This is a genomic window from Xanthomonas sp. NCPPB 3200 (assembly GCF_056393585.1).
On sequence record NZ_CM150785.1, the window covers coordinates 3,325,864 to 3,383,534 of the forward strand.

The window sequence follows — 57,671 nt, forward strand, 5'->3', positions numbered from 1 at the left end:
GCGTGTATCAACACGACTGCTCTTCACGACCACTCTTCGAACCTTGCTCGCACGATGCGCAAGCAAGGCAGCGCATGCTCAATCGCGACGCGTCGCAGCTGCGCACCGCAGCCGGGCACGCTCAGCTTCACGGCACTTACATACACCCCACCCCATCCACTCAAACAGCGCGGCTGGCCTGCAGGGAGGCATGCACCAGCTGCTCGCCGGGCCACGGCGTCTGGTCGTCGAGGAAGTTGCCGACCAGGCGCATGCACGCCGGGCGTTCTTCCACATGTGGCATATGGCTGGAATTGGCGAACACATGCCACCGCGCGTCCGGAATCAGGCGTGCGTACGGCTCCACCGTTTCCGGTGTGGCCTCATCGTACTTGCCCGACAGCACCAGCGTGGGCGCGTTGATGCGATGCAGGCGCTCGATGATGCTCCAGTTGCGCAGGCTGCCGACCACGTGGAATTCGGTCGGGCCGTTCATGGCGTGATACACGGTCGGGTCGGCATCGATGGCGGCGAAGGTGCGCGCCACTTCGGCAGGCCACGGCAGCACGCGGCAGACGTGCTGGGCGTAGAACACCTGGCTTGCGGCGCGATAGGCCGGGTCGTCCAGGGTGCCGGCTGCCTCGTGCGCGTCCAGCGCCGCCTGGATGTCCTCGGGCAGGCGCGCACGCAGCCGCAGCGCCGCAGCGCGCCACAGGCCCATCGATGCCGGGGAGTTGGCGATCACCAGCGCACGCAGGCCGGCCGGCCGCCGCACCGCATGCTCGGCCGCCAGCATCCCGCCCCAGGACTGCCCGAGCAGCGCGTATTGCGACAGCCCCAACTGCGTGATCAGGGCCTGCAACTCGTCCAGAAACAGCCCCACCGTCCAGAAACCGGGGTCTGCATCGGGAAGATGGGTGGACTTGCCGTTGCCGAGCTGGTCGTAATGGATCACCGCGCGGCCATTGGCCGCCAGGTCCTTGAAGCTGTCCACATAGTCGTGGGTGCAGCCGGGGCCGCCGTGCAGCACGATCAGCGGGCAGGCGTCGCTGCGCAGGTCGCCGGTGATGCGGTACCAGGTCCGGTACCCACGAAATTCGACGTAACCCTCGGTGGACTGCATGACCTGCGCCTGCTAACGGCAAGAATGAGCGCCGAGCCTAGCGAGGCAACCGCCGCGCGTTAACTGGCAAAACTCCCAGGTTCGTGGCGCGTTCGAAGCTCGGAGCCGGCTGCTCGCGCGGCCGGGCGCATCATCGGTCGCCAGGACGGGCACCAACCCGTGCAGCGATTGCGCCTGCCGATCGCAAACTTTCGCTGCAGGGAAATCGCCTATCGCGGCGTGTCGCCGCAGCCGAGCACGCCGGGCTTACGGCTCCAGCAATCGATAGTGCATGCCGCGCACGACGGCCTCGACGCGATTGCGCGCACCCAGCTTGCGCGCTGCCGAGTTCAGATGCAGGTTCACCGTGGCGGTGGAACGGTTGAGCGCAGCGGCGATGCTCTTGGCTGTCAGCCCTTTTGCCGAATACTGCAGGCATTCGCGCTCGCGGCGGGTCAGCGCGATGTGGTGGCAGCGGCGTTCCTGCGGATCGAGCAGTTCCTGCGCGCGTGCCTGGAAGGTATGCGCCAGCAGCAGGAATGGCGACAGCTGCGCTTCGGCCAGCCGTGGCGCCTCGGCCGCGACCGCATCGACCGCAGCGCTGAATGTCGCGAACGCTCCACCCGGCAGGTGCAGGGGCACGGTGACACCGGTTCCCATACCGCTATCGCACAGATAACGCGTGACCTGCCGATGCTGGCTGCCGACGTATTCCACGCCCTCCATCTCGCCGTCGCTGCGGTAGGACCACACGAATGGCGTAGTGCGGCGCGTCGCACGCTGCTGCACCGGGTCGTGCTGGTAATAGCCGTGCTCGCACCAGATGTGCTGCATGTCGCCCGGCGCATTGCGCTGCATGAACACCGACGGGGTGATCAATGCCCCTTCCAGGCTCAGCGGGACTGGTGCGTAGTCGTAGACCAGGGACTGGAAGCCCAGCCCGCAGACGTCGGAAAACACCCGGTCCAGGCAGGCATTGAGCGTGTGCAGCGCCTGCAGGTCGCGGCCCAGGCTGGCCAGAATGTCGAACATGTGGGGTCCTTCGGTGTCGACGTACGCCGCTGGATGACATCCGGCATGGAAAACCTAGCATTTTTACCAATGGATGGGCTTGGCGGCCACATTATCGTCACAATGCCGGTCAGCTGGCTGCACTGCAGCATCGACGTGCAGACGCTCCCACGGCGCCTGCGTCGCGACTCGGCATCCCTTTCAGCGGACACCTGCATGACCGACACCCCCCGCCGCAACGATGCGACCGCGCTGGAACGCTTTGGCTACACCCAGGAGCTCAAGCGGCAGCTGACGCTCAAGGACCTGCTGATCTATGGGCTGGTATTCATGGTGCCGACGGCGCCGTTCTCCATTTTCGGCGGCGTGTTCGACATCAGCGCCGGGATGGTGCCGCTGACCTATCTGCTCGGCTTCGTGGCGATGCTGTTCACCGCGTTGAGCTACCAGCAGATGTCGCAGGCGTTTCCGGTCGCCGGCTCGGTGTATGCGTATGTGGGACGCGGTCTGAGCAGCGGCATGGGCTTTCTGGCCGGCTGGGCGATCCTGCTGGATTATCTGCTGGTGCCCACCCTGCTCTACGTGGTCGGCGCCAACGCCATGCACAACGTATTGCCGGCGCTGCCGCAGCCGGCGTGGATCGCCTTCTTCGTGGTGCTCAACACGCTGGTCAACCTGCGCGGCATTGAAACCACCGCGCGTGCCAATCGCTTCTTCCTCTACGCGCAGCTGGTGGTGCTGGCGGTGTTCGTGGTGCTGGCCAGCCTGGCGATCCAGCGTGGCGTCAATGGTGCGCACTGGAACCTGCGTCCGTTCTACAACCCGCAGGCCTTTTCGCCGCAGCTGATCTTCAGCGCCTTGTCGGTGGCGGTGGTGTCGTTCCTGGGCTTCGATGCGATCTCCACGCTGTCCGAAGAAGCCCGTGGCGGCAACCGCGTGGTCGGGCGCGCGACCCTGCTGGCGCTGTTGCTGGTGGCCGGCTTGTTCGTGCTGCAGACCTGGCTGGCCGCGCTGCTGCAGCCCACCCTGCAACGCTATCCCGACGCGCAGGCCTCCAACGATGCGTTCTTCGAGATCGGGCGCCTGATCGCCGGGCCGTGGTTGCAGATCGTCATTGCACTCACGGTCGCGATCAGTGCGGCGATCGCCAACGCGTTGGTGGCGCAGGCCGCCACCTCGCGCCTGTTGTTCGCCATGGCGCGCGACCGCCAGCTGCCGGCCTTTCTGCGCTACATCCATCCACGCACCGGCGTGCCGCAGCGCGCCATCCTGCTGGTGGCAGGCCTGAGCATGGTGCTGGGCGAAGTCTTCGTCGGACAGATCGCGCTGCTGTCCTCGTTGTGCAATGTCGGCGCACTGACCGCCTTCATCCTGTTGCACGTGGCGGTGCTGTGGCATTTCCGCGGGCAGGGCCGCCGCGTGCTGTTGCATGTCGCCACGCCGTTGATCGGCATCGTGATCCTGGCCTATGTGCTGATCAATGCCGACCAGCATGCGCAACTCGGCGGCACGGCCTGGATGGTGGTCGGGCTTGCAGTGTTGGCGTTTTTGAAAGCCAACGGTCGCTCGACCGACTTCCGCGCCAGCGACGCGTTGGAATAATTCGTCGCGAGCCAATGTGCAGACCTTGCTGCTGGCTGCCGGCGTGCGGCGACATGCCTGCTTGCAGGGACGTAGCGCGCGCTTGTCAAAGCCCGCCAAGGTTATGCGCGCTCGCCATCCCGCATGCAGCGTAGCTACCTGCATCGCCTGACAGCTTGATCAAGGCGGCGCTGCCGGTGCACTGCGCGATCGCAGTTGCCGCAGGCAAAGCAGCTTACGTGTTGCAGACGATTCCTGGATGCGGCGCTGCGGCGCCACGCATGTGCGTGTTCGTCTGCGCAAGACCACTGGCAAGTCGTGCATACGTCGACTGCTGCATGCAAAACACGATGATCTTTTTATCGACTGCCAATCTCTGAACGGGATTTTCAGCACATATTCAGCTTTAAACATTCGCTAGTCTCGTTCGGCGCCAACGATGGCGCCCGCAGGCTGTGGCCCCCGCCGCAGCCTGTCGTTCCCTGACGAGAAGGACTACCCATGAATCGCAAGAATGCCTTGTACCTGGCGCTGTTTTCCGCCGTTTCCGGCGCTGCACTGGCAACGCCGCCGACCGAAATGGATGCGGCGCCGGTAAGTACCGCACCGCAGGCGGCCAAGCTCGGCGCGGCGACGTTGCAGTCGGCAAGTCTGCGTGGCGGCATCCTGCCCACGCGTGTGGTGCAACTCACTGCGCCCACCAGCACCGAGATCGGTCGCGTGCGTGAGCGTCGCATCGCACAGGTCAAACATGGGCAGCCCTTGCAGATCGGGTTTTCGCGCACGGTGGCCAAGCCGCTGGTGAATCTGGCCACGCTCGATTGGCAGATGGCCAAAGACGGCTCACGTGTGGCGACCCTGAAGGTCGGCTCTGCGCAGGCGGCCTCGCTGCGTGCGTCGCTGATCCTGCGTGGGGCCGGTGCCACGCCGGGCGATCCGTCCAAGGTGACGCTGCGCTTTGCCGGCGACGATGGCCGGGTATTCGAGCAATCCGGTGCCAGCTTCGCCGCCAGCGGCGACGCCATCGGCTGGTCGCCGACGGTCAGCGGCGAGAATCTGTTGGTGGAACTGTCGCTGCCGGCCGGCCAGTATCCGGAGAACTTCAGCCTGAGCATCCCGCAGCTGTCGCACCTGGACATCAGCCCCACCGCCAGCGCGCGCGACATGATGACCATTGCCATCGGCGAGAGCGATTCCTGCCAGAACGATATCGTCTGCCGCGCCAATCCCACCGCTGGCTTCACCAATGCCGCAAAGGCGGTGGCGCGCATGGTGTTCACCACCAGCCAGGGCTCGTTCCTGTGCACCGGCACGCTGCTCAACAACACCAACTCGCCCAAGCGCAACCTGTTCTGGACTGCAGCGCATTGCATCAGTACGCAGACGGTCGCCAACACACTGCAGACCTACTGGTTCTACGACGCGGCCAGCTGCAACGGCAATACCGCCAGCTCGCAGGCCACCACCTTGACCGGCGGTGCATTCCTGCGCCACGCCAACACCACGCGCGATACCGCGTTGCTGGAGCTGAAGACCGCACCGCCAAGCGGCGCATTCTATGCGGCATGGAACAGCGCGGCGATCGGCGCGACCGGCACCTCGATCGTCGGCATCCACCACCCGTCCGGCGACGTCAAGAAGTATTCGCTGGGCACCGTCAACGGGCTGAGCACCAGCATCGACGGCAAGAGCCCGCTGTACCGTGTGGTCTGGAACGATGGCGTCACCGAGGGCGGCTCGTCCGGCTCGGGCCTGTTCACCGTCGCCAGCGGTGGCGCCTACCAGCTGCGCGGCGGCCTGTATGGCGGCTACTCGTTCTGCACCGCGCAGACCGATCCGGATTACTACTCGCGCTTCTCGGACGTGTATTCCAGCATTTCCACCTACTTCGGCCCGTAAGCGGGTGATGCGCGTGGCAGGCGGTTAGCGCCTGCCACGTGCGACTGCGCCTGGCCTGTGCAGAGTGTGGTCGATTGTTTGATGTGCTGTGTGGATCGATCTGTGCGGGTTGATGTTTTCTGCACTGACCCTTGGACCTTATCGGTCACGCGCGTCAGTCGTCATGCACTTCATCTGCAGTGCCCGGATGATGCAGACTTGGCAGCTCGTCCTTCACCTGGATCGGCATGCCCGTTCAACGCACTCCTTGTGTCATCGCCGTAGCTGCCCTCTTGGCCTTGTCGCTACAGGTCACCGCCCATGCAGCCGGCAAACCCGCCAATCGCGACGACGTCAAGGCCTACGCGCTGCAGCTGTGCCTGGACAACAACTATGAGCGTAGCGGCAAATACACCGCCGACCAGCTGCACGATCGCTCGTATCTGCTGACGACCTACGCGCTCGACAATGCCAAGACCGGTGCCACCGACCGCCTGCATCGCTTCGTGGCCGAGCAGACGGCGGACTTCCATCGCGCCGAAGTGCCGATGAAGGACGAAGCCCGCCGCGGTCCGTTCAACAGGATCTTCGCGCAATGCATGGCGTTTTATCGTTCGCCTGCGTTGAACGCGTTCATTGCACAGGAACTCTGAAGGCAATCGATGCAAACCCACCGTTGGAAGGCAACGGATGGATCGGCGTGGCCGATTCGGTGCGGGCCATCGGATCGAGCAGTACACGCACCGCGTGCGTCGCAGTTGCTGCTCTCCTGCATCGGGCGTGGGCATGCCAGTGCCGAGGTTTGCGTGAGCCATTCGCAAACCCGGCAGCCCCACGCTAGTCTGAGGCACTTCCACGCCCCGCCTGGCACATCCTCTTCCCCGCTTTGACAGGAGCCGTCATGTCCGCCGCTTCGCCACGCCCTTCCCGTCGCCAGGTGCTGCGCATCGCGCTGGCAGCGGCCACGCTGAGCGTGACGAGCCAGCTCGGTGCCGCACTGCGGCGCGCACCGAAGGAAGACCCTGCGCCGTCAGACCCGGCGTCACCGGCACCCTTCCCGGCCAAGGGCAGCGTGCTGGTGCTGCTCGGCACCAAGGGCGGCCCCACGCCATCACCGCTGCGCGCCGCGGCCGCCAATGCGCTGGTCATCGACGGGCAGCCCTACCTGATCGACTGCGGCAATGGCGTTGCACAGCAATTGGCCAAGGCCGGCGTCCGCCTGCCTGCGCTGCGCGACATCTTCCTGACCCATCACCACTCCGACCACAACGCCGACCTGCTCAACGTGGTCTGGCTGGCGTGGGCCAGCGGTCTGCAGACACCGGTGCATCTCTATGGCCCGCCCGGTATCGCCAGGATGGTGGATGCCTTTGTCGAGATGAATGCCATCGACATCGATGCGCGCATCCGCGAAGAAGGCCGCCCGCCGTTCAAGCAGCTGATCCATGTGCACGAGTTCGATCAGCCCGGCACGGTGCTGCAGAACGACCAGGTCACCGTCACCGCGACGCTGGTGGATCACTACACGCTCAAGCCGGCGTTCGCCTATCGTTTTGCCGCGCGCGACCGCACGGTGGTGTTCTCCGGCGACACGCGTTACCTGCCTGCACTGGCCGAATTCGCGAGGGACACCGACATCCTGGTGCACGAGGTGATGTATCTGCCCGCGCTGGAAAAGATGCTCAAGACCAACGACAACGCACCGACCTTGCTCGACCATCTGCTCAAGAGCCATTCCACCAGCGAGGAAGTCGGCAGGATCGCTTCAGCGGCCAACGCAAGGATGCTGGTGCTCAATCACTTTGTGCCTGGCGGCGACCCCACGATCACCGATGCGATGTGGAGCGAGGGCGCGCGCAAGCACTATGCCGGGCCGATTGTGGTCGGCACGGATCTGATGCGCTTGTAGCGAAGCAGTTGGGCACTGTAGCGATGGATCCGGCTGCGCACTGTCATCAGCGCATTCGACCCGTATCCGGCGGTGATATCGCCAATCGCTATCAAGCGGCACGCAATCACCAGACATCGTGCAGAGCGGGCACGACACAGCAGGCGACACTGGATCTGTGGTCTCGTGTGCCCAAGAGCGGCTAACACGTAGCAAGCAGTCGCCAGGTGGACGTGGACGGCGCGCTCGGAACCGGGGTGGAAGGGCGCGACGAGCGTTTCCGGTGACGCTCAATCGAATCGCGCGCAAGCGCGCTCCTACATTGGTCTGGCACGCGCCGACGGCCCGTACCGCCCTGCCTTGCCGACTGTGCGGAGCATGCCGCCCGTGCCGTGACGCGTTGCCGAGCCGGGCCAGGACCTGCTGGCGCCGTGCCGGTTGTGGGCAGCGGCTGCGCCTGCCTGCCGGCGGCGCCCCAGCGTTGCCAGCCGCTCTACGTCAGCACCGGACTGCGCAGGCCCCACACGCCCGCACCTGCCTTGCAATACGCGTCGATAAACGCCTGCTGCGACGGCATCTGCTCCACCGCGTGCCGGATCGGCTGGGCGATGCCGTCCAGCAGGCGACGCAGGTCGCGATCGGACAGTGCGCGCGCCAGCGGATGATGCTGCTCGGGCGCGATGCCCTGCCCCATCAGCACATGGGTCCAGGAGTCGACGCGGAACAGTTCATCGGCCGCTTGCCAGGCATGTGCGCGTTCGCGCCAGGCGCGCAGGCGTAGCGCCAGCGATTCGGGCAACTCCATCGCGCGGCATTGCCGCCATAGCGGTTCCTCGCGCTGGGTGGCGTGGTAATGCAGGATGATGAAGTCGCGCACATGTTCCATTTCGGCGCGGCTGATGTCGTTGAACAGCTCCACCTGCGAGGGCGCAATGCCATCGGCCGGGAACAAGCTGATCAGGCGCACCACGGCGGCGATGGTGAGATGGATGCTGGTGGATTCCAGCGGCTCGATAAACCCGCTGGCCAGGCCCAGCGACACCACGTTCTTGTTCCAGGCCTTGAGGCGGCGGCCGGTGCGGAACGGCACCAGCCAGGGGTCTTTCAGCGCAGGCGCGGCCACATCGCGCAGCAACTTGGCATGCGCCTCGTCGTCGGACAGGTGCTTGCTGGAAAAGACCAGACCATTTCCGACCCGGTGCTGCAGCGGGATATGCCAGCGCCATCCGGCTTCGTGCGCGATGGCGCGGGTATACGGCACCGGCGGGCCAAGCGCTTCGGTCTGCACCGCAACGGCGCGATCGCACGGCAACCAATGGCTCCAGTCTTCGTAACCGGTGTGCAACGCCTGCTCGATCAGCAGGCCGCGAAAACCGCTGCAATCGATGAACAGGTCGCCCTCGAGCACCTGCCCGTCTTCCAGCAGCAGGCTGGCGACATCGCCACTCTCTGGCTGCAAGGTCACCTGCTGGATCCTGCCCTCGATACGCCTGACGCCACAGGCTTCGCTGCGCGTGCGCAGGAACCTGGCATACAGTGCGGCATCCAGGTGATAGGCATAGTTGACCGCAGGCTCGCGCAGCAAGGCGAAACGATCGACGCGCGAAGCCACGGTTTCCAGGCAGTAATCGCCAAAGCTGCCTGGCATGCCGCGGCGCTGGCTCTCCAGCCACAGATGGTGGAAGGCGCACACCAGCGTGCTTTGCCCGGTGATGCCGAACGGATGAATATAGCGCTCGCCCTGGTGGCGCCAATGCTCGAAGGAGATCGACAACTTGAAGGTGCCGGCTACCGCGCGCAGGAACTCCTGCTCGTCGATCTGCAGGAAGCGATGGAAGCTGCGGATCGGCGGCACCGTGGATTCGCCCACACCCACGGTACCGATCTGCTCGGACTCGACCAGCGTGATCTCCAGCAGCTCGCGGAATTGATGCGACAGTGCGCAGGCGGCGATCCAGCCGGCGGTGCCGCCGCCGGCGATGACGACCTTGCGAATCGGGGCCTGGCTCACTGCGCGCTCCTGGGTGATGGATCCGGGGTGAGGTCTTGATTGATCGTCTGGACAACGCAGGTGGACCACAGGGAGCGGAACGCGTGAGTGGCACCTGCCAATGCCGCACATCGGCCCTGCCCGCCCGGCAGCTGCGCAGTTGTCCGGCCAGTGGCCTTGGAGCCGATCGCGCGCATCAGCGGTTGAGCCTGCCGAGCAATAGCGCGCGCAGCTGTCGCGCCAGCGTGGGGTCGATCGGGCCCAGCGCATGCCGTGCCTGCTCGGGCAGGTGCTCGCCCGCGCGCTCGGCAGGGCCGAACACGTAGTAGTCGAACAGGGCGCGCCAGGCCTCCTTCTCCGCTGCCGGGCGGTCGCGGATGGCCCACAGCGCGTGATACAGCGCGGGCATGGGCGACGGCAGATGCGCGGGCACACTGCTCCACCAGTAGTTGACCAGCACGTTGAAGGGCTGCAGCGATTGCACGTGATGCCACCACATGCCGGGAATGAACACCGCATCGCCCGGCTCCAGCACGGCGGTGCGTGCCTGCGCCAACGCTTCAGCGAAGCGTGGATACCGCAGCAGATCCGGATTGGCGATATCCACCATGCTCACGACCTGCCCACCCGGTGTGGGATCCAGCGGGCCGGGATACAGGTTGGCCACCTGCTCGGGCGGAAACAGCGTGAAGCGACGTTGCCCCACCGCGCAGCAGGCCAGGTTGTTGGGCGCATCGTAATGGCAGGAAGCAGTGACGCGATTGCCGATCCAGATACTCGGCTGCACCGCGATGCCGCTGGCGGCGAAATCCAGATCATTGCCTGCGCGCAAGCCCGGGAGATTGTCGTCAATAGGCAACGACGCCAGGTAATAGGTAGGCGGCTGCGGATCGTCGCGATGCGTCACGATGGCTTCCAGCAAGCTGCTCAAGCTACCGCGCTGCACCTCGAAATTCAGCGCACTGCAATCGTCGGTATAGAACGGCCGGCCGGCGATCTCCGGGCCGCCGCGGGAATACTGCAGGGGGCGTCCACTATCGTGCGCGCGCAGCAGCGCCATCGCCTCCTCGGGGCTGCGCAGCCCGGCCTGCAGCAGCGACCAGTCGCGTGCGACGCCACGCAGCACCATCGGCTCGGCGGCATCGCACAGCGCGGCAAGCGGCAGCGCGTCGGGGTGGCAATCGCTGCGCTCGGCGACGGCCGCGAGGGAGGAGAAGGCTGCGCCGGTCGTCATGCGCTCAGGCGAACGCAGCAGTAGCAGACGCACTGTGCGCCTGCTGCAGGCGGCGCTGCTTCTCGGCCATCAGCCGACGCACGTTGTGCAGCGAGGCCAGCATCAGGAACGCAGCCTCCAGATAGCCGGCCCGATGCAGTTGCTGCAACGAGGACGCATCGAGTGCGGCAAGCCGCTCGCGGTCGATGGCGAACAGGCCTTCCAGCTTGGTTGCGTGCGTGGCATCCAGCGTGACATCCAGCTGCACCGGCTGGATCAGCCCCAACGCATCCAGCGCGGCCGCCATCGCCTGGCCGGCATCCACACCGTCGCGGATGCCGCGCAATACACCGATGATGTGCTCCAGGTACGGGCTATGGCCGCCCTGCGGAAGAAATACCGCCTCGCCTTCGTGACGGCTGATGCGCGGGTGCTCGAGATCGACGTGGATCACCGGCTCCTGCACCAAGGCGCCCTCGATGCGCTGCTCCTGGAAGCCGATCAGAAACGGGCCCTTGGCGACGATGCCGGGCAGATAGCTGGCAGTCCAACGGCCGTCCTGCAGGAACAGATTCTCGTCCTGTGCAAAGCCCAGCAGCGCCACCGACTGGTAGCCGCCGGTGGCCGGATCCTTGCGAAAGAACAGCGGGTACTCGCGCTGCAGCTCGGCGTATTCGGTGACAAACGCCGGCACCAGGCCCAGCGCATCGCCGAACTCGGCACCGAAGCGCAGCACGACGCGCAGATCGTGATGCGCCACATTATTGAGCACTGCGTATCGCGTCATCTGAAACTCCAACGGTGCTCCGCCACGGAGTACCGCATTGCGTGGAATGCGTCGATCGCGCGGCCAGGTACCGCACTTGCTGGTGGCGAGCATTGCCAAAAAGCGGCAGACCGGCAAGCGGCACAGCAGCATCGGGACCAGGCCTGCAGCAACCTATATCGCCGGTGTGACCCGGCGGCGGCCGTGTGTGGGTGCAAGCAAGCGCCGCGTGTGCCGGCGACACCAAGGGATGCGCGGCGGCATCCAGCTCGCGCCTGCGGTTGCGGCCGCCGGACCGGTGCCACGCAGGCTGACGACTCGATGCGGCCACGTGGCGCAGCCAGCGAACGCTCGCCGGCCGCCTTCGAAAAAGCGCGCGACTGGCCCGCACCAGCCCGCACGTCGGCATCGGCCACACCAGGCACCGGCTGCGCTCACCGGGAGGGAAGTGAGCGCAGCCGGTGGGTCAGAACGCGTAACGCACACCCAGCGTGTAGCGCGGCTGCTGGTCGATCAGGCGGATGATCTGCTTGTCCGAGCGCCCATGCCAACGTACGTCTTCGCCGGTGAGGTTGATCGCCTCAAAGCCCACGGAAAGTTGCTTGCTGAAGCTGTAGCTGACGCTGAGGTCCCACTGCTGATACGCCTCGACGTAGTACGGATTGCGGTTGGCATTGTCCTGGTTGGCGGCGATCAGATACTCGTCACGCCAGTTCCAGGCCAGGCGCGCGCTCCAGCCGTATTTTTCGTACATCAGCATCACGTTGGCAGTGTCGCTGAGGCCAAGCAGCGCGAACTGGTCGCGATCGATCACCGTGTTGTCGAAGCCCACATCGCCTTCGACGATGGTGTAGTTGGCGTAGATGCCGAAGCCGGTGCTGTCGAAGAAGTACTGCCCGCCCAATTCCCAGCCGTGGATGTTGGCCTTGTTCTGGTTGACCGGGCGCGACACGTCGAACTGATACAGCGGATCGGAGGCATTGCCGACGATATCGTAGGCATTCTCCAGTGCCAGACTCTGCGCGGAGCTGCCGTTGTAGGCGGCCAGCCCGCCGGTGGCCGCGGCATTGCGCAGCAGCGCCATCGCCGCAAACAGCGAGGTGTCGTTGGCCGAGCACGCCGCCGCGACGTCGTTGCCGGAGGCGCCCACCTGCGCGGCACAGGCGCCGCTCTGCAGGAACGCCAGCGCGGCCTGCGCGTCAGGACCGGAGGTGGGATCGCTCAGCCCGTAAAGGGATTCGCGCGAGACCGTGTTGCCGATGAAGTTGCTGACGCGCTTGTTCCAGAACGTGGCCGACACGTAGCTGGCATCGGCGAAGTACCACTCCAGCGCCAGATCGAGGTTGTCCGATTCCAGCGGGTCCAGTTGCGGGTTCTGCGAGCTGCCGCCGGCACGGTTGGACGGATTGATCAGAATCGAGCCATTGGGCGTATTCGGCGTCGGGCCGGCAATCAGGTTGTTGTAGGGCGCGCGTGCGATGGTCTGGCCGAACGAGGCGCGCCCCTTCAGCTGATCGGAGATGTCGATGCTGAAGTCCAGATTGGGCAGGATGTAGTTGTAGCTGGTCTTCTCGCTGAAGGGCTGCTGCTCGGTGGAGCGCAATAGCTGGAAGTCGTTGTTGGCCTGCCACAACAACGCTGTGGGCGTGGCCACCTGCGAGGTGGATTCCACATCGGTGCGCTCGTAGCGCAAGCCCAGCCGCGTATTGGTGGTCATGCCGGAGATGTCGCCCTTCAGTTCCAGCTGCACGTAGGCAGCGCGGGTCTTCTCTTCGACCTGGTTGTCGGCGCTGTATTGCGGGTTGTAGCGGGTGGTGGCGCCGTACTGGCTGCCACCCCACAGCGCCAGCTGATCGGCATCGCCGCGCCATGCATTGGGCGCGGCGCCATTGGCGTTGAAGTCCTTGAACATGCCGGTGATGCTCACCGGCCGCAGCAGCGCCTGCATGCCGGGCTCGTTGCCGGCGTTGGCCACGCCCCAGTCACCCAGCGTGGAATTGGTGTCGCTGGTGAGCCGGTTCATGGTGGTATTGGCGGTACTCACGCCGAACTGGAAGCGCCCGTCCTCGAAATCGAAGGTGCCGTCCATGCGGCCTTCCTTGATCTCGGTGACCTGCGATTGATAGAAGATGCGCAGGACCTGCGAGCCAAGCTCGGCGGGGGTGAAGTCCGGGTTGAGCACGCCGTTGGTGCCGGCCAGGGAATCGGCCGCGGTGGGATACCAGGTGCGTGCGCCAATCGGCAGGCCATTGTTGAAGCGCAGCTCCTGCCCCCATTGACCGCCGCAGGACGGGCCGTTGCTGCAGTTGTTGGTGCCGGCGAAGCTGAAGTACGTGGCGCTGCCGCCGGTGACCGGGTCGTTGGGCAGGCTCTTGGTCTTGGAGTTGTGCGCATCGAAGGACAACTGGAAGCGGTCGCTCACCTGCCAGTCGGCATTGAAGCCGAGCGAGCCGAGCGTGTACTTCTGCTCGTTGCGCTGCTGCTCCATGCCGAAGTCCTTGGCGCCGTTGGGCACGTCGCGCAGATACACCGGGGTGGCCACCGCCTGGCCGGTGTCGAAGGTCAGATCGGTGAAGCTGTTGGCGCGCTGCAGCCAGATGCCCTGCTCGCCGCGCTCTTCGCGGATTTCGTTGGACGAATAGGTGTAGTCCAGGGTCAGGGTCAGGCTGTCGCTGGGCGCGAACTGCATCACCGCCTGGCCATTGGTGCGCTCGCGCTGGAAGTCGGCAAAGGCATAGCGCAGATCGTTGGGCATGCCGTAGAGCTGACCGATCGCCGGTGCATTGGTCACCACCGCATCCGGGCGCAGGGCCGGGTCGGTACCGGTCCAGCGCTGGATGTTCCAGGTGTTTTCGGTGGCCTGCACCGAGCCGCCATGGCGCTTCTGGTAACTGCCGCTCAGGCCGATGCCGAAGGTCTTGTCGGGATTGGTATAGCTGAAGATGCCGGAGACTTCAGGAGTGAGCGAATCGCCGAACGGCTGCGAACGATCCGACACCATCTTGGCGCCGGCATTGGCCACCACGCCTTCGTGATTGAACGGCTTGTCGGTCTGGATGTTGATGGTGGCGCCGATGCCGCCGCTGGGCGCGGTGGCACGGCTGGTCTTGAACACCTCGATGCCGGTGATGGCTTCGGAGGCGAGCTGGGCGAAGTTGAACGCGCGCGTGCCCACATCCACACCACCGATCGGGGTCTGGCCCGGCGCGCCGAACGCATCGGCACCGGGAATCAGGCGGCCGTTGAGGGTGACGGTATTGAACTGCGGGCCGAAGCCGCGCGCGGTGACCTGCGCGCCTTCGCCATCGCGGCGCTCGATCGAGATACCGGTGATGCGTTGCAGCGACTCGGCCAGATTGGTATCGGGAAATTTGCCGATGTCTTCGGCGCTGATCGCATCCACCACGCCGGCAGCATCGCGCTTGATGCCCATCGACTGATCCAGGCTGCTGCGGATGCCGGTGACATTGACCGCATCCAGGGTGGTGGCGGTTTGGGCGCCGGACTGCGGTGGCGGCACCTGCTGCGCGGCAACGTCCTGCGCAAAGGCGGGGTTGATCACCAGGATGCCACCGACGAAGGTAAACATGGCCTTCGACTTGAACTTGCTCAACGTACGACGCATCGATCTATCCTCGGGTCTGGAGTCCAACACCCACGGCCGTGGTCGCGGAATGCGACGCGGCGCTTGCCTGGCCACGCGCCTGGACGGCACGTGACATACATCCCTGCACAGCACTTGCTCTGATCCGCCGCCTCGACTGCCGGCGCATCCCCCCTGATGCAAGCCATGTGCGTGCCACGTCCTCACGGACGCGCCGTGCACCTGGCGCTGTACCGCACCTGCGACTGCCTTCCCAACCAGTACGCCCTGCACCACGTGTCTCGCCCTGCGCCTCTGCATGCAACCGCGTACCAGCGGGCAATGCAGGACTGATAGCGCTAACACGGGGCGCAGCCTAGTCACGCGTGGCGGGGCTTGTCACCGTGCGTTGCAGCAAACACACCAAGCCACATGCAGGCACAAAACACCGCGTGCGCTTGAGTCCGCAGTGCGAGAGCAGGCGCAGCGTGGCTGTAAGCGTTACCAGCCAGTGGTGGCGATAACTACGCCGCAACGGCGCAGTTGCATGTCGTCGCCTGGCCGCAGCAACACCATACGAAGCAGTTGCGCAAAGCAGCGCGAGAATCGCAGCGCGGCCGCCTTCAACGGCGATGTGCTGAGGCGCACACGCGTGGCAGTGGACGCCGATGCGAGCACGTCATTGCGCGCTTGCGCGCGACATCGGACTGCAGGGCGCAACGAAAAAACGGCGCAATCGCTGCAATCGATTGCGCCGCTGGTGACGGTGAACCGCGTGGGCGGAACGCCCGCAGCATCTGCGCCATTGCAGCGCAGATGCCAGCGATCGGCAGCCGCTAGCCGATCGTATTGACCTGGTTGTCGCCACGCTGGGCATCGGGCAACACATGGTCCGGATCCAGCGTTACGTGCAGCACTTTCTGCGTGGTCGGCAGCGTCAGCTTGGGCGCGGTGTTCTGCAGCCAGGTTTCTACCGGCACGCGGCGGTCCAGATGGCTGCCGTCGGCCAGGTCCACCCGCACGGTGACCGGCATCACCAGTTTCTGGCGGCTGCGCAGCGTGAGTTGCAGGCCCTTGGCGGGATCGTGATCGACGTAATGGGCCTCGCTGATGCCCATATCCAGCTGCCAGTTGTTGAGATACCAGCCGCGCCACCACCAGGCCAGATTCTCGCCGCTCTCGCTTTCCATCAGCCGGAAGAAATCCGACGGCGTCGGGTGCTTGTAGGCCCAGGTCGCGATGTACTTGCGGAAGGCCGGATCGAAGCGTTCCGGCCCCAGGATCTGCTCGCGCAACAACACCAGCCCCAACGCGCCCTTGAAATAGGTCAGCGAATGCCGGTAGGTCTCGCTGGTGGAATCGGCGTTGTCCATCAATGTCGGCGCACCGGCATCGGCCAGCAGCGGCAGGATTTCGTCGACCGGGTTGCCGCCCTTGGGCGCATATTCCGAATCGCGCTTGGGCGCGTACTCGCCCTTGTTGAAGGCATCGGATGCATAGACGTCGATGAAGGTGTTGAAACCTTCGTCCATGAACGCGTGGCGGCGCTCGTTGGAGCCGACGATCATCGGGAACCAGGTGTGTCCGATCTCGTGCGCGGTGATCCAGAACAACTCCTTGCCGCTGTCTTCGAAACCGTCGAAGACGATGCCCGGATACTCCATGCCCGCACCGTACCCGCCCAGGTTGATCGCAGCCGGCCACGGATACGGGTACCACTGCGAGAAATGTTCGATCGCGCCCTTGACGTATTCGGTGGAGCGGTTCCACTTGTCCGCGCCCACGCCCTCCAGCGGATACACCGACATCGCCAGCGACTGCTTGCCGCCCGGCAGCTTGATGCGCGCGGCATCCCACACGAACGCAGGCGAGGCGGCAAACGCAACATCGCGGGTGTTGTCCATATGGAAGCGCCAGGTGCGCGTGGTGTTTCCCGCAGGTTTGGCAGCGCGCGCGCTCACTTCCTCGGGCGTGCGGATCAGCACCGTGCGATCGCTGCTACGTGCCTGTTGCAGGCGTTGCTGCTCGCTGCGGCTGAGCACCTCGGCCGGATTGGTCAGCGCGCCGGAACCGGCAACCAGGAAGCCCTCCGGCACAGTCACCGCATAGTCGAAGTCACCGTACTCCAGATAGAACTCCGAGCCCAGATACGGCTGCGTGTCCCAGCCGCGCAGATCGTCGTAGACGGCCATGCGCGGATACCACTGTGCAATCTCGTAGATCTCGCCCTGCTTGCTGGCACTGACCGCAGTGCGCCCGCCCCAGGTGCCCGGAATCGTGTAGCGGTAGCGGACATGCACGGTCAGCGCCTTGCCCTGCCCGGCCAACGGCTGCGGCAGGTCCACCCGCATGCGGGTGTCGTCGACGACGAAGTGCGCAGGCTGGCGACGCGCGCCATCGTCGATCTCGACACTGGCGATCTGCATGCCGTCGGTGAACTGGGTGCGGCGCGACGGCCGGCTGGAGGCAGCGCGCGCATCGGCGCGGTAGATGTTCTGGTCCAGCTGCAGCCACAGCACGTCCAGCGTGTCCGGGCTGCGGTTGGTGTAGTGGATCGCCGCCTCGCCGGTGAGCGTGTGGGTCGCCGGGTCGATGCTGGCGTTGAGGGTGTAATCAGCACGGTTCTGCCAGAACATCGGGCCGGGGACGCCGCTGCCGCTGCGGTAGGCATTGGGTGCATCGGGCAGTTGCAGCGGTGCGAACAAGGCCAGCGGATCGAAGACGCTTGCCGGCGCGGCGGCGCTGGTGGCGGGCGCGGCGTGCGCGGACGAGGTGATGCATGCCAGCGACAGCGCAACGGCGAGCGAACGGCGCAAGGTGGGGAACATGCGTGAAGTCCTGCGGCGGAGGGGATCCCCATCCTACGGTCGCCTTCGCCAGGCACGGCACTGCCATTGGTCCCGGTTGCGGCATCGAACTTCTCTCGGCGGTGACAGGCTGCCCGGGGCGCAGCAGCCGCGGCCCGCGCGCGATCTGCAGATGCCGATCGCACCAGCCCTGCCCTGGCGGCGGCTAGCCCGCGCTTGCCACCTCAATCGGCAGCAAGCCGCGACAAGCGCAACGCGCCATCCCCACCCTCGGCCAGCGCATCGCCCGGGTTGCTCAACCGGCAGCGGCGCAGCGACAGACAGCCGCAACCGATGCAGTCGGTGAGCTGGTCGCGCAGGGCCTGCAGCTCGGCGATGCGCGCATCCAGTTGCCCGCGCCAACGTGCCGACATGCGTGCCCATTCCGCACGCGTGGGCGTGCGCTGGTCCGGCAGCACCGAGAACGCATCCAGCACCTGCTGCAACGGCACGCCGAGCCGTTGCGCCACGCGAATCACGGCGATGCGCCTCAGCACGTCGCGCGCATAGCGGCGTTGATTTCCGGCAGTGCGCAGGCTGCGGATCAGGCCCTTGCGCTCGTAGAAATGCAAAGCCGACACCGCCACGCCACTGCGCTTGGCCACCTCGCCCACGGACAACTCACGCTGCATTGCCTTGACCTCAACCTTGGTTGAGGCAGGATGCTGCGCGGCCATGACCGGTGCAAGCCCCGTGGTCATGGCTCTACACACTTCAGTTTCTGGATGCTCGATGCCCGCCGATACCGCCCTGCCCGGCACGCCACTCAATGCGGCCCAACCCACTTCCATCCTGGCCGCGCCGTATCGCGCCGCAACGCTGGGCATGGTGGCACTGGTATCGCTCAATGCCTTCGAATCGCTGGCGGTGGCCGCCGCCATGCCGACCGTCGCGCGCGAATTGAATGGCTTGCCGCTGTATGCGCTGGCGTTCGGCGGCACCCTGGCGACCAGCGTGGTCGGCATGACCGCCGCCGGGCGCTGGAGCGACCGGCGTGGCCCCGGCGGCGCGCTGGCCTACGGCCTGCTGTGCTTCGTGATCGGCCTGCTGGTGGCAGGGCTGGCGCCGAGCATGCCGGTGCTGATTGCCGGCCGCCTGCTGCAAGGCCTGGGGGCCGGCGCGTATTCGGTGGCGCTGTATGTGATCGTCGGCCGCCTGTATCCGGAAGCCTTGCGGCCCCGCGTGTTTGCTGCGTTTTCGGCCGGCTGGGTGGTGCCGTCGTTGGTCGGGCCGGGCATCAGCGGATTGATCGTGCAGCACGTGGGCTGGCGCTGGGTGTTCCTGTCGGTGCCGCTGCTGGCGATACCGGCCGGGCTGATGCTGTGGCCGGCGATCCGCGGGCGCACCTGGTCCAGCGACGCAGCCGGCGCATCGGATTCCGCGTTGCGCTGGGCGGTGGGTGCGGCCTTGGGCGTATTGGGCGTGTATCTGGGCGGGCAGCTGCACGGCACGAGCGCGTTGCTGGCGATGCTGCCGGCACTGGCGCTCACCGTGTGCTGCGCCTGGCAGCTGTTGCCGGCCGGCACGCTGCGGCTTGCGCGCGGGCTGCCCAGCGTGATCGCGCTGCGCGGGATCGCGGCGGCGGCCTTCTTCGGCTTCGAGGCGTTCCTGCCGTTGCTGCTGTCGCGCGAACGCGGCCTGTCGCCGCTGCTGGCCGGCGTGGCGCTGAGCGTCGGCGCGCTGGGCTGGTTCAGTGGCTCCTGGTACCAGGGCCATAGCCGCGCCGGCTGGTCGCGCCCACGCCTGCTCAAGACCGGTGCGTGCTTCATGTCGCTGGGCATCGTGATCAGCGCGGGGGCGGTGTGGCCGGTCATCCCGGTGCCGGTGGCGATTGCCGGCTGGGCGCTGACCGGCCTGGGCATGGGCCTGCTGTATCCGAGCCTGTCGGTGTTGACGTTGTCGCTGTCGCCGCCGGCGCAGCAAGGCGCCAACAGTTCGGCGCTGCAGTTGAGCGAGGCGATTGCGGTGGCCGGCATGCTGGCGCTGGCCGGCGCCTTGTTCGCCGCGCTGCTGGCCTCGGCGACTGCGGCCGCCTACCTGAGCGTGTTCGCCCTGGCATGGCTGCTGGCGGTGGCGGGCCTGTTGGTGGCGCGGCGGGTGTAATGGGTGTGCGGTGTGCGCGGTGTATCGAAGCAAGAGAACACTGATCGCGAGGCTGACGTGTCGCGCTCAGTCGATGTGTATCGCCCGCATCGCATGCAGCGCGCGTACGGTCTGCACGACTTGCTGGATCCGCCTGCTCGGCACGTCGCGTTGGCATGACGCAAACCCGGCACATCTCATCGCCCACAGCGCAACCGACTTTGCCGATCCTGTCGAGATCGCTGCGATCGGGACCGGAAAAACGTATCCGCGAGCGGCTGGTCATTTTTTCGCCACCCATCTTGACAGCGTTGCAGGCCGGGGCCTGCACCCACTTGTCCACAGCCTTGTGCAAGTTCCATCCACAGGGGGTGTGGAAAACCTGCGCTGCGCGGCAGGCAGCGCAGGGCTTGCGCGTCACTGCAGCATGTGTCACGCGATACGGGGCAACAGCTGCCTCATACAGCGCGAGCCGTTACGTACAACCCGGCCATGCGGAAGCAGCGCTTTACTCAAGACCACATGCAAGGGCGATCTCGCCACACGGCAGCGCCGCGTCGCAGCGGCGCTGCCTCACCCACTGCTGCATCAGTTCACGATCACGTGCGGCACGAAGCGCGAGGTGTCGCGGGTGATCGGACCATCGTCGTCGCGCATGCCCAGCCCGGCCGGACGATCGGCCACCACCCAGCTGCCGACCAGCGCATGCCGGCCATCGAACACCGGTAATGGATGATGCGCCTGCAGGATCGCCGGCCCGTCCACATACGGGCCATCGGTCTGCGCAGCATCGCCCTGTGCGCTGACCAGGGAAATATTGGCGCCCTCGCGCGACAGCAGCGGCTTGCGTACCCAGCCTGCCGTGGGCGCTTCGCCGGTTTGCGCAAAGCGAGCCGGCAGCAGGTTGGGATGGCCCTGATGCCGCTCCCACAACAGCGGCAGGATGCCTTTGTTGCTCAGCACCGATTTCCACGCCGGCTCGATCAGGCGCACGCGGTTGGCGCACAACGCCGGGCCGAAGCGTTCTTCCATCATGAATTCCAGCGGATACAGCTTGAACAGCGTGTGGATCACCCGGTCCTGCTCATCGGTGAACCAGCCGTCGGCACTGAGGCCGATGTCTTCGATGGCCACTTCCTCGGTGCTGATGCCCACCTGATGCGCGCAGTCGCGCAGGTAGCGCACCGTGGCGCGGTCTTCCAGCGAATCGCGCACCGCGGAGAAATGCATCTGCGCACCGATCGCGCCATCCACCGCCAGCGCGCCCAGGGTTTCGCACAGCAGGTCCTGGATCAGGTTGTACTGATCGGTGCCCTTGGGCAGCGCACCGGCGGCGATCTGCTGTTCCAGCCACAGCCACTGGAAATACGCCGATTCGTACAGCGAGGTCGGCGTGTCGTAGTTGAGCTCATACAGCTTGGCCGGGCCGTTGCCGGCATAGGCCAGGTCCATGCGGCCGTACAGATGCGGGTCGCGGTTCTTCCACGAGGTGGCGATCCAGTCCCAGTAGAACGGCGGGATCGCCAGCTGCGTCATCAGCTGCTCCGAGCCCACCACCTCGTCCACCAACTGCATCGCCATGTCGTGCAGTTCCTGCGTGGGCGCCTCGATGTCGTCTTCGATCTGCTGCAGCGTAAACGCGTAATACGCGCTTTCGTCCCAGTACCGCTCGCCGTCGATGGTGTGGAAATGGAAGCCGAGCGACTCGGCCTGCTCGCGCCAGTCCGGGCGCTCGGCAATTGCGATCCGTTGCATGTCAGCCGCCGTATCCGGAGCTGCGCCCGCCGCTACCGAACGAACTGCGCGCCGCCGCACTGGAGCCGAAACCCGAGCGCGACACGGTGATCGCCCGCGACGGCATGTCGATGGCGCCGCTGCGCCCGCGGACGGTGCCGACGCGGTTGCTGGCCAGATCGCCGTTGGGCTTGTAGTACCCGCCGCTGCGGTAATCGCGGTACAGCGGAATCGAGCCGCCATAGCGGTAGCCGCCGCCACCGGTCATGTTGCCCAACGCGTAGCCCAGCAGGAACCCGCCCATCGGCGGGATCCAGCTCTGCTGGCCCTGCGCCGTCTGCACTGCCGTGCAACTGCCGAACTGCTCGTCGCACTCGTAGCGCGTACTGAAGCGCGGCGCGGCCTGTTGGTGCTTGGTCACCGCCTCGTCGTAGGCCTTGAGGCATTGCTGGATGTCGGTCTGTTCCTGCTTGATCTGGTAGCAGTCGGAGGCCGACTGCAGTACCACGCCGGTTTCCGGTTCGGAGCCGCAGCCGGTGACGAGGGCGGCCGGCAATGCGGCCATCAGGGTGAGCTTGAGATTGCGTGATCGCTTCATGCCTGCGCTCCGTTACGGCGTGATCGCCGCGGCATTGATCAGCCCGACCGCGATCGACACGCCGGCCGAAAAGATGCCGGCGGCGGTGACGTTATCGGTGATCTGCCGCGAGATGCGCCCGGCCACCAGGTTGGCCAGCAGATACGCCACGACCTGGATGCCGCAGGCGACCGCGCCCCAGATCAGCGCATCGACCAGGCTCACCGAATGGGTGATGGCCGAATGCAGCGGCAATGCCACACCGATCAGGTTGCCGGCCAAGGCGGTGGCCGCAGCCACGTTGCCCTGCCGCAGCAGGGTGAAATCCTTGTGCGGGGTGACCAGGGTCACCAGCACCACCGCCACGATCAACACGCCCAGGCCGGTGCCGAAGTAGGAAAGAAACGCGAGAAAACTCTGTAGGTTGATCGGGTTCATGACAGGACCAGGGTAAGTGGAAGACGAGCGCGCACGCTCAGGTGATATCCAGATCGGCGACGGTGACATCGATGCCGACCGCATAGGTGACGCAGAACTCGTTGGGGCCGGAATCCTCGCCGGTGACCAGCAGGAATTCCTCGCGCTGCAGCTCCGGCACATCGCGGCTGTAGAGCATGGCGTAGTGGGTCAGATCGCCATCGCGGCGCGGCGGCTGATAGCGGTACAGCACCTCGTCGTAGGCGATCGGCGGGATGCGCGCGGCATCGTCGGTGGACTGCGTGGCGCGTTGCCAGCGCTTGCCGGCGTACTCGATCTGCGCCGCACCCAGATGCGGATGCTGCATCACAAACTCCTGAAACGCCTGCTTGCTTGGCGGATTGACCGTCTCGCAATACACGAAGGCCTTCATCGCCTCCAGATCGCCGCCAACCGTGGTGACCTGCAGGAACGCGTCGTCGTCCAGATAGAAACGATGCAGGGCATAGCCATCGCCCAGATTGACGTGGCCGTAGCACGGAATGCCTTGATGCCCGCCCGGCAACTCGGCGGTCATGGCCTCCGGTGCCATGCGGTACAACGTGGTATCGATCTCCAGCTGCCCACCCACGCGCAAGCCCAGCGGCAGCGCGTGACCGATGGCGCCAGTGCCGGAGCCGGGCAACGGCGGCGGCTGTGGTTGACCGAACAACTTGCTGAAAAAACTCATCGTCATGCACCTTGTGGCGATGGGGAACGGGACACCGGCTCGGCGCGCAGGGCCTGCCAGGCGATGGCAGGCACGGGAACGCGCTGTTGGGCCAGGTAATACAGCATGGCACCGGCCGGCACCGCGGTGTGTGCGGGCGGGTTCAAGCGCAGCGCGCCATCGGGCGCGCGCAGGCCCAGCAACAGGGCGCCGCGCTGGCCGAAATCGGCGGCCAGCAGGCGGTAATCCAGCGGGTCGACATCGGCAGGAACCGCCAGGCTGAACTGGGTCGGGCCATCGTCCACCGACAGCAGTTCGGCCGTGATCGCCGCGCTGCCCGGATCCTGCGCCGCGCGGGCCAGGATCTCGGCGGTCATCGGCCGCGTGCATTCGATCGCCGGATAGTGGCAATTGACCAGCCGCGCGGCGCTGCCCGAATCGAAGTGCGCCACGACGTGCGCACGCGGCGCATGCGCCATCAGCGCGAACACCGCCGCCAGGGTCTGGTCGTCCGAGGGCGGGTTGACGATCACCCGCGCCGCACCGGCGATGCCGGCACGCAGGTAGACCTCGGTATGCGTGTAGGACTCGGCGGCGATGAAGCGCATATGGTCGGGCATCGGGTTCTCGGCCACGCCCTCGGCGATCAGCACCACGCCTTCGTCGTCGGTAGCGGTATCGGACAGCAGCAGTTCCAGCAAGCGTGTGGACGCGGCGCCCTGCCAGCCGATCAGGATGGTGTGCCCGCGCAGATCGGCGTAAGCCATCTTGCCCATGTGGTGGCGCCTCCAGAAGGTGATGAGCACGCCGCTGGTCTTGGCCAGCACCGTGGCGAACAGCGCCACCGCGCCCGGCATCAGCACGAACGCGGCGATGTAGCGCCCGGCCACCGAACCCGGCGACAGGTCGCCGTAGCCGATGGTGGTGGCGGTGGTCATGTAGTAGTACGGAAACGCGTCCAGGCCAACGAGCTTTTGCTCACCGGCCAGCAGCAGCAACACCCAGCTCAGCCCCATGTGCGCCAGCAACGCCAGCGCCACCATGCCCCAGCTGACGCGGCGCACGTGGCGCCGCACTATCCGCAACAGCTTTCCGACGATGATCATGGCGCGTCCTGTGCCGTGCGGCGGATCAGCTGTCGCTGCGCGGAACCTGCTGCACGTCGCGCACCTGGCCGATCAGCGGCGCGCTGCCGCCGGCGGTGTCGTGGCCGAGCTGGGCCGGCTTCTTGAAGCGTGCCAGCACTGCGGCGGCGTTGGACTCGCCTTCCATCAAGCCGGCCGCAGCCAGACGCCGATTCAGATCGCCGTCGCCACTGGCTGCCTCCAGCTCTTCGGCCGATTCGATGCGTGCGGAGGTCTCGGCCTGACGCGCCTTGATCCGCTCCAGCGATTCCAGTGCCGAGCCCATCTTGCTGCTGGCACCGGAATGGCGCGCGGCAATCGCCGCCTGCGCCTTCTGCACCGCGTCGGTGGCCTTGACGGTGTCGATCTGCTGGCGCATGCCGCGCAGCTGGTTCTCGGTCTTCTGGATGGTGGCCTTGAGCGTCACCACCGACTGGTCCAGCGAGCTCTTGGAGGCCTTGTCGCCGGCGTCCTCGCTTTCCAGCGCCGCCAGCTTGACCGCCACGTCGTGCGCCAGTGCCTCGTCGTTCTTGGCCAGCGCACCTTCGATATAACGCGTGTATTCGGCCATCTTGCCGGCGCGCGCGTCGATCTTCTGCTGGGCGAGCTTGCTCTGCGCCATCAGCTTGGTCAGCTCCTCGCGCGAGCGCGTGAGCTGGGCGCCGGCATCGCGCATTTCCTGGTCCAGGATGCGCAGCGCGTTGGCGTCGACCGCCTTTTGGCCGGTTTCGTGTGCAGTGCCACGCAGCAGCGTGATCAGCTTTGAAAAGATACTCATGACAACACGCCTTTAGGAAAAGAACGGCTTGAGAGATTCGGCGGCATCCAGCGTATTGGCCGCCAGGGTCTGGATTTCCTCGTCGATCTGGTCGAGCGTGGACGACGCCGACAGTTCGCCGAAGACCACATAGCTATCCTTGCCGTCGACCTGCACCAGGCCCAGGTTGGACAAGGGATTGAGCGGATTGAGCCGCAGGCAGGCGTCGTTGAACGCCGCGCGGTCGCTGACCTGGTCGGCATTGGCCAGCAGGGTGGAAACGAACACCTGCGAGCCGGAGGCGGCGACCTGGATCTGCATGTCGCCGTGGTCGGCCAGGGTGAGGTTGATGGCCGGCTCCAGCCCGTCGATCAGCTCGACCTCGATCGGCTGGTCGCGGTAGCGCTCGGCCAGCAGGCCGTGCAATTCGACAGTGGTGTACTGCGTCATACGATGTCCTGTCCTTTGGTCATGCAGCGGTGGTGATGCAGTTGCCGCTGCGGTGATGCAGCAGCGGCCGTGCAATAGGCGGACATACTACAGACTGTCCGCGACCGGCAGAAAGGGCCAGAAGTCAGCCGGTCAGGCCAGCTGCAGGCGGTAGTAGACCACCCGTTCAGTTGGTTCGAAGCCGCATGCCGCATGCGCCGCCTGGGCGCCGCTGTCGTCCAGCCGCGCATCGGAGGCCAGCTCCGCGCAGCCCTGCTCCCGCGTCCACTCCACTGCCGCGGCCACCAGCGCGCGACCGAGCCCGCGGCCGCGCCAGGCCGGACTCACATACCAGCCTTCCAGAAAGCCCACCGGCGTGCTCTCGGTGCCATTGACGTAGTCGTGGCGCACCGACACCTCGGCAAACCCCAGCGCCGCATCCGCGTCGTCCACCGCCAGCAGGTGGCTGGCGTCTGCCTGCGCCAGCGCGGCCTGCAGCTCGGCGAGGCCATCGTCGGCATCGGGCCACAAGGCCAGGCGCAGGGCCAGCAAGGCCTGCGCATCGGCGCCCACCGCCGCGCGCACCCGCCAGCCGGCCTGTGTGCTCACGGATACAGCATCCGCTTGCTCCAGTGGCTGGCCGCATCGGCCTCGTAACGCCAGCGCTCGTGCAGGCGGAACTTGGCGCCGTACCAGAACTCGAATGCCTGCGGCACCACCCGGAACCCGCCCCAGCCCTCCGGGCGCGGCACCGCGCGGCCTTCGAAGGTGGCTTCGACCTTGGCGATGGCCGCGTCGAACTCCTCACGCGAGCCCAGCGTCTGCGACTGCAGCGAGGCCCAGGCACCGATCTGGCTCATGCGCGGGCGCGAGGCGAAGTAGGCATCCGATTCCTCCGCGCCGACCAGTTGCACGCCGCCCTCGATGCGCACCTGGATGCCGGCCTCGCGCAGGCTGCGCCACAGAAACAGCAGGGCGGCCTGCGGATGGGTCTGCAGGTCGCGGCCCTTCGCGCTGTCCAGATGGGTGTAGAACACGAACCCGCGCGCATCGAAGGCCTTGAGCAGCACGGTGCGCGCGCTCGGCCGGCCGTCCACGTTGGCGGTGGCCACGGTCATTGCGCTGGCTTCGAGTTCGGCGCCGGCCTGCGCCTCGGCGTACAGCGCGGTAAAGGTGGCAAGGGCTTCTGCGTACAGATCGGTCATGACGGTGCGAGGGCAGCAAGATTGACGCCTATTGTGGGCGCATCGGGCCTGCTTCGCCTATGCGCGGCGGTCGACAGGCCTGCGCCGCTGCCAGGACCTGCGGCTGATGCCTGAAAAGCAGGTCGCGCGCATGCTCTTCGGCGTCTTCGCGCCACTGACGCTGGCTGCCAAGCACTCGCCACGGGTTGCGTGCAGCCACTCCATCTTCAGCGGTCGTCCCAGCCGTTGTCCGCGCAGCGTGGGTGTCGATGCTGCTGCGCGCAGCCGGCGGTCGCCGCGCCGGAATGGTTTCAGTCCATGCCGATCGGCCCGATGCGCGGGCCCGAATGCTACGATCCCTGCGCATGAACCCCGCTTCCAATCTCGTGATGGTCGGCCCGATGGGCGCCGGAAAAAGCTGCATCGGCCGCCGTCTGGCCGAGCGCTTCGGGCTGGAGTTCGTCGACGTGGACCAGGCCATCGTCGAGCAGGTCGGCAGCAGCATCCCGGCCATTTTCGAACAGCACGGCGAAGCGCGGTTCCGGCAGCACGAGGTCCAGACCCTGCAGACGCTGCTGGAGCAGGACAACAAGCTGATTTCCACCGGCGGTGGCGCGGTGCTGGATCCGCTCAACCGCCAGCGCATCCGCGCGCGCGGCTTTGTGGTGTACCTGCACGTCAGCGTGCCGGCCCAGCTCACCCGGCTGGCGCGCGACCGCAACCGGCCGCTGTTGCAACGCGCCGACCGCGAGCAGGTGCTGCATGCGATGGCCGCGCAGCGCACCCCGTTGTACCAGGAGGTCGCCGACCTCAGTCTGGAAACCGATCATTTCTCCCCCGCCGAGGCCACCGCGCAGCTAGTGCTGCGCCTGGCCGCGCAATGGCGCATGTCGAGTCCCCCCGCATGACACTTCCCCGTTCCTCGCGCAGCGTCGATGTCGACGGTGCGCAGCCGTACACCATCACCATTGCGCCCGGCCTGCTGGCCGATGGCGCGCGCCTGGCCAGCCATGTGCGCGGCCGCCACGTATTGCTGCTCAGCGACTCGCAGGTGGCCCCGCAGTACGCTGCCGGCGTGCGCAAGGCGCTGCTGCAGGCGCGCCCGGACCTGCAACTGGGCGAGCTGGTGATCGCCGCCGGCGAAGCCTCCAAGACGCTGGACAATTTCGGCGCCGCGATCACGGCATTGGCCGAGCTGGGCGCCACCCGCGACGCCTGCGTGTTCGCACTCGGCGGCGGCGTGGTCGGCGACCTGGCCGGGTTCGCGGCGGCCTGCTGGATGCGCGGGGTGGACTGCGTGCAACTGCCCACCAGCCTGCTGGCGATGGTGGACTCCTCGGTCGGCGGCAAGACCGCGGTGGACATCCCGCAGGGCAAGAACCTGGTCGGCGCGTTCCATCCGCCACGCGCAGTGATCGCCGATACCGACACCTTGCACACCCTGCCCGCGCGCGAGCTGCGCGCCGGGCTGGCCGAGGTGATCAAGTACGGCGCCATCCGCGACCCGCTGTTCTTCCAGTGGCTGCATGCCGAACGCCGCGCGCTGCTGGAGGGCGATGCCGACGCGCTGGCGCAGGCGATCGCGCGCAGCTGCGAGCACAAGGCCGACATCGTGGCGCGCGACCCACTGGAAAAGGGCGAGCGTGCCCTGCTCAACCTGGGCCACACCTTCGGCCATGCGATCGAGACCGAACAGGGCTACGGCGCGCCCGGCAACGACAACCTCAACCACGGCGAAGCGGTCGCGGTGGGCATGGTGCTGGCCGCGCGGCTGTCGGCCGCGCTGGGCATGAGCGATGCGCAGGACACCGACGCGCTGCGCGCCCTGTTGCATGACTTCGACCTGCCCACCGACATTCCGCCCGGCCTGTCCCCGCAGGCCCTGCTGGGGCGCATGCGGCTGGACAAGAAGAACATCGCCGGCCGCCTGCGGCTGGTGTTGTGGCGCGGCATCGGCAAGGCCGAGGTGGTACCCGATGTCGACGAGGCGGCAGTGCTGGAGATCCTGGCGGGCTGAGCAACGCCACTTATCTCCGGCACATTCGTAGAAGCGCCCCCGGGCGCGACAGGGCCTGCCGGTAAATCCCGTCGCGCCCAGGTGCGCTCCTACGTCATCCCTGCTTGCCGACGCTCCCTTCGCAAGCGGAGCAACCCGGCGCGCCCACTGCTCCCAGCCTTCAGCACCGCCCGGCTACAATCGGCGTCATGCGCATCCACTTGCAACACGATCCTGGCGGCAACGCGCCGCTCCGCTACGTCCAGCTGACCCTGCAACCGGACTTGTTCGGCGGCTGGGAGCTGCTGCGCGAAAGCGGCGAGATCGGTGGACGCTCGCAGTTGCGACGCGACCAATACCTGCTGCAGGACGAAGCGGACCGGGCCTTCGACAAGGCGCGCGACACCCACCTCAAACGCGGCTTCCAACTCATCACCGGCGGCGCCGACGCGCCGCGCTGAGGACACACCTCCCATGCTCAAGAACGATCGCCTGCTGCGCGCCCTGAACCGTCAGCCCGTGGACCGCACCCCCGTGTGGCTGATGCGCCAGGCCGGCCGCTACCTGCCGGAATACCGCGCCACCCGCGCGCGCGCCGGCAGCTTCCTCGGCATGGCCAAGAATCCCGAAATCGCCTGCGAAGTGACGCTGCAGCCGCTGCAACGCTTTCCGCTGGACGCGGCGATCCTGTTCTCCGACATCCTGACCATTCCCGATGCGATGGGCCTGGAGCTGTATTTCGTCGAAGGCGAAGGCCCCAAGTTCCGCCACCCGGTGCGCGATGCCGCCGCGATCCATCGGCTGGGCGTGCCGGACATGGAAACCGAGCTGCGTTACGTGATGGATGCGGTGCGCCTGATCCGCCGTGAGCTGGATGGCGCGGTGCCGCTGATCGGCTTCTCCGGCAGCCCGTGGACGCTGGCCTGCTACATGATCGAAGGCGGCGGCAGCAAGGAATACGCGCGCATCAAGGCCATGGCCTTCAACGCGCCGGAGGTGCTGCATCACCTGCTCGGCACCGTCACCGATGCGGTGATCGCCTACCTGTCCGCGCAGCGCGCGGCCGGTGCGCAGGCGTTGCAGGTGTTCGACACCTGGGGTGGCGTGTTGTCGCCGGCGATGTACCGCGAGTTTTCGTTGCCCTACCTCACCCGCATCGCGCGCGAGCTGGAACGCGGCGACGGTGCCGAGCGCACCCCGCTGGTGTTGTTCGGCAAGGGCAACGGTGCCTACGTCAGCGAGCTGGCGGCCAGCGGCGCCGAAGCGGTAGGCGTGGACTGGACCATCGCGCTGGCCGACGCCGCCCAGCGCGCCGGCGGCCGCGTCGCGCTGCAAGGCAACCTGGACCCGGCCACCCTGTACGGCTCGCCCGACGCGATCCGCGCCGAAGTCGGCAAGACCCTGGACAGCTACGCCCAGGGCAATGGCGGCTCGCGCGAAGGCCATGTCTTCAATCTCGGCCACGGCATGTCGCCCGACATGAATCCCGACCATGTGGGCGTGCTGGTGGAAGCGGTGCAGACGCTGAGCAAGCGCTAAGGCGCCACGCGACCAGCCGCGCGTGATGCGCGGTTGGTCGCCGCTAGATCCGGCATGACGCGCGGTGCGAGGCGATGGTCCATCCCGCATGATGTGATGGACTGATCGCAGGACACGCCTTGAAGCCTGGGCCGCGAATGCGCACGTTTTTCTGAGTTCCTGCACATCGGCGTGGGGATAATGCCCTGTCTCCTCGACAGTGGTCGCCATGTCTCAGCCCGTCCCCACCTTGCGCGCCTACGACACCATCAAGCCGCTGCTGTGGCTGGTGTCGCTGGCGATCTTCATGCAGATGCTGGATGCGACCATCGTCAATACGGCGTTGCCGTCGATGGCGCGCAGCCTGCATGAAAGCCCGCTGCAGATGCAGTCGGTGGTCTTCAGTTACGCGTTGGCGGTAGCGATGTTCATCCCTGCATCGGGCTGGATTGCGGACCGCTTCGGCACCCGGCGTACCTTCCTGGCGGCGATCATCGTGTTTACGTTGGGCTCGCTGCTGTGCGCCGCCGCGCAGCAGCTGCCGCAGCTGGTGGCGGCGCGCGTGGTGCAAGGCATTGGCGGGGCGATGCTGCTGCCGGTGGGCCGGCTGGCAGTGCTCAAGACCGTGGCGCGCGCCGACTTCCTGCGCGCGATGAGCTTCATCGCGATTCCCGCATTGATCGGCCCACTCATCGGCCCCACGCTGGGTGGCTGGCTGGTGGAAGTCGCCTCGTGGCACTGGGTGTTCCTGATCAACCTGCCGATCGGCGTGATCGGTTTCATCGCCGCACTGAAGATCATGCCCGACCACTACGGCGATGCACGCCAGCGCTTCGATCTGATCGGCTATCTGATGCTGGCGTTCGGCATGGTGGCACTGTCGCTGGCGCTGGACGGCATCTCCGAGCTCGGCCTGCGCCATGCCTTCGTCATGCTGCTGGCCATCGGTGGGCTCGCCGCGTTGGCCGGTTATTGGTTGCATGCGGCCAGCACGCCGGCGGCGTTGTTTCCGCTGGCCTTGTTCAAGGTGGCCAGTTATCGCATCGGCATCCTGGGCAACCTGTTCGCGCGGGTGGGTAGCGGCTCGATGCCGTTCCTGATTCCGCTGTTGTTGCAGGTCGGCCTGGGCATGAGCCCAATGAACGCCGGGCTGATGATGGTGCCGGTGGCCTTGGCCGGCATGGCGGCCAAACGTGCCGCGGTGAAGCTGGTCGGTCGCTTCGGCTATCGCCGCGTGCTGATGCTCAATACCGTACTGGTGGGCCTGGCGATGGCCAGCTTCGCCTTGATCGATGTGGGCCAGCCGCTATGGCTGCGGCTGGTGCAGCTGGCCTGCTTTGGCGCGGTGAACTCGCTGCAGTTCACCGTCATGAACACCGTGACCCTGCGCGACCTCGATCGCGAGCAGGCCAGCCCCGGTAACAGCCTGCTATCGATGGTGATGATGCTGGCGACCGGTTTCGGCGCGGCGGCGGCGGGCAGCTTGTTGGCCGCCTTCAACACGCATCTGGGCGACAGCCACGGCGCTACGGCAGCGCTCCATGCAACCTTTTTGTGCGTCGGTGGCATCACCTTGTCGTCGACGCTGATCTTCTGGCAGCTGGCCGAAACGCGGCCGCATCCTAAGCAGGTGGAAGAAGTCGCCGAATGACACGGCCGCTGCGCCATCGACCAGCGCCGTGCGCCAGCGCAGGGCCGTGCGCGATTTCAACCGCGGCACACGGCTCTAGATCTCATCGCGCGGGCGTTCGCGCCGCAATGCCTCGGCGATGGTGTCGGCCAGCATGTCGCCGGTGAGCGGCTTGCGCAGGAAGCTGTCGAATCCGGCTTCCTGCGCGGTGGGTTCGGCCTCTTCGTCCGAACGTGCGGTCACTGCGACCAGCGGCATGTCGTAACCGAACACGCGCAGCTGCCGCGCCAGGGCGAAGCCGTCCAGCCCGGGAAGATCCAGATCGAGCAAGGCCAGATCGAAGGGGTTGTCGGCCGCTTCGGTCAGCGCGGCCAGCCCGTGTGGCGCATGCACCACCGAGTGACCTTGCGAACGCAGCAGGCCAACGATGACCTCGGCGATGGTGGGATCGTCTTCCACCAGCAGAATGCGCTGCGGGGCGACCGCGCCGCCGGTGCGCGCCACCTCGCCACCGAGCGTGGCGTTGGAAGCGACCCAGCGCAGCGGCAGATCGACCACGAAGCGCGTGCCCGCGCCCAAGCGGCTGATCACTTCGATATGCCCGCCCATCGCCATCGCCAGTTCCTGGCAGATGGCCAGGCCCAGGCCGCTGCCGCCGTAGCGCGAGGTGGTCTTGGCGCCGTCGCCCTGTTCGAAGCGTTGGAACAGGCGCGCTTTCTGGTCGGCGTTGATGCCCGGGCCGGTATCGGCCACTTCGAAACGCAGCCCCTGATACGACCCGAGCGTGGTCAGCTTGAGCCCGACCACGCCGCGCTCGGTGAACTTGATCGCATTGCTGAGCAGGTTGAGCAGAATCTGGCGAATGCGGGTGACATCGCCACTGGCGGTGATGTCGCCAAGCAGCCCTACTTCCAGGCTGAAACGCAGGCCGCGCTCCTGCGCCAGGGGCGCCATCAGGCCTTCCACCTCGGCCACCAGCTGGCGTACCGAGAACGGCTCCAGATCCAGTTCCAGACGGCCGGATTCGATCCGCGCCAGGTCCAGCGCATCGTTGACCAGGCGCAGCAGATGCGCGCCGGCACGACGGATCGATTCGGTATAGCTGCGCTGCTTGTTGTCCAGCGAGGTCTTGAGCAACAGCTCGCTCATGCCCAGCACGCCGGTCATCGGGGTACGTACCTCGTGGCCGAGCGTGGCCAGAAAGCGCGTCTTGGCCAGCGACGCCTGCTCGGCCAGCTCCTGCTTGTGCACGGCCAGCTGCCAGGCGTTCAAGCGCCGCAGGCGGCGGCGGTACAACAACACCGCCGCGGCGATGGTGCAGAGCGCGAGCACGCCCAGAAACACCAATCCCCATGGCGACAACCACCAGGGCGGCAGCACCTGAAAACGTAGCGTCTGGCTGGCCGACCAGATGCCGTCGGCGGTGCGCCCCTGCACTTCCAGCGTGTAATGCCCCGCGGGCAGCCGCGAGAACTGCCGCTCGCCGCTGGGACCGACATCGATCCAGTCCGGATCGTAGCCACTCAACCGAAATCGGTAGCTGTTGGATTCGGAATCGGCCAGGCTGAGCAGGCGCGCGACGATATGCAGATCACGGTCGCCATCCTGCATCGTCAGCGGCTCTTGCCCGGTGATATCCAGACCACGCTCCCCGCGCCGCAGGCCCACGCGTTCGATGATCAACGGCGGCCTGCGGGTGCTGGGGCGCATCGTGGCCGGGTCGAACACCACCACGCCGTCGGGCGATGCGGCGACGATGCGCCCGCTGCCGGCCTGCACCAGCGTGTTGATCTGCAACTGCTGATTGGGCAGCCCATCGTGCACGCCGTACACCCGCACCAACCTGCTGCCGGGATCGATCCGGATCAGCCCGCGTTGACTGGACACCCACGCCACGCCCCTGGCGTCGACCACCAGGCCGTTGGGTGCCACCAACGGAAACTCCTGCTCCTTTCCGACCGTGTCCAGGTGCTTGAGCCGCTTTCCGTCCCACAGATACCGCCGGATCTCGCCGGCCAACCCGGTCCAGACCACGCCCCCCTCTCCCAGCCGGAACAGATAGGTCGGCAGGGACGGTGTACCGTCGACGGGGACAAATCGGTCGGCGGCGGGGTCCCAGCGCCGCAGGCCGGCGTTATTGCTCAGCCATATCTGACCATCCGGGCCGAGGCGTAGGTCCAGGATGGTCAACACCTCCAGTCCATGACTGCCATTGACGATGGTCCGCAGCAGTTGCCCGTCCTGGTTGCGGATTTGCAGGCCATATTCCAGCACTGTCACCCACAGGCGGCCCTGCGCGTCCTCAGCCATCCAGCCCGGACGGTCCGCCGCACCGTCCGGATCAGGCTCGACGTCCTCACGTAGCTGCAAGCGTTTGACCTGCCCGCTCTGCGGGTCATACCGGACCAGTTTTCCTTCGACGCCGATCCAGACCAACCCGCGCCGGCTTTCGAGCATGGAGTCGGGCGGACGGGCATCGATTTGCGTCAGATGCGTCTGCAATTGGCCGGTCGCCGCATCGAGATACTCCAGCGCATGCCGCGAGCCAGCCAGCCAGACACCGCCCGCAGCCGAAGACGCCGTCGCCAGCACCGACGGATTGGTCAGCGACTGTGGATCAGCACCGTGGTGGGCCAGTACCGCAAAGGTGTCCCAATGCGGAGGCAGGTGCCACAGGCCACCTTCAAGTGCCGCAAACCACAGCCCGCCCTCCCGATCCTCGTAAGCGGCAATCCAGTTGCGCCTGACCAGGCCGTGCGCCGACAGGCTGTAGACCGGCACGCTGCTGATGTCGGTTCCTGCGGTGGACAGGCCCAGGCCGCTGTCGGTGTCCAGCCAATAGCGCCCGCTGCGGTCGTGCAGCAACACTCCCATCACCCGCCGCTTGCTCACGGCCTTCTGCCACGGCTGGGGCCGCGCCTGGCCGTCGGCGTCCACGCGAAACGCGTCGCCGACCACATCCGAGACCCATAAGGTGTTGCCGCTGCGCTCCATGTGCAGCCGGTTGACCGCCTGCGTGGTTCCGGGCAACGACACCCGCTGAAAATGCGCGCCGTCCCAGCGTGCGAGCCCGCCATGGGTCCCGATCCACAATGTTCCGTCGGGCGCGACCTCGAACCCGATCACGCTGTCGGACGGCAGGCTGGTCGGGTCGCTAGGCACGTTGGAAAAGCGCTGCATGCTGCCGTCGGGACGTCGCCGATACAGCCCGTGGGCCGCAGTACCAAGCCAGATATCGCCGTTCGGGGTGTAGGCCAGCGCCCACACCGTGATTTCGCGCAGCTCCGGAAACTGCGGGTTCTCCAGCCGCCTGAACGCGCGCGTCTTGGACTCCAGAAAACCGGCTCCGCCGTTCTCGAATCCCATCCACACCCGATTGTCACGATCGACGCAGATGGTCCAGATCGCGTTGCTGGTCAGCCCTTCTTCCATCCGCCAGATGCGGTAATTGCGGCCATCGAATCTGGCCAGGCCGTCATCGCTGGCGATCCACAGATAGCCCTGCTGGTCTTCGGCAAGCTCACTGACGGTGTCCGAGGGCAGCCCGTCGGCGACCGTGACCTGGCTGGGCACCGGCGTGAGCAGCGCGTGCGTGGCCGCCCGTGCAGGTGGCACCGAGGCGCACAGCCCCAGCGACACTGCCGCGATCAACCAATAGGAAAAACACAAAAAAAGGCGCACTGGACAGGTTTCACGACAAGTCGCCGCATAGTGCGGGCCGCACGCGGTGCGAGCAAGCCCGAGCGAGCCTGCCGCGTGGCTCATCCGTTTCCACTCCTCGGACCGAACAGGCGCATGTACGGGGTCTCGATCTGGTTCACCGATGTTGCATCCGCGCCAGGCGGCAACCGTACGACGGGGCACGCGACGACAGCTTAGTCGACGGCCGGCGCGTCATCCGCATCGGCGGCGTCGGCCAGCACACCTGCCAGTGCCTGTGCCAGCAACTCGCCGGTGACCGGCTTGCGCAGGAAGCCATTGCAACCGGCGGCCATCGCCTGCGGTTCTGCGTCGGCATCGGCACGTGCGGTGACCGCAACGATCGGAAAGCGCACGCCGCGCGCACGCAACTGCGCGACCAGCGCCGCACCGTCGATGCCCGGCAGGTCCAGATCGCACAGCCCCGCGTCGAAGCTGCGCGTACTCACCTCGGCCAACGCCGCCAGACCGTGCAGGACATGGGTGACCCGATGACCACGCGTCTGCAACAAGCCAATGATCACCTGCGCCACGGTCGGGTCGTCCTCGACCAGCAGCAACTGCAATGGCGCCTGTGCCTGGGACGAGCTTGCCCGTGCAGGCGCGGGCACCGCGGGGAGCGCACTCACCCAGCGCAGCGGCAGCTCGACGACAAAACACGCTCCCTGCCCCAGTTCGCTGCTGACCGTCACCGCACCGCCCATCGCCGCTGCCAGCTCGCGGCAGATCGCCAGGCCCAGGCCGCTGCCGCCATGCCGGGCCAGCGTCACGGCGCCTTCGGCCTGCTCGAAGCGCTGGAACAGGCGCCCGCGCTGTTCTGCACTCATGCCCGGGCCGGTATCGCACACTTCGATCCGGATGCCTTGCTTGTGGCTTTGCGGCACCACCGCCACACGCAGACTGACGCTGCCACGCTCGGTGAACTTGACCGCATTGAACAACAGGTTGAGCAGGATCTGCTGCACCCGACTGGCATCGCCATGCAATGCAGGCGGCAGCGCGTCATCCAACTCGCAGGCGAAGACCAGTTGCTTCTGCTCGGCGCTCGGGCGCACCAGCTCGGCCACTTGGCTGATCAATTGACGCAGATCGAAGTCGCGGTAATCCAGCGGCAGCTTGCCGGCCTCGATCCGCGCCAGATCCAACGCATCGTTGACCAGCCGCAGCAGATGCTTGCCGGCCAGCTGGATCGCGCTGGCATAGCCCTGCTGACGGCCATCCAGCGGCGTCTGCAGCAGCAACTCGCTCATGCCCAGCACACCGGTCATCGGCGTCCGCACTTCGTGCCCCAGGGTCGCAAGAAAGCGCGTCTTGGCCAACGATGCCTGCTCGGCCAGCTCGCGTTTGTGCTGGGCCAGCTGCCATTGCGCGCGCATGCGCACACGGCGGCGGTAAGCGGCGGCGAGCAGGCCAGCGAGCAGCACGGCGAGCATGCAGATCAGCGCAATACCGGCATCGCTGCGCCACCACGGCGGAGTGACCGAAAAGCGCAGCGACTGCACCTGCGATGCATTGCCCAAGGGGTCGATCCCCTGCATCTGCAAGACATAGTTGCCCGGCGGCAGCGAGGAGAATTCGCGCATTCCTGCCGCACCGTGCTCCATCCATTCGGTATCGAACCCCGACAGCCGGGTACGGTAACGGTTGGCCATCGGATCGACGAACGAGAGCAGCCGCATGTTGATGCGCAACTGGCGGTCATTCGGCGCGAGCGAAAAGCCACCGAGGATCGGCAACGCCTGACGGCGGTCGGCACGCTGGACGCTTACCGCCTCCAGGCGCATCTGCGGTGTGAATGACGGCACATCCGGCGCCTTGGTATCGATCAGCAGCGTGTAGCCATCTGCAGTCCCGCCGACCAGCACCCCATCGCGCGCCATCAGCAGACAGCGGCGGCTGAACTCCTGGCTGGTCAATCCGTCGCGCGCACTGAAACTGCGGATCTTGGCCCGCGGCATACGTGCATCGATGCGCCACAGGCCACGCGGGCCTGACATCCATACGCGTCCAAGCTCATCGCGTTCGAGACCGTAGGCATCCATTGCCGGAAACCCTTCGGCGGCAACAATCCGGCGCACCCGCTTCCATGCGGCGCCGTCTTTCTGCCAACGCTCCATGCTGCCGGCGCGGTAAAGCCACAGGTGGCTTTGATCCTCGAAGACGAAGCGCTGGATCGGATCGATCTGCAGGCCGGGCACTGCGACGAACCGATGTGACTCGGACTGCCAGACATACATGCCGCCGACGGCGCTCAGCCACAGGTTGCCATCCGGTGCCACGCTCAGCTGACTGGGAATCACCTCTTTCAAGCCATGTGGGTCGGCCTGGGAAATCGTCTCCAGCACGCGTCCGGTCACCGGATTTCGCCGCTGGATCACCTGCTCGTAGGCGCTCCACAGTGTGCCGTCGCCAGACTCGCCCAACCAGATGACCGCCTCGGCAGGCCCGTCGCCGCTGAAATGCTCGAGAGCGCCCGTGCCCAGATCCAGCCGCGACAACTGGTGCTCCCCATTGCCGAGCCAGAGCTGCCCCCGACTGTCCTCCAGGGTCGTCGCAATCTGCAGATCGCGCAGGTCGGGATGCTGGATGCCGGTCTGCACGAGTGCCCCGGTGGACGTGTCGTAACGCAGCAACCGCCCACTGCTGTCGAACTGCCAAAGCCCACCCGATCGGTTGGCTGGCGCAAGACTGCATGCGATGCCCTTGCCCTGGTCGTTGATCTGTCTGAAGGCGGCGGTGCGGCGCCAGTCTTCGCGCAGGTAGGCCAGCCCGCGCCCATGCAGGGGCACCCAGATCCCACCGTGCGGACTGCGCCAGATGGTCGTCACGTGGCGGTTGGAGACCAGCGGCGCATCGCCGTTGTTGACCGGTGTCGGCGGATGATCCGGACGGGTATGCCACAGCCCCTGTTCGGTGCCCAGCCAGAACTCGCCATCGCCAGCGTCGGCCACGGTCCAGGCGCGGTTGCCGGCGGCGAACATCGGTGCCCAGGAGGGCGTATGCCAGGCACCGGACGCGTCCATGTAACGCAGCCCGGTGTCCATCGAAGCCCACAGCCGCTGGCCCACCCACTGCAAGGCGGTGATGCCGCTGCCGTCGCCATCCGGCCGCACCCGGTGCAATGCCAGGCCGTCGTAATACGCCAGCCCGCCCAGCGTGCCGATCCACATCCGATCGCGATCGTCCAGCGCAAGCGCATACACCGGACTTGCCGGCAGCGGCTCCTCCATCTTCGCCAGGTCGAAGGAGGTGAATTTCCCCGCGGCATCCAGACGCAAGACATTGCCGTTGGACAATCCAAACCAGACCTCGTCGCCGCGCCCGGCGATGGCATAGACATCCCCCAGCGCCAGCTCGGGCACGTCGTCGGGAAGATACGCGGTCAGCTTGCGCCGGTCGGCACTGAGCATCGCCACGCCTGCGCCGCCCAAGGCCAGCCAGATCCGATCCTGACGGTCGATATACAGCGCCTGCAAGATATTGCTGCGCAGCGAGTAGCGATCGGTCGGGTCGTTCTGCCAGACCTTGAACTCTGCGCCGTCGTACCTGACCAACCCGTCGGTGGTGGTCATCCACAGATAGCCGGCGCGGTCCTGCGCGATGGCGGTGATCATGGTCGAGGGCAGCCCCTCGGCAGCGCCGACAATGCGGAAGCGCGGAATCGCCGGCACGCCTGCCAACGCCGGAAACGCAGTCAGGGCGGCAAGCAGCACGAACAACAGGTAACGCATGTGGGCATCCTTTCCACGTCCAGCCCGCATGCTCGCAACGGATCGTTGCGAGCGCAAGCCAAGCGCGGTGCAGCGGGATATGTCTAGAATCCGCCCATGACAACCCTCGCCCGCCTGTTGCTGCTTCCCGCCCTGGTCGTGACCAGCCTTGCCGCGACCGCCGCGCCGGTGCGTTACGCGCTGGATCCGGTGCACACGCGGGTGCTGTTCGCGGTCGAACATGCCGGCTTTTCCAAGGCGTTGGGCACCGTTTCCGGAACCAGCGGCACGCTGGTGTTCGATCCGGACGACTGGGCCTCGGCACGGCTGGACGTGACCGTGCCGCTGCACCGCACCGACCTGGGCGATGCCAAGTGGAACGAGGCCACCCTGGCACGCAACCTACTCGACGCCGAGCGCTTTCCCGACGCGCATTTCGTCTCCACGCAGGTGGAAGCCAGCGGCGAGAACCACGCCAAGGTCACCGGCAACCTGACCCTGCACGGGGTCACCCGCCCGGTCACCCTGGACGTCACCCTCAATGCGCTCAAACGCCATCCATTGCCGCCGTTCCGCCGCACCGCCGGGTTTTCCGCCACTGCCACGCTGAGCCGTGCGGAGTTCGGCATCGACGCGTGGAAATCGATGATCGGCGATACGGTGGAACTGCGCATCGAAGCCGAAGCCGTGCGCGAAGGCCGCGCCGACGACGACACGCCGCAACCCCAAAACGCACCCACCGCCCCTGACGCTGCGCCCAGCCCGGAATCCTGAGCATGACCCTGAAGAACATCGAACGCTGGGGCGGTGTCAGCCAGACCCTGCACTGGCTGATCGCACTGCTGATCCTGGTGCTGGGCATCGTCGGCCTGACCATGGGCGAATTGCCCAAGACACCGAAATACTTCTGGGTCTACACCGCGCACAAGTCGGTGGGCCTGACCGTGTTGGCACTGGTGATCGTCCGGCTGGGCTGGCGTCTCTATGCGGGCGCGCCGCCGCCGGTGGCCGGCACCCCACGCTGGCAGGAGCGCATCGCCGGGCTGACCCACTGGCTGCTGTACGCGATGATCTTTGCGATGCCGCTGTCGGGCTGGTTGTACGACTCCACCAGCGGGCTGCGCCCGTTCCGCTGGTTTGGCCTGTTCGCCGTGCCCAAGCTCAGCCCGCCGGACGAACAATTGCGTGCGGTTGCGCACTTCATCCACGAGTGGGGCTTCTGGCTGTTGATTGCCGTGGTGCTGGCGCATGCCGGCGCTGCGCTCTACCACCACCTGTTCCAGCGTGACGCCACCTTGGTGCGGATGTTGCCGCGTGGCTGGCTCTCTTCCAAACCCTAAAGGATTCCCCATGTCGTCCAGGTTGTTCGCCTCTCCCCTGCTGGTCGCCGCCTCGCTGGTGGCCACGTTCGCCACCGCCCCGGTCCTCGCTGCCGACTACGTGCAGGCGCCCGGCTCGTCGCTGGTGTTTGCCAGCAAGTACGACGGTGAAGTGTTTACCGGCAAGTTCCCCGGTTTCGACACCACGCTGAGTTTCGACCCGGCCAATCTTGCCGGCGCCAAGCTCGATGTGCGCATCCCGCTGGCCAGTGCCATCAGCGGCAACAACGACCGCGATTCGACCCTGCAGGGGCCGGACTTCTTCAACGTCGCCAAGTTCGCCACCGCGCGCTACCGCGCCGACAAGTTCCGCGCACTCGGCGGCAACCAGTACGCGGCCGACGGCACGCTGGAACTGCGCGGCGTCAGCAAGCCGGTCACGCTGACCTTCACCTGGACACCCGGCGCGCAGCCGGTGCTGGCCGGCAAGGCGGTGGTCAAGCGACTGGACTTCGGCGTCGGCGGCGGCGACTGGGCCGATACCAAGACCATTCCCAACGAAACCGCGATCAGCACCAAGGTCGTGTTCAAGGCGAAGTAACGCCACCGGCCGCAACCGGACGCGGCCATTGAACGGCGGACTACCTCGTCGGGTCCGCCGTTTTTTTGTGCCTGACGGCCGGATGACACCGCGCGACAGCTAGACTCGGCACTCACCTAACGGACGCTGGCGATGCGCGCACACGGAACGTTGACCCGCTGGAACACCGATCGCGGCTTCGGCTTCATCACGCCGGCGCAGCCGGGGGATGATTTGTTCGTGCACATTTCAGCGTTTCCCCGCAGCGCGGACGCACCACGCATCGGCGAGCTGATTTCCTTCGAGATCGAACCAGGCAAGGATGGGCGACGGCAGGCAGTGCGCGTGATGCGCGCTGGCGCGCAGTCAGCCGGACGTGGCGCAGGCCGGCAGCATGCGGCAGCGCGATCACCATCGACCCGTCGCTCGCTCGGGCTGGGCAAGGTCATATTGCTGCTGCTTGTGGCAGGTGCTGGCGGCTATGCATACCTCAATCGGGACACGCTGATGCCAGGCTCTGCTCCCACTGAAACTGCGTCAGCAGCTACGGAACGGGCACCGGCAAACAGGACGCAGCCAGACCGCGCAGCGCTCCAGAGCTCTCCAGCAATAACGCCAGCTGCAGCGGCAGGCACAACGTCGGCCACACCCGCACCCACGCCGCACTACAGCTGCGGCGGGCGCAAACACTGCTCGCAGATGACCTCCTGCGACGATGCCACCTGGGTGCTGCGCAACTGCCCCGACACAACGATGGACGGCGACCACGATGGCGTGCCCTGCGAGCAGCAGTGGTGTCATTGAATCAATACGGCTGACACCTTGAACGGGCGGCCGACACGATTCGTTTGTTAGCCCCATCTTGTTGGATGCAGTCAAAAGCCGAGGTCAAACGCTGAGTCGGTTGAAGGCGCGGTGCCCTCACCAGACAGATGCCGGTTGTGTTGTTGAAAACCATACACACCGACCAGCTCGACGGGTCCTTGTCCGCCCACCGCCTACACGGACGTACTCGCGGCGTGTCCCGCGAGGGTGCCGGCAGCCAAGCAGCAGATCGGCCGCCTTGCAGCGAAGGCCCAGATCATCCGCTCCGCACCAGACCGGCACGAAGTCGTTTTCAGCCACTCCAGATCCAAAATATGGCGCGCACCGGAGGCGAACACGCCGCTTCATCGCGTGCCGGCATTCAACCACTCGCGCAACCGCCGGCTGTCGAATGGCCAATCCAGCTCGCGCCCGTGCGCATCGCCCACCACCGGCACGCGCTCCCCGTAAGCGGCCTCAAGCGCCGCATCGCCGTCGATGAAGACACTTCCGAACTCGCCTGCGCGTACCTGCGCCAGCACTTCCACGGCCTGGTCGCACAGGTGGCAATCGTCGCGCTGGTACAGGATCAAGGCCATCGGGAGCTCCCATGCTGCGCTGCAGCCGTGCCGCAAGCGCCGAGCGACTAGAATAGCCGCCTTTACGCTCACCTCTCCGGCAAGCATGGCTGTCAGCACGTTCGACCTGTTCAAGATCGGCATCGGTCCGAGTTCCTCCCACACCGTGGGGCCGATGCGCGCGGCCGAGCGCTTCGTGCATCGCTGGCTGCTGGATGCCGGCCGCCTGCAGGACGTGGTGCGCATCCGCGCCGAGGTCTTTGGCTCGCTGGCCCTGACCGGCCGCGGCCACGGCACCGACAAGGCCGTGCTGCTCGGCCTGGAAGGCCACCGCCCCAACCTGATCGACCCGGACATCATCCCGGCCACGCTGGAGCGCATCCGCACCAGCAAGCGCATCAGCCTGATGGGCCAGCACGTCATCGCCTTCGACGAAAAACGCGACCTGCCGATGAACAAGCGGCAGAAGCTGCCCTACCACACCAACGGCATGCGCTTCACCGCCTACGATGCCGATGAAGCGGTGATCGCCACGCGCGACTACTACTCGGTCGGCGGCGGCTTCGTGGTCAACCAGGACGATGCCGCCGACGACCGCATCGTGGCCGACGAGACGCCGCTGCCCTACCCCTTCCTCAGCGGTGACGAACTGCTCGCGCAATGTGCACGCAGCGGCCTGAGCATCGCCGCGCTGATGTTCGAAAACGAAAAGAGCTGGCGCAGCGAGGACGAGATTCGCGCTGGTCTGCGCGAGCTGTGGGCGGCAATGCAGTCCTGCGTGGAGCGCGGCATCCGCCAGGAAGGGACGCTGCCGGGCGGCCTGAACGTCTCGCGGCGCGCACCGGCGTTGTATCGCGAACTGTCGTCCAAACCGGAAGCGGCGATGCGCGATCCGCTGACCACACTGGACTGGGTCAATCTCTACGCACTGGCCGTCAACGAGGAAAACGCGGCCGGTGGCCGCGTGGTCACCGCGCCCACCAACGGCGCGGCCGGCATCATCCCGGCGGTGCTGCATTACTTCGACCGCTTCTGCCCCGGCGCATCCGAGCAGCGCATCTTCGACTTCCTGCTCACCGCTGCGGCCATCGGCATCCTCTACAAGGAAAATGCCTCCATTTCCGGCGCCGAGGTCGGCTGCCAGGGCGAAGTGGGCGTAGCCTGTTCGATGGCCGCCGGCGGCCTGGTCGCCGCGCTGGGCGGCAATCCGGGGCAGATCGAAAACGCCGCCGAAATCGGCATGGAGCACAACCTGGGCCTGACCTGCGACCCGATCGGCGGCCTGGTGCAGATCCCCTGCATCGAACGCAATGCAATGGGCGCGGTCAAGGCGATCAACGCCAGCCGCATGGCCATGCGCGGCGACGGCAAGCACAAGGTGTCGCTGGACAAGGTCATCAAGACCATGCGCGACACCGGCCGCGACATGCAGGACAAGTACAAGGAAACCAGCCGCGGCGGCCTGGCGGTCAACGTTATCGAATGCTGAGCCGGGCGCGGCCCCGGGCCGCGCCATGTATTGCAGTCACTCTCCAGGCATCGCGAAACTGGGCAATGCGTCCAACGGCAGCGCCCGCCGATGCAGTCGCATGCCAGTGCTGTACGTCCCCACCACATGCCGCCATGTACCGTCTGACGCTGGATTCCGACGGAGATCGCGATGCGACAGCTTGCCTGCACTCTCGCCCTGGCCCTGGCCTGCGGCCCTCTGATGGCACAGGAAGCCAGCTACGGCCCGCGCCTGGAAGGCTTCGACTACCCCTATCCGGTCAAGACCTTTGCGTTTACCTCGCAACGGCAGCCGCTGGAAATGGCGTACCTGGATGTCGCGCCCACCGGCAAACCCAACGGGCACACCGCCGTGCTGCTGCATGGCAAGAACTTCTGCGCCGCCACCTGGGAGCAGACCATTGCCGCGTTGAGCACCGCCGGCTACCGCGTCATTGCGCCTGACCAGGTGGGCTTCTGCAAATCCAGCAAGCCGGCCGCCTATCAGTTTTCCTTCGCGCAACTGGCCGACAACACCCAGGCGCTGCTGAAGAAGCTGGGTATCGAACGTGCGGTGGTGGTCGGCCATTCGATGGGCGGCATGCTCGCCATCCGTTACGCGCTGATGTATCCGCAGGCCACCGAGCACCTGGCCTTGGTCGACCCGATCGGCCTGGAAGACTGGAAGGCCGAAGGCATTCCGTGGCGCAGCGTCGATGCCTGGTACGACAACGAATTGAAGATCAGCTTCGAGCGCATCAAGAAGTATCAGATGGAGGTCTACTACGCCGGCCAGTGGAAACCCGAGTTCGAGCGCTGGGCGCGCATGCAGGCCGGCATGTCGCTGGGTAACGGCCGGCAGGCAGTTGCCTGGAACCAGGCACTGACCTACGACATGGTGTTCAATCAGCCGGTGGTGTACGAACTGCCCAAACTCAGCGTGCCGACCACGCTGTTCATTGGTCTCAAGGACCGCACCGCGATCGGCAAGGACACCGCACCGCCCGAGGTCAAGGCGCGTGTCGGCGATTACACCAAGCTGGGCAAGCGTGCGGCCGCGGCGATTCCGAACGCGAAGCTCGTCGAGTTCGCCGATCTCGGACATTCGCCGCAGGTGCAGGACCCGACACGGTTCAATGCCGCATTACTGAAGGCGATTGCGCCGTAAGCAATGCCAGCGGCGGTGCGATTGGCATGACCAACGCATCCTCGGAAGCTGCAGCTTGCGCAAGGGCGAGCTGCAGCTGAGCCGTTTGCAAGGTGCAGAGCAGTCGGCAGGCCATCAACACGCGTGGCGATCCAATCGACAGCGCGCGCCCCACAGCCGCGCTCAAAGAGCGCCGGCGCCTCTCCATGTCCTTAACCGGCTACCCAGCCACAATCCGCAATACATCATCCAGCAACGCCGCCGCCGTGACCTCGGCACCCGCGCCCGGCCCCTGGATCAGCAATGGCTGCTGGCGATAGCGATCGCTGCTGATGGCGACACGGTTATCGGTGCCGGCGCCGCCGGCCAGCGGGTGATCCAGCGCCAACTCGCGCAAGCCGACGCTGGCACCATGTGCGTCCACACGGCCGACGAAGCGCAGGCAACGCCCCGCGGCACGTGCCTGCTGCCAGCGCGCGCCGACCACCGCATCCAGCGCGCCCAGTTGTGCATCCAAGGCATCGAGCGGCAACCGCGCAATGCTTGCCGGCACCAGCGATTCCACATGCACCTGTTCGGCTTCCAGCTGCCAGCCCGCCGCGCGCGCCAGGATCAGCAACTTGCGCCGCACGTCCTCGCCCGACAGATCGATGCGCGGATCCGGCTCGGTATAGCCGGCCGCCATCGCCTCACGCACGCAATCGGAAAATGCGCCGGTACCGTCGTAGCGATGAAACAGCCATGCCAGCGATCCGGACAACACCCCTTCGATCGAGTGGATATGGTCGCCACCCGCCACCAGTGCGCGCACGCTGCTCAGCACCGGCAGCCCCGCCCCCACGGTGGCGCTATCGCCGTAGTGCGCACCGCTGGCGTGACGCGCCGCGTGCAAGGCCTGTGCGCGCGACAACGCAGTGCCCTGGCCCAATTTGTTGGCAGTGACCACGTGTACGCCACGCAGCAGCCATTCCGCATGCCAGTCGGCAACGACCTCGCTGGCGGTCGCATCCACCAGCACATCGCCGGCACGCAAGGCGGTGGTTTCCGCCCAGGGTTGCAGCACGGCCTGCCCACGCGGCGCGGCATTGGCCTGTTGCAAGGCCTGTGCGGCGCTGGTGCCGCAATCGTGGGCAATACGCGAGTTGGCCAACCAGTCAAAGCGCGGCAACTGCAGCTGGCGCTCCTGCAGCGCAGTGTAGCGCGCCACGAACGCGCGCCCCACCGTCCCGGTTCCCAGCAAGGCCAGCCGTGGTGTCGGCGTCACCGCTGCCGCCGAAGCGCGGCGCGAAACAGGCAGCACAGTGCTCACGCGTCGACCTGTTTGCGGCTTGCGCTGGTCAGCGTCGCTTCGGCACGCGCCAGGCCGGCGCGCAGGTCGATCAACAGGTCTTCTGCAGACTCGATGCCGATCGACAGCCGCAGCAGGCCATCGGAAATCCCGGCGGCAGCGCGGGCTTCGGCGGTCATCGCCGCATGCGTCATCGAGGCCGGATGCGCGATCAGGCTTTCCACACCGCCCAGCGACTCGGCCAGGGTGAAATAACGCAGGCCATCGACAAACGCGCGCACTGCGGCTTCGCCACCGTCGAGCTCGAAACTCATCATCGCGCCGAAGCCCTTCTGCTGACGCGCGGCCAGTGCATGACCCGGATGTGCAGCCAGCCCGGGGAAATACACCTGGTTGACCACCGCATGCCCGTCCAGCAGCTCGGCGATGGCGTCGGCGTTTTCCTGATGCACGCGCAGGCGCGCATCCAGCGTGCGCAGACCGCGCAAGGTGAGGAAGGCATCGAACGGCGAACCGGTCAGGCCCAGCGCATTGGCCCACCACACCAGCTGCTGATGCAGTTCGGCATCGCGCGCGACCACCGCACCGCCCACCACATCGCTGTGGCCGTTGATGTACTTGGTGGTGGAGTGCAGCACCAGGTCCGCCCCGAACTCCAGCGGCTTCTGCAGCGCCGGCGACAGGAAGGTGTTGTCCACCACGGTCAACGCGCCAGCCTTCTTTGCCGCCTCGATGACAAAGCGCAGATCGGTGATGCGCAACAACGGGTTGGACGGGGTTTCGATCAGCACCAGCTTGGGCGACTGCGCCAAAGCATCTGCCAGCGAACGCGGGTCGGTGAGGTCGGCGGTGATCAGCGCGAAGTGGCCCTTCTTGGCCAGCGCGTTGAACAGGCGCCAGCTGCCGCCGTAGGCATCGTGCGGCACCACCAGGGTGTCGCCCGGCTGCAGCAACGCATTGAGCACCAGGTTGATCGCGCCCATGCCGGTGGAGGTGATCACCCCGCCCGCACCGCCTTCCAGCTCGGCCAGCGCTTCGCCGAGCAGATCGCGGGTCGGGTTGCCGCTGCGCGTGTAGTCGTACTGGCGCTTGTTGCCGAAACCATCGAAGGAGAAGTTGGACGACAGCACGATCGGCGGCGTCACCGCACCATAGGCAGTGTCGCGATCGATGCCGGCGCGGACGGCGGCGGTAGCGGCGGTACAGGGGGCGTCGGCGGGGTCACGAAAGCTCATGCGGTTTCTCCGGTGATGCGAAGGGCAGTGGCGAGGATCGCGTCGATGCGATCGATTTCTTTCAGGAAGGCGTCGTGGCCATACGGCGAGCGCAGCACGCGCAGACTGCCGCGCGGCCCCAACCCTTCGACCAGGCTGACCAGGTCGGCCAGCGGCACCAGGCGGTCGCCCTCCACCGCAACGACAACGGTGGGCACGCGCACCTGGGCCGGGTCGATGCGATGCAGGTCGATGGATTCGGACAGCCGCAGGTAGGCGGTCACCGGCGTGCGCGCGACGTACTGCGCGCCGGCGGCATCCAGGTAGTCTTCGGCGGCCACGCGCACGCGGCCATTGATCACTTCCGGCGGCGCGTCGAAGCGCTCGCTGAATTCTTCCGGGGTGCGGTAGCTGAGCATGGCGAACTGCCGTGCCAGCGCCAGCCCATGGTTTTCGGCACATTGCAGCTGGCCCAGCGCCACCGCGCGGCGCTGCAATGCACGCCAGGCGGCGGCATAGGGATGGGCGCGATGCGCGCCACTGACCGCAACCAGGGTACCGACACGGGCGGCATGGCGGGTCGCGAACTGCAAGCCGACCAGCGCACCGTACGAATAGCCGACAAAGCCGTGCAAACGCGCGATACCCAGCGCATCCAGCAGGGCGGCGATCGCATCGGCCTGGTCGGCGGTATCGATCGGCGCATCCAGCGTGCCGTCGGCACCGAGAAAATCGAACGCCAGCAGGCGCCGCGATGCCGGATCCAGCGCGCGGCCGGCACCCACCAGGCCATCCACCCAGCCCTTCTCGGGGAACAGGTCGCTGGCGGCCAGATGGCGATGCGCGGAAATCCCGCCGGCCACGAACACCACCGGCGCGTTGGCGGCGCCGATCAGTTCATAGCGCAGCCGCAGCTCGCGCATGCCGGCATGGCGCATCGGCAAGGCAATGACACGCTCGCCGCGTACGGCAATCAAGCCGTCATCGGTGGTGGCGGGTGTCTCGGCGTAATCGGTCGGTGATGGCGATGCTGTATTCACGAGGCTCATGGCGATATCCGGGGTGGATCGGCCATCGAGCTTCGCGGGAGCTCGCGTTCGACGTGCGCAAGGCACGATTCGAACCATCTTTCGGCGGACGCGGAGGTCCCCGCAGGATTTGGCACCAAACGCGGGCGCTTGCGCGCTCCGCTGGCTGCCCCGGCATCAAAGGGCCTGTCCCTCCGCCGGTCTCGATGGTGAAGCCAAGATGCCACCACTTTTTTGCGGTGTCAATCTCTTCATGCGGATGGAAAGATATATTTTCATCCGATACCACTGCGGCCTGTGATGGACCGCATACTTGAGGCTCCTTCGTTCGAGCCGATCGCGTGCCCGACCACGTGTCTCGCAGCGCCCTGCCCGCCCTCGCCCGGCAGTGCTTCATCGCGTTTCTGGCGTACGCCGCGTCCGCCGACGCGCAGCAACGCTGGCATTGGCCCGGTGCCGCAAACACGGCTGCGAGCTCGCCATCAGTCGCAGCGGCACGGACGGCGCCCGCATCGCCCGACACCGGCCCCTCATTGCAACTGGAATGGCAGGCGCCGGCCTACCTGGCCTGGGTCAGCAACCCGCTGGCCGGGCCCGCACAGGTGCAACTGAGCGCACCGCCCAGCGAGGATTACCGGGCCGTGCCGCAGTTGCCGCTGACGGTGCAACTGGCTGCGCACGAGCGCCGCCTGCTCGCCCGGCTGTATCCGGTCAGTAACCAGCGCAGCCTGGGTGGGCTTGGACTCAAGCTCGACGTGGTGCCCGGCGATCCGCAGGCCCTCCCACAGCAGCAAGTGCGCTACCAGCTCCCGTTCCGCGATGCGCCGATCCAAGTGGACCAGGGCTTTGGCGGGGCCTTCAGCCATACCGATGCGCCCAACTGGTACGCGGTGGACTTCGCGCTGCCGCAGGGCACGCCGGTGCTGGCGGCGCGCGCGGGCACGGTCATGGAGGTGCGGCGCGATGTGAGCGAAGGCAGCCCGCATGACCAGGCCGCCGGCGCCGGCAACCTGGTGCGGGTGCTGCACGCCGACGGCAGCATGGCCATCTATGCCCACCTGGCGCCCGATGGCGTGGCAGTACGCCCGGGCCAGGTGGTGCGCATCGGCGAGCGCCTGGGCACCTCGGGCAGTACCGGCTTCAGCACGGCCCCGCACCTGCATTTTTCGCTCCAGCGCAACGCGGAAATGCGCCTGATCTCGTTGCCATTCCGGATGCTGGGCCCGCAGGGCGAGTTGCAGTTCCCCTCGCCGGCGCCGTGAAGGCGGCGGCCGGGAGCGCCGGCCTGCCGACCGGAAAGCCCCGTACCAGAGCCACAGAAGCCGGCGGCAGCGAAGTCGCTATAATCTCCGGCTTCCTCAGTTTCCGCAGGCGTCCGACCGGGCGCGCTCAGCCCATGTCCGACGTCTCCAACGAAGCCGCGCGCCGCCGCACCTTCGCCATCATTTCCCACCCCGATGCGGGCAAGACCACGCTGACCGAAAAGCTGCTGCTGTTCGGCGGTGCGATCCAGATGGCCGGCTCGGTGAAGGGCCGCAAGGCCGCCCGTCACGCCACCTCGGACTGGATGGCGCTGGAAAAGGAACGCGGCATCTCGGTCACCTCCTCGGTGATGCAGTTCCCGTACGAGGGCAAGATCGTCAACCTGCTCGACACCCCCGGCCACGCCGACTTCGGCGAGGACACCTATCGGGTGCTGACCGCGGTGGACTCGGCGCTGATGGTCATCGACGTCGCCAAGGGCGTGGAAGAACGCACCATCAAGCTGATGGAGGTCTGCCGCCTGCGCGACACCCCCATCATGACCTTCATCAACAAGCTCGATCGCGAGGGCAAGAACCCGATCGATCTGCTGGATGAAGTCGAGACCGTGCTCGGCATCCAGTGCGCGCCGGTGACCTGGCCGATCGGCATGGGCCAGCGCCTGAAGGGCGTGGTGCACCTGATCACCGGCGAGGTGCACCTGTACGAACAGGGCCGCAACTTCACCCGCCAGGATTCGACCATCTTCCCGTCGCTGGATGCGCCCGGCCTTGCCGAAAAGATCGGCACGCAGATGCTGGCCGAGCTGCGCGACGAGCTGGAACTGGTGCAGGGTGCCAGCAATCCATTCGATCTGGACGCCTATCGCGCCGGCCAGCAGACCCCGGTGTTCTTCGGCTCGGGCGTCAACAACTTCGGCGTGCAACCGCTGCTGGATTTCTTCGTCGAGCACGCACCGCCGCCGCAGGCGCGCGACACCACCGGCCGCCGGGTCGAGGCGACCGAAGCCAAGCTCAGTGGCTTCGTCTTCAAGATCCAGGCCAACATGGACCCGCAGCATCGCGACCGCGTGGCCTTCATGCGCGTGTGCTCGGGCAAGTTCACCGCCGGCATGAAGGCCCTGCATGTGCGCAGCGGCAAGGACGTCAAGCTGGCCAACGCGCTGACCTTCATGGCCTCCGACCGCGAAATCGCCGCCGAAGCCTGGCCGGGCGACGTGATTGGTATCCACAACCACGGCACCATCTCCATCGGCGACACCTTCACCGAAGGCGAATCGCTGTCGTTCACCGGCATTCCCAACTTCGCACCGGAGCTTTTCCGGCGTGCACGCCTGCGCGACCCGCTCAAGCTCAAGCAACTGCAAAAGGGCCTGGCGCAGCTGTCCGAGGAAGGCGCCACGCAGTTCTTCCGGCCGTTGATGAGCAACGATCTGATCCTCGGCGCGGTAGGCGTGCTGCAGTTCGACGTGGTGGCCTACCGGCTCAAGGACGAATACGGCGTGGATGCGATCTTCGAGCCGGTCAGTGTCACCACCGCACGCTGGGTACATTGCGACAACGCCAGGAAGCTGGAGGAGTTCCGCGAGAAAAACGCCGGCAACCTGGGCATCGACGCGGCCGGCCAGCTGGTGTATCTCGCACCGACGCGTGTGAACCTGCAGCTGGCGCAGGAACGTGCGCCGGACGTGCGCTTCTCTGCCACGCGCGAACACGCGCATGCCAAGGCGATCGATTGACCGCGGCTTGAACCGGCGCCTGCGACCGCACTTGCCGGCGATGCGAATTGCTCGCAATTGCGGTACCTTTTTGGCATGAACGCAGACGCCTCCCCCTCGACCGACCTGCGCGACGAGATAGCCAGCGCCGTGACCCACGGCCTGGGTGCCATTGCCGCACTGGCCGGTGGCTCGGTGCTGATCACGCTGGCCGCCGTCTATGGCGACGGCTGGCAACTGGCCACCTCGATCGTGTTCAGCGCCACCCTGGTGTTGCTATACGTTGCCTCCACGCTGTTTCATGCCATCCCGCACCCGGGCGCCAAGGCGCGCCTACAGGTGCTCGATCACTGCGCGATCTATCTGTTGATCGCCGGTACCTACACCCCGTTTACGCTGATCAATCTGCGCGACTCCTGGGGCTGGGGATTGTTCGCCGCGATCTGGACGATCGCCGCCGCCGGAGTGGTCTTCAAGCTGTTTTTCACCGGTCGTTTCCGCCTGCTGTCGACGGTGCTGTATCTGGCGATGGGCTGGCTGATCGTGGTGGCGATCCAGCCCTTGCTGCGCTCGGTCGATACCTGGTCTCTGTGCTGGCTGCTGGCCGGCGGACTCTTCTATACCCTTGGCACGTATTTCTACCAACGCGACACCCAGCGCTATTTCCACGCGATCTGGCATCTGTTCGTACTGGCCGGCAGTGCCTGTCACTTCGTTGCGGTGATTGCGCAGGTGATGTGAGACGCGATCTGCGGCACGTTCGCGCGCCGTGCACGAGGCATCGCCAACCATGGCCCGCGTGAAGAACGTGACCGACACCTCAGCTGCACCATCGCCCCCCAGCCCACGTCGTCGACGCTGGCTGGTCGGGCTTGCCATCGTCGCTGCCGCCGTGGTGATCTTCGTGCTGCTGTTCCAGTGGAACTGGCTGCGCGGTCCGGTCGAGCGCGTGGTCAGCGCCAAGACCGGTCGCCAGTTCCATCTCGGTTATCTGGACGTGAAGCTGGGCCGCACGACCACCGTGCGCGGCAATCGGCTGAGCCTGGCGAACGCAGCATGGTCCAAGCGCGGGCCGATGGCCGAGCTCAACTCGGCCGAGATCGATGTCGAGTTGTGGCCACTGCTGCGCGGCAAAGTGCGTCTACCGGAAATCCGCCTGGATCACCCAACCCTCTTGCTGGAAGCCGGCGACGACACCCATCCCGGCAACTGGGTATTCGATCAGGACAGTGGCGATGGCACCATGCTGCGCCTTGGCCGCCTGCTGGTGAACAACGGGCGCCTGCAGTACATCGATGCAGCCAATCGCTCGAACGTGGATGTAGCGATCAACAGCCTCGCACCACCGAGCAGCGACCAACGTGCAGCGCCGATCGGCATCGACGGCAAGGGCCGCTGGAAGGGCTATCCCTTTACGCTCAAGGGCAATACTGCCTCGCCGCTGGAACTGAGCCAAAGCGAGCACCCATTCCGCATCGATCTGCGCGGCAGTGCTGGCGCCACCCGCACCCACGTGCGCGGCACCTTGACCAACCCGTTCCAGTTCCAGGTCTTCGATCTGCAAATGGCGCTCAGCGGCCAGGACATGCAGGATCTGTATCCGCTGACCGGCGTGGCCATGCCGTCGACGCCGCCGTACAAGCTAGACGGCCGTCTGCGCCGCAACGGCCAGCTCTGGCGCTACGAAAAGTTCACCGGTACCGCCGGCGACAGCGATCTGTCGGGCACTGCAGAAGTGGACCTGCGTAACAAGCGTCCGTTCCTGCGTGCCGATCTGGCGTCCAAACGCCTGGACTTCGATGACCTGGCGGGCTTCGTCGGCGCGCCACCGAAGACCGGCGCGGACGAGTCGGCAAATGCCGAACAGAAAAAACAGGCGGCACAGCTCGCAGCCAGTGCACGCGTGCTCCCCAGCACCCCGTACGACTTGTCGAAGCTACGCGCGATGGATGCGCAGGTACGCTGGCGCGCGCAGCGCATCAATGCGCCATCGTGGCCGCTGGACGACATGGATGCCTCGCTGACATTGAAGGACGGCTTGCTGCAGCTGGACCCGCTGAACTTCGGCGTTGCCGGTGGCGATATCCGCTCCATCATCCGCATGGATGCGCGCAGTGAGGTGATCACCACGCACCTCAAGGCAGGTCTTCGCGGCATCCGGCTGGATCAACTCTTCCCCGATACTGCCCTCGCCAAGCAGGCCTCGGGTGCCATCGGTGGCGAATTCGATTTGCGTGGACGCGGCAACTCGATCGGCGCGATGCTCGGTACCGCCGACGGCACGATCGGCGTGGGCATGGGCCGCGGCCATGTCGGCAATCTGATCATGGAGCTGGCCGGGCTGGATATCGCCGAGTCGCTCAAGTATCTGGTCACCAAGGACCGCCAGATTCCGGTGCGCTGCATCTTCGGCGACTTCGGCGTACAGGACGGCCTGATGCAATCGCGTGCGCTGGCCTTCGACAGCACCGACACCATCATCATTGGCGAAGGCAGCATCAGCTTGAAGGACGAGACGCTGGACCTGCTGCTGCGCCCACGCCCGAAAGATCGCAGCATCCTGAGCCTGCGCTCGCCATTGCGGATCGGCGGCAGCTTCAAGGACCCGACCTTCCGTCCGGACTTCAAGGCATTGGGTCTGCGCGGCGCGCTTGCGGTCGGCCTGGGCATGATCGCTCCACCCGCCGCCTTGCTCGCAACCTTCGAACCGGGCCCCGGCAAGGACAGCGACTGCGGCGGCAAGTTCGCAAAGTAAGCTCACTGCACGACCTTGCGCCGTCAGCAAACCTGTCGACCGCTGTAGCGATAAAGGCAAGATGTCGATTGCATGCAAGTGCATTGTCGGATGCAGTGATCCCGAAACCTGCAGTGATGGCCGGATCAACAGGAACTGATCAGACCGCAGTCCTCGAACGACCGCACGGCCTGCACTGCTTGCACCATGCAGACCGACCTTCTCGACGGGTCCTTGCCCGCTCACCGTCGCGGGACCTTACGCGGCATGGATGCCGCGTAAGAGCCTACAAGGACGTACTTGCGGCGTGTCCTGCGATGGTGGGCGGGCAAGGGCCTTGCGACCAGGCCACAGATCAAACGCTCCAAAGCTGATCTATCGGCTCGCCACACTCCTCAAGCTATTGCGAGCAGCAGCGTCGTTCAAGACAAAACGCAGGGAACGTAGCCGGCACGGCCCTAGCTGGCGATGTAACGCTGCAACTGATCGATATCGCGCTGCTGGTTCTCGATCACCGCCTTGACCAGATCACCGATGGAAATCACGCCCTGCACGCGGCCGTTGTCGACCACCGGCAGATGCCGGAAGCGTCCGTCGGTCATCAACTGCATGCAGCGCTCCACCGTGTCCGACGGCGACACTGTCACCACCTGAGTGCTCATGATGTCGGCAACGCTGGTGGTCGATGAGGCGCGATCGCGCAGCACCACCTTGCGCGCGTAATCGCGCTCGGACACGATGCCGACCAGGCGTGGCCCGTCCATCACCAACACCGCGCCGATGCCTTTGTCGGCCATCAGGCGGATCGCCTCGATCACTGCAGCGTCTGCCGCTACCGCGAATACCTCAACCTGTTTGGTCCCCAACAGCTGTCGTACGGTCTGCATGGCCCGCTCCGCGCTTGGTCTGGTGGTCGCAGCCTACTCCCACCGCGCCGCAGTGGGTATCGACCAGGTAGAGCGGACGCTGCTTGGCCTCGTCGTACAAGCGGCCCAGGTATTCACCGATCAGGCCCAGGGCGATCAGCTGGATGCCGCCCAGGAACAGGATCACCGACATCATGGTCGGCCAGCCGGCCACCGGGTCGCCCATCAGCGCCGCCTTGATCACCACCCAGCCACCGAACAGGAATGCCACCAGCGCGGTGAGCAAGCCCAGATAGGTCGCCACGCGCAGCGGCACGGTGGAAAAGCTGGTGATGCCATCCAGCGCGAAGTTCCACAGCCGCCACACCGTGAATTTGCTGCGCCCCGACAGCCGTGGCGCACGCCGGTACGGCAATGCCACCTGGCGAAACCCGACCCAACCGAACAGCCCCTTCATGAAACGGTGGCGCTCGCGCAGCTGCTGCAAGGCTTCCACCACCCGCGGCGACAACAGCCTGAAATCCCCCGTGTCGGCCGGAATCGGCGTGCGCGACAACTGCCGGATCACCCGGTAGAACGCATGCGCCGCACTGCGCTTCAGCCAGCTCTCGCCCTCGCGAAAAATCCGCGTGCCGAAGATGTTGTCGTAACCGGCGCGCCACAGCGCGACGAACTCGGGGATCAACTCCGGCGGGTCCTGTCCATCGGCATCGAGCAGCACCACCGCACCGGGCAGCACATGGTCCAGGCCTGCAGAAATCGCGACCTCCTTGCCGAAGTTACGCGACAGCCGCACCGCACTCACCTGCGCATCGGCATCGGCAAGTGCCTGCAACACGCTCCAGGTGCCGTCGCTGCTGCCATCGTCGACATACAGCACATGCGTCTGCACCCCACTCAGGCCCGCCAGCACTGCGCACAGGCGCGGGTGCAGCTGTGGAATGCTGGTCTCCTCGTTATAGGCTGCAATCACCACCGTCAGGCGGTCTCCTGCCACCGGCAGCTGCACGGGTCCGGACGTGCGCATGCTCACGGCGCCTGCAGATACGCAGGGCCACCCAGCTGGCGCGCCTGCCGCTGGATCCATGCCGTCCGCCGTTGCACATAGGCGCCGGGACGACGCGCGTCATAGCGGCGTGGCGAGGGCAGCACCGCCGCCAGGCGCGCCGACTCGGTCGGTGACAACCCGGCCGCGTCCTTGCCCCAGAACTGCCGGGCAGCGGCCTGCGCGCCATACACCCCGTCACCGAACTCGGCCACGTTGAGATACATCTCCAGAATGCGCTGCTTCGGCCACAGCAACTCGATCAGCACCGTGTACCAGGCCTCCAGGCCCTTGCGTACCCAACTGCGGCCCTGCCACAGGAACACGTTCTTGGCGACCTGCTGACTGATCGTGCTGGCCCCGCGCACGCGTCCACCGCGCGCATTGTGATCGCGCGCCTTTTCGATCGCCTGCAGGTCGAAGCCGTGATGCACCGGAAACTGCTGATCCTCCGCGGCCACCACCGAAATCGGCAGGCTGGCGGCGATGCTGTCGTAGTCGCGCCATTGCTGGTGCAGCGAAAAATCCCAGTCGCCCTCGCCCCAGGCTTCCAGATAGCGCCCGACCATCATGCTGCTGATCGGCGGATCGATCACCCGCAGCACCAGTACCTGCAGCACGCTCGCAGCGGCAAACAGCAGCGGCGCTGCCAACAGCCAGCGCCGCGCGCGCCGCGGTGGCGCCACCTGCTTGCCATCCAATGCATCCGTCCCCATTGTTCGCTACGACCTTTCATCCCGATGCTCGTTGCATTATCCGGCAACCGGCGTCCCTTACGTCCGATGTTCCCATGACCGATCACGATCAGCTTTCCCGTTTCCTGCTGCCTGCTGCCGGCGTGCGCGGCGTCCATGTCCGCCTGACCCAGGCCTGGCACGACATCCAGGGGGCCGCCGACTACCCGCCCGCCGCACGCCAGTTGCTCGGCGAGGCGGCGGTGGCCGCCGCCCTGTTCACCGGCCACACCAAGGTCGACGGGCGTCTGTCGGTGCAGCTGCGCGGCAACCAGACGCTGCGCACCCTGTTCGCCGAATGCACCGCGGCCGGCACCTTGCGCGGCATCGTGCAGCTGGCCGACGGCGCCGATGCGCCCGCCGACCTGCGCGAACTGGGCGAGGCCGCGCTGCTGGCCATCACCATCGAGAATCCCGGCCTGGACCCGCGCGAACCGCAGCGCTACCAGAGCCTGGTCGGCAT

General features: G+C 66.3%; 47 protein-coding genes and 1 riboswitch (1 of these 48 running past the window's edge). Of the genes, 21 read left to right on the top strand and 26 right to left on the bottom strand.

Going from position 1 to position 57,671, the window contains the following annotated elements; genetic code table 11:
* Nucleotides 1-160 precede the first annotated feature (160 nt).
* The gene (locus AC06DU_RS14545; protein WP_039813374.1) at nucleotides 161-1,102 is read right to left on the bottom strand and encodes a proline iminopeptidase-family hydrolase; all 942 of its coding nucleotides are present in this window, start codon (nucleotides 1,100-1,102) and stop codon (nucleotides 161-163) included.
* Between the two features lie 246 nt (nucleotides 1,103-1,348).
* Nucleotides 1,349-2,113, bottom strand: coding sequence for a LuxR family transcriptional regulator (locus AC06DU_RS14550; protein WP_478202699.1), 765 nt, complete (start codon nucleotides 2,111-2,113; stop codon nucleotides 1,349-1,351).
* 195 nt (nucleotides 2,114-2,308) lie between these two features.
* Here AC06DU_RS14550 and AC06DU_RS14555 point away from each other — a divergent pair, with 195 nt between their 5' ends.
* The 4 genes from AC06DU_RS14555 (at nucleotide 2,309) to AC06DU_RS14570 (ending at nucleotide 7,460) form a co-directional block, all read left to right on the top strand.
* Nucleotides 2,309-3,694, top strand: a complete 1,386-nt coding sequence (locus AC06DU_RS14555) for an APC family permease (RefSeq protein ID WP_478202700.1) — start codon at nucleotides 2,309-2,311, stop codon at nucleotides 3,692-3,694.
* Between the two features lie 480 nt (nucleotides 3,695-4,174).
* Nucleotides 4,175-5,572, top strand: a complete 1,398-nt coding sequence (locus AC06DU_RS14560) for a trypsin-like serine peptidase (protein ID WP_478202701.1) — start codon at nucleotides 4,175-4,177, stop codon at nucleotides 5,570-5,572.
* A gap of 227 nt (nucleotides 5,573-5,799) precedes the next feature.
* Nucleotides 5,800-6,204 carry a hypothetical protein gene (locus AC06DU_RS14565; RefSeq protein WP_478202702.1) on the top strand — a complete coding sequence of 135 codons (405 nt, stop codon included), beginning with the start codon at nucleotides 5,800-5,802 and terminating at the stop codon, nucleotides 6,202-6,204.
* A 248-nt stretch (nucleotides 6,205-6,452) separates the two neighbouring features.
* Nucleotides 6,453-7,460 carry an MBL fold metallo-hydrolase gene (locus tag AC06DU_RS14570; protein WP_478202703.1) on the top strand — a complete coding sequence of 336 codons (1,008 nt, stop codon included), beginning with the start codon at nucleotides 6,453-6,455 and terminating at the stop codon, nucleotides 7,458-7,460.
* A gap of 472 nt (nucleotides 7,461-7,932) precedes the next feature.
* On the opposite strand, the gene AC06DU_RS14575 is transcribed toward AC06DU_RS14570, so the two are convergent.
* The 6 genes from AC06DU_RS14575 to soxR all read right to left on the bottom strand — a co-directional run bounded on the left by AC06DU_RS14575 (nucleotide 7,933) and on the right by soxR (nucleotide 18,469).
* On the bottom strand, nucleotides 7,933-9,450 hold the full coding sequence (locus AC06DU_RS14575; protein WP_478202704.1) for a tryptophan halogenase family protein: 1,518 nt from the start codon (nucleotides 9,448-9,450) through the stop codon (nucleotides 7,933-7,935).
* A 175-nt stretch (nucleotides 9,451-9,625) separates the two neighbouring features.
* Nucleotides 9,626-10,663, bottom strand: a complete 1,038-nt coding sequence (locus AC06DU_RS14580) for a cupin-like domain-containing protein (RefSeq protein WP_478202705.1) — start codon at nucleotides 10,661-10,663, stop codon at nucleotides 9,626-9,628.
* Nucleotides 10,664-10,667: 4 nt separating this feature from the next.
* Nucleotides 10,668-11,429 carry a SapC family protein gene (locus AC06DU_RS14585; protein WP_184632258.1) on the bottom strand — a complete coding sequence of 254 codons (762 nt, stop codon included), beginning with the start codon at nucleotides 11,427-11,429 and terminating at the stop codon, nucleotides 10,668-10,670.
* Between the two features lie 445 nt (nucleotides 11,430-11,874).
* Nucleotides 11,875-15,033, bottom strand: a complete 3,159-nt coding sequence (locus tag AC06DU_RS14590; protein WP_024938719.1) for a TonB-dependent receptor — start codon at nucleotides 15,031-15,033, stop codon at nucleotides 11,875-11,877.
* Between the two features lie 794 nt (nucleotides 15,034-15,827).
* Nucleotides 15,828-17,819, bottom strand: coding sequence for a M1 family aminopeptidase (locus tag AC06DU_RS14595; RefSeq protein WP_478202706.1), 1,992 nt, complete (start codon nucleotides 17,817-17,819; stop codon nucleotides 15,828-15,830).
* A 203-nt stretch (nucleotides 17,820-18,022) separates the two neighbouring features.
* Nucleotides 18,023-18,469, bottom strand: a complete 447-nt coding sequence (gene soxR / locus AC06DU_RS14600; RefSeq protein ID WP_024938717.1) for a redox-sensitive transcriptional activator SoxR — start codon at nucleotides 18,467-18,469, stop codon at nucleotides 18,023-18,025.
* 100 nt (nucleotides 18,470-18,569) lie between these two features.
* On the opposite strand from soxR, the gene AC06DU_RS14605 reads away from it, so the two are divergent.
* On the top strand, nucleotides 18,570-19,940 hold the full coding sequence (locus AC06DU_RS14605) for an MFS transporter (protein WP_478202707.1): 1,371 nt from the start codon (nucleotides 18,570-18,572) through the stop codon (nucleotides 19,938-19,940).
* Between the two features lie 567 nt (nucleotides 19,941-20,507).
* On the opposite strand, the gene AC06DU_RS14610 is transcribed toward AC06DU_RS14605, so the two are convergent.
* From AC06DU_RS14610 to pdxH, 9 genes are all read right to left on the bottom strand, one after another.
* The gene (locus AC06DU_RS14610) at nucleotides 20,508-21,674 is read right to left on the bottom strand and encodes a glutathionylspermidine synthase family protein (protein ID WP_039526127.1); all 1,167 of its coding nucleotides are present in this window, start codon (nucleotides 21,672-21,674) and stop codon (nucleotides 20,508-20,510) included.
* Between the two features lies 1 nt (nucleotide 21,675).
* Nucleotides 21,676-22,251: a DUF1190 domain-containing protein gene (locus AC06DU_RS14615; protein ID WP_016904951.1), complete on the bottom strand. Its 576-nt coding sequence runs from the start codon at nucleotides 22,249-22,251 to the stop codon at nucleotides 21,676-21,678.
* 12 nt (nucleotides 22,252-22,263) lie between these two features.
* Nucleotides 22,264-22,668 carry a DUF350 domain-containing protein gene (locus AC06DU_RS14620; RefSeq protein WP_005995053.1) on the bottom strand — a complete coding sequence of 135 codons (405 nt, stop codon included), beginning with the start codon at nucleotides 22,666-22,668 and terminating at the stop codon, nucleotides 22,264-22,266.
* A 37-nt stretch (nucleotides 22,669-22,705) separates the two neighbouring features.
* On the bottom strand, nucleotides 22,706-23,383 hold the full coding sequence (locus tag AC06DU_RS14625; RefSeq protein ID WP_005995051.1) for a YjfK family protein: 678 nt from the start codon (nucleotides 23,381-23,383) through the stop codon (nucleotides 22,706-22,708).
* On the bottom strand, nucleotides 23,380-24,462 hold the full coding sequence (locus AC06DU_RS14630) for a potassium channel family protein (protein WP_065032600.1): 1,083 nt from the start codon (nucleotides 24,460-24,462) through the stop codon (nucleotides 23,380-23,382). The genes AC06DU_RS14625 and AC06DU_RS14630 overlap by 4 nt, the downstream gene beginning before the upstream one ends.
* A gap of 25 nt (nucleotides 24,463-24,487) precedes the next feature.
* Complete coding sequence (locus tag AC06DU_RS14635) at nucleotides 24,488-25,258, bottom strand: PspA/IM30 family protein (protein ID WP_024938711.1); 771 nt, start codon at nucleotides 25,256-25,258, stop codon at nucleotides 24,488-24,490.
* A 12-nt stretch (nucleotides 25,259-25,270) separates the two neighbouring features.
* Nucleotides 25,271-25,687: a YjfI family protein gene (locus AC06DU_RS14640; RefSeq protein WP_005995044.1), complete on the bottom strand. Its 417-nt coding sequence runs from the start codon at nucleotides 25,685-25,687 to the stop codon at nucleotides 25,271-25,273.
* A 132-nt stretch (nucleotides 25,688-25,819) separates the two neighbouring features.
* Entirely contained in the window at nucleotides 25,820-26,275 is a 456-nt protein-coding gene (gene aac(6'), locus AC06DU_RS14645) for an aminoglycoside 6'-N-acetyltransferase (RefSeq protein WP_184518334.1), read from the bottom strand.
* A complete protein-coding gene (pdxH, locus tag AC06DU_RS14650) occupies nucleotides 26,272-26,871 on the bottom strand; it encodes a pyridoxamine 5'-phosphate oxidase (protein WP_005995039.1) in 600 nt (199 codons plus the stop codon). The genes aac(6') and pdxH overlap by 4 nt, the downstream gene beginning before the upstream one ends.
* A gap of 344 nt (nucleotides 26,872-27,215) precedes the next feature.
* On the opposite strand from pdxH, the gene AC06DU_RS14655 reads away from it, so the two are divergent.
* The 5 genes from AC06DU_RS14655 to mdtD all read left to right on the top strand — a co-directional run bounded on the left by AC06DU_RS14655 (nucleotide 27,216) and on the right by mdtD (nucleotide 32,015).
* Complete coding sequence (locus AC06DU_RS14655) at nucleotides 27,216-27,758, top strand: shikimate kinase (protein WP_005995037.1); 543 nt, start codon at nucleotides 27,216-27,218, stop codon at nucleotides 27,756-27,758.
* The gene (aroB, locus tag AC06DU_RS14660; protein WP_184433945.1) at nucleotides 27,755-28,867 is read left to right on the top strand and encodes a 3-dehydroquinate synthase; all 1,113 of its coding nucleotides are present in this window, start codon (nucleotides 27,755-27,757) and stop codon (nucleotides 28,865-28,867) included. Before AC06DU_RS14655 ends, aroB begins: the two co-directional genes overlap by 4 nt.
* Before the next feature lie 188 nt (nucleotides 28,868-29,055).
* A complete protein-coding gene (locus AC06DU_RS14665) occupies nucleotides 29,056-29,307 on the top strand; it encodes a WGR domain-containing protein (RefSeq protein WP_006449079.1) in 252 nt (83 codons plus the stop codon).
* A 13-nt stretch (nucleotides 29,308-29,320) separates the two neighbouring features.
* Nucleotides 29,321-30,385 carry a uroporphyrinogen decarboxylase gene (hemE, locus tag AC06DU_RS14670; RefSeq protein WP_154832403.1) on the top strand — a complete coding sequence of 355 codons (1,065 nt, stop codon included), beginning with the start codon at nucleotides 29,321-29,323 and terminating at the stop codon, nucleotides 30,383-30,385.
* Between the two features lie 208 nt (nucleotides 30,386-30,593).
* The gene (gene mdtD / locus AC06DU_RS14675) at nucleotides 30,594-32,015 is read left to right on the top strand and encodes a multidrug transporter subunit MdtD (protein WP_102253687.1); all 1,422 of its coding nucleotides are present in this window, start codon (nucleotides 30,594-30,596) and stop codon (nucleotides 32,013-32,015) included.
* A gap of 75 nt (nucleotides 32,016-32,090) precedes the next feature.
* Here the strand turns inward: mdtD and AC06DU_RS14680 are convergent, their stop codons facing one another.
* Both AC06DU_RS14680 and AC06DU_RS14685 read right to left on the bottom strand, forming a co-directional pair.
* Nucleotides 32,091-35,663, bottom strand: coding sequence for a hybrid sensor histidine kinase/response regulator (locus tag AC06DU_RS14680; RefSeq protein WP_478202708.1), 3,573 nt, complete (start codon nucleotides 35,661-35,663; stop codon nucleotides 32,091-32,093).
* 206 nt (nucleotides 35,664-35,869) lie between these two features.
* Nucleotides 35,870-39,424, bottom strand: coding sequence for a hybrid sensor histidine kinase/response regulator (locus AC06DU_RS14685; protein ID WP_478202709.1), 3,555 nt, complete (start codon nucleotides 39,422-39,424; stop codon nucleotides 35,870-35,872).
* 96 nt (nucleotides 39,425-39,520) lie between these two features.
* Here AC06DU_RS14685 and AC06DU_RS14690 point away from each other — a divergent pair, with 96 nt between their 5' ends.
* From AC06DU_RS14690 to AC06DU_RS14705, 4 genes are all read left to right on the top strand, one after another.
* Complete coding sequence (locus tag AC06DU_RS14690; protein WP_184577756.1) at nucleotides 39,521-40,177, top strand: YceI family protein; 657 nt, start codon at nucleotides 39,521-39,523, stop codon at nucleotides 40,175-40,177.
* 2 nt (nucleotides 40,178-40,179) lie between these two features.
* Nucleotides 40,180-40,743: a cytochrome b gene (locus AC06DU_RS14695; protein WP_054591487.1), complete on the top strand. Its 564-nt coding sequence runs from the start codon at nucleotides 40,180-40,182 to the stop codon at nucleotides 40,741-40,743.
* A gap of 10 nt (nucleotides 40,744-40,753) precedes the next feature.
* Nucleotides 40,754-41,323: a YceI family protein gene (locus AC06DU_RS14700; RefSeq protein WP_047126975.1), complete on the top strand. Its 570-nt coding sequence runs from the start codon at nucleotides 40,754-40,756 to the stop codon at nucleotides 41,321-41,323.
* 150 nt (nucleotides 41,324-41,473) lie between these two features.
* On the top strand, nucleotides 41,474-42,106 hold the full coding sequence (locus AC06DU_RS14705) for a cold shock domain-containing protein (protein ID WP_478202710.1): 633 nt from the start codon (nucleotides 41,474-41,476) through the stop codon (nucleotides 42,104-42,106).
* A gap of 365 nt (nucleotides 42,107-42,471) precedes the next feature.
* Here AC06DU_RS14705 and AC06DU_RS14710 read toward each other — a convergent pair whose 3' ends face one another.
* Complete coding sequence (locus tag AC06DU_RS14710; protein ID WP_478202711.1) at nucleotides 42,472-42,705, bottom strand: glutaredoxin family protein; 234 nt, start codon at nucleotides 42,703-42,705, stop codon at nucleotides 42,472-42,474.
* 85 nt (nucleotides 42,706-42,790) lie between these two features.
* On the opposite strand from AC06DU_RS14710, the gene AC06DU_RS14715 reads away from it, so the two are divergent.
* Nucleotides 42,791-44,173 carry an L-serine ammonia-lyase gene (locus AC06DU_RS14715; RefSeq protein ID WP_024939240.1) on the top strand — a complete coding sequence of 461 codons (1,383 nt, stop codon included), beginning with the start codon at nucleotides 42,791-42,793 and terminating at the stop codon, nucleotides 44,171-44,173.
* A 171-nt stretch (nucleotides 44,174-44,344) separates the two neighbouring features.
* A complete protein-coding gene (locus AC06DU_RS14720; protein ID WP_104609311.1) occupies nucleotides 44,345-45,340 on the top strand; it encodes an alpha/beta fold hydrolase in 996 nt (331 codons plus the stop codon).
* 199 nt (nucleotides 45,341-45,539) lie between these two features.
* On the opposite strand, the gene AC06DU_RS14725 is transcribed toward AC06DU_RS14720, so the two are convergent.
* From AC06DU_RS14725 to metX, 3 genes are read right to left on the bottom strand one after another with little or no spacing between them, the layout of a single operon-like run.
* Nucleotides 45,540-46,628: a homoserine dehydrogenase family protein gene (locus AC06DU_RS14725; RefSeq protein ID WP_164741773.1), complete on the bottom strand. Its 1,089-nt coding sequence runs from the start codon at nucleotides 46,626-46,628 to the stop codon at nucleotides 45,540-45,542.
* A complete protein-coding gene (locus tag AC06DU_RS14730) occupies nucleotides 46,625-47,842 on the bottom strand; it encodes an O-succinylhomoserine (thiol)-lyase (RefSeq protein WP_016902752.1) in 1,218 nt (405 codons plus the stop codon). The genes AC06DU_RS14725 and AC06DU_RS14730 overlap by 4 nt, the downstream gene beginning before the upstream one ends.
* Nucleotides 47,839-48,870: a homoserine O-succinyltransferase MetX gene (metX, locus tag AC06DU_RS14735; protein ID WP_046343729.1), complete on the bottom strand. Its 1,032-nt coding sequence runs from the start codon at nucleotides 48,868-48,870 to the stop codon at nucleotides 47,839-47,841. The genes AC06DU_RS14730 and metX overlap by 4 nt, the downstream gene beginning before the upstream one ends.
* Before the next feature lie 71 nt (nucleotides 48,871-48,941).
* Nucleotides 48,942-49,062, bottom strand: a riboswitch (SAM riboswitch).
* A 128-nt stretch (nucleotides 49,063-49,190) separates the two neighbouring features.
* On the opposite strand from metX, the gene AC06DU_RS14740 reads away from it, so the two are divergent.
* The 4 genes from AC06DU_RS14740 (at nucleotide 49,191) to AC06DU_RS14755 (ending at nucleotide 54,584) form a co-directional block, all read left to right on the top strand.
* A complete protein-coding gene (locus tag AC06DU_RS14740) occupies nucleotides 49,191-50,111 on the top strand; it encodes a M23 family metallopeptidase (protein WP_478202712.1) in 921 nt (306 codons plus the stop codon).
* Nucleotides 50,112-50,245: 134 nt separating this feature from the next.
* Nucleotides 50,246-51,850, top strand: coding sequence for a peptide chain release factor 3 (locus tag AC06DU_RS14745; protein WP_024939243.1), 1,605 nt, complete (start codon nucleotides 50,246-50,248; stop codon nucleotides 51,848-51,850).
* Nucleotides 51,851-51,925: 75 nt separating this feature from the next.
* On the top strand, nucleotides 51,926-52,570 hold the full coding sequence (trhA, locus tag AC06DU_RS14750) for a PAQR family membrane homeostasis protein TrhA (protein ID WP_024939244.1): 645 nt from the start codon (nucleotides 51,926-51,928) through the stop codon (nucleotides 52,568-52,570).
* A 49-nt stretch (nucleotides 52,571-52,619) separates the two neighbouring features.
* Nucleotides 52,620-54,584, top strand: coding sequence for an AsmA family protein (locus tag AC06DU_RS14755; RefSeq protein WP_478202713.1), 1,965 nt, complete (start codon nucleotides 52,620-52,622; stop codon nucleotides 54,582-54,584).
* Nucleotides 54,585-55,021: 437 nt separating this feature from the next.
* On the opposite strand, the gene AC06DU_RS14760 is transcribed toward AC06DU_RS14755, so the two are convergent.
* The 3 genes from AC06DU_RS14760 to mtgA are packed head-to-tail and all read right to left on the bottom strand — an operon-like array spanning nucleotide 55,022 to nucleotide 57,190.
* Nucleotides 55,022-55,450, bottom strand: a complete 429-nt coding sequence (locus AC06DU_RS14760) for a CBS domain-containing protein (RefSeq protein WP_065032624.1) — start codon at nucleotides 55,448-55,450, stop codon at nucleotides 55,022-55,024.
* On the bottom strand, nucleotides 55,410-56,456 hold the full coding sequence (locus AC06DU_RS14765; RefSeq protein ID WP_102251543.1) for a glycosyltransferase family 2 protein: 1,047 nt from the start codon (nucleotides 56,454-56,456) through the stop codon (nucleotides 55,410-55,412). The genes AC06DU_RS14760 and AC06DU_RS14765 overlap by 41 nt, the downstream gene beginning before the upstream one ends.
* A 2-nt stretch (nucleotides 56,457-56,458) precedes the next feature.
* On the bottom strand, nucleotides 56,459-57,190 hold the full coding sequence (gene mtgA / locus AC06DU_RS14770) for a monofunctional biosynthetic peptidoglycan transglycosylase (protein ID WP_478202714.1): 732 nt from the start codon (nucleotides 57,188-57,190) through the stop codon (nucleotides 56,459-56,461).
* Between the two features lie 74 nt (nucleotides 57,191-57,264).
* Here mtgA and hslO point away from each other — a divergent pair, with 74 nt between their 5' ends.
* Nucleotides 57,265-57,671: the beginning of an Hsp33 family molecular chaperone HslO gene (gene hslO / locus AC06DU_RS14775; protein WP_024939249.1), read on the top strand. It continues 484 nt past the right edge of the window; 407 of the gene's 891 nt are visible here — the first part of the coding sequence; the start codon lies at nucleotides 57,265-57,267; its stop codon lies beyond the right edge, outside the window.

Bases quoted from the DNA above. Each gene is read 5' to 3' on its own strand.
- AC06DU_RS14545 (WP_039813374.1), bottom strand. From the start codon at position 1,102: ATGCAGTCCACCGAGGGTTACGTCGAATTTCGTGGGTACCGGACCTGG.
- AC06DU_RS14550 (WP_478202699.1), bottom strand. From the start codon at position 2,113: ATGTTCGACATTCTGGCCAGCCTGGGCCGCGACCTGCAGGCGCTGCAC.
- AC06DU_RS14555 (WP_478202700.1), top strand. From the start codon at position 2,309: ATGACCGACACCCCCCGCCGCAACGATGCGACCGCGCTGGAACGCTTT.
- AC06DU_RS14560 (WP_478202701.1), top strand. From the start codon at position 4,175: ATGAATCGCAAGAATGCCTTGTACCTGGCGCTGTTTTCCGCCGTTTCC.
- AC06DU_RS14565 (WP_478202702.1), top strand. From the start codon at position 5,800: ATGCCCGTTCAACGCACTCCTTGTGTCATCGCCGTAGCTGCCCTCTTG.
- AC06DU_RS14570 (WP_478202703.1), top strand. From the start codon at position 6,453: ATGTCCGCCGCTTCGCCACGCCCTTCCCGTCGCCAGGTGCTGCGCATC.
- AC06DU_RS14580 (WP_478202705.1), bottom strand. From the start codon at position 10,663: ATGACGACCGGCGCAGCCTTCTCCTCCCTCGCGGCCGTCGCCGAGCGC.
- AC06DU_RS14585 (WP_184632258.1), bottom strand. From the start codon at position 11,429: ATGACGCGATACGCAGTGCTCAATAATGTGGCGCATCACGATCTGCGC.
- AC06DU_RS14590 (WP_024938719.1), bottom strand. From the start codon at position 15,033: ATGCGTCGTACGTTGAGCAAGTTCAAGTCGAAGGCCATGTTTACCTTC.
- AC06DU_RS14595 (WP_478202706.1), bottom strand. From the start codon at position 17,819: ATGTTCCCCACCTTGCGCCGTTCGCTCGCCGTTGCGCTGTCGCTGGCA.
- soxR (WP_024938717.1), bottom strand. From the start codon at position 18,469: ATGCAGCGTGAGTTGTCCGTGGGCGAGGTGGCCAAGCGCAGTGGCGTG.
- AC06DU_RS14605 (WP_478202707.1), top strand. From the start codon at position 18,570: ATGCCCGCCGATACCGCCCTGCCCGGCACGCCACTCAATGCGGCCCAA.
- AC06DU_RS14610 (WP_039526127.1), bottom strand. From the start codon at position 21,674: ATGCAACGGATCGCAATTGCCGAGCGCCCGGACTGGCGCGAGCAGGCC.
- AC06DU_RS14615 (WP_016904951.1), bottom strand. From the start codon at position 22,251: ATGAAGCGATCACGCAATCTCAAGCTCACCCTGATGGCCGCATTGCCG.
- AC06DU_RS14620 (WP_005995053.1), bottom strand. From the start codon at position 22,668: ATGAACCCGATCAACCTACAGAGTTTTCTCGCGTTTCTTTCCTACTTC.
- AC06DU_RS14625 (WP_005995051.1), bottom strand. From the start codon at position 23,383: ATGACGATGAGTTTTTTCAGCAAGTTGTTCGGTCAACCACAGCCGCCG.
- AC06DU_RS14630 (WP_065032600.1), bottom strand. From the start codon at position 24,462: ATGATCATCGTCGGAAAGCTGTTGCGGATAGTGCGGCGCCACGTGCGC.
- AC06DU_RS14635 (WP_024938711.1), bottom strand. From the start codon at position 25,258: ATGAGTATCTTTTCAAAGCTGATCACGCTGCTGCGTGGCACTGCACAC.
- AC06DU_RS14640 (WP_005995044.1), bottom strand. From the start codon at position 25,687: ATGACGCAGTACACCACTGTCGAATTGCACGGCCTGCTGGCCGAGCGC.
- pdxH (WP_005995039.1), bottom strand. From the start codon at position 26,871: ATGACCGATCTGTACGCAGAAGCCCTTGCCACCTTTACCGCGCTGTAC.
- AC06DU_RS14655 (WP_005995037.1), top strand. From the start codon at position 27,216: ATGAACCCCGCTTCCAATCTCGTGATGGTCGGCCCGATGGGCGCCGGA.
- aroB (WP_184433945.1), top strand. From the start codon at position 27,755: ATGACACTTCCCCGTTCCTCGCGCAGCGTCGATGTCGACGGTGCGCAG.
- AC06DU_RS14665 (WP_006449079.1), top strand. From the start codon at position 29,056: ATGCGCATCCACTTGCAACACGATCCTGGCGGCAACGCGCCGCTCCGC.
- hemE (WP_154832403.1), top strand. From the start codon at position 29,321: ATGCTCAAGAACGATCGCCTGCTGCGCGCCCTGAACCGTCAGCCCGTG.
- mdtD (WP_102253687.1), top strand. From the start codon at position 30,594: ATGTCTCAGCCCGTCCCCACCTTGCGCGCCTACGACACCATCAAGCCG.
- AC06DU_RS14685 (WP_478202709.1), bottom strand. From the start codon at position 39,424: ATGCGTTACCTGTTGTTCGTGCTGCTTGCCGCCCTGACTGCGTTTCCG.
- AC06DU_RS14690 (WP_184577756.1), top strand. From the start codon at position 39,521: ATGACAACCCTCGCCCGCCTGTTGCTGCTTCCCGCCCTGGTCGTGACC.
- AC06DU_RS14695 (WP_054591487.1), top strand. From the start codon at position 40,180: ATGACCCTGAAGAACATCGAACGCTGGGGCGGTGTCAGCCAGACCCTG.
- AC06DU_RS14700 (WP_047126975.1), top strand. From the start codon at position 40,754: ATGTCGTCCAGGTTGTTCGCCTCTCCCCTGCTGGTCGCCGCCTCGCTG.
- AC06DU_RS14710 (WP_478202711.1), bottom strand. From the start codon at position 42,705: ATGGCCTTGATCCTGTACCAGCGCGACGATTGCCACCTGTGCGACCAG.
- AC06DU_RS14715 (WP_024939240.1), top strand. From the start codon at position 42,791: ATGGCTGTCAGCACGTTCGACCTGTTCAAGATCGGCATCGGTCCGAGT.
- AC06DU_RS14720 (WP_104609311.1), top strand. From the start codon at position 44,345: ATGCGACAGCTTGCCTGCACTCTCGCCCTGGCCCTGGCCTGCGGCCCT.
- AC06DU_RS14730 (WP_016902752.1), bottom strand. From the start codon at position 47,842: ATGAGCTTTCGTGACCCCGCCGACGCCCCCTGTACCGCCGCTACCGCC.
- metX (WP_046343729.1), bottom strand. From the start codon at position 48,870: ATGAGCCTCGTGAATACAGCATCGCCATCACCGACCGATTACGCCGAG.
- AC06DU_RS14745 (WP_024939243.1), top strand. From the start codon at position 50,246: ATGTCCGACGTCTCCAACGAAGCCGCGCGCCGCCGCACCTTCGCCATC.
- trhA (WP_024939244.1), top strand. From the start codon at position 51,926: ATGAACGCAGACGCCTCCCCCTCGACCGACCTGCGCGACGAGATAGCC.
- AC06DU_RS14755 (WP_478202713.1), top strand. From the start codon at position 52,620: ATGGCCCGCGTGAAGAACGTGACCGACACCTCAGCTGCACCATCGCCC.
- AC06DU_RS14760 (WP_065032624.1), bottom strand. From the start codon at position 55,450: ATGCAGACCGTACGACAGCTGTTGGGGACCAAACAGGTTGAGGTATTC.
- AC06DU_RS14765 (WP_102251543.1), bottom strand. From the start codon at position 56,456: ATGCGCACGTCCGGACCCGTGCAGCTGCCGGTGGCAGGAGACCGCCTG.
- mtgA (WP_478202714.1), bottom strand. From the start codon at position 57,190: ATGGGGACGGATGCATTGGATGGCAAGCAGGTGGCGCCACCGCGGCGC.